This is a genomic window from Caldibacillus thermoamylovorans, from assembly GCF_000751775.1.
GTDB lineage: Bacteria > Bacillota > Bacilli > Bacillales > Caldibacillaceae > Caldifermentibacillus > Caldifermentibacillus hisashii.
In genome coordinates, this window is sequence record NZ_CCRF01000050.1 from 1 (window position 1) to 52,163 (window position 52,163).

The 52,163-nt window shown below is 37.0% G+C and carries 55 protein-coding genes, 1 tRNA gene, 4 pseudogenes and 1 riboswitch; of the genes and pseudogenes, 43 read left to right on the plus strand and 17 right to left on the minus strand.

Going from position 1 to position 52,163, the window contains the following annotated elements; genetic code table 11:
- Positions 1–62 precede the first annotated feature (62 nt).
- The 15 genes from BT1A1_RS08380 (at position 63) to BT1A1_RS08450 (ending at position 15,186) form a co-directional block, all read left to right on the plus strand.
- Positions 63–572 (plus strand): acyl-CoA thioesterase, encoded by a 510-nt coding sequence (locus BT1A1_RS08380; protein WP_034770006.1) that lies wholly within the window; start codon positions 63–65, stop codon positions 570–572.
- Between the two features lie 28 nt (positions 573–600).
- Positions 601–1,161: a DNA-3-methyladenine glycosylase I gene (locus BT1A1_RS08385; RefSeq protein WP_034770007.1), complete on the plus strand. Its 561-nt coding sequence runs from the start codon at positions 601–603 to the stop codon at positions 1,159–1,161.
- 228 nt (positions 1,162–1,389) lie between these two features.
- Positions 1,390–1,689, plus strand: a complete 300-nt coding sequence (locus BT1A1_RS08390) for a hypothetical protein (protein ID WP_051989069.1) — start codon at positions 1,390–1,392, stop codon at positions 1,687–1,689.
- Between the two features lie 244 nt (positions 1,690–1,933).
- On the plus strand, positions 1,934–3,142 hold the full coding sequence (locus BT1A1_RS08395; RefSeq protein ID WP_034770009.1) for an acyl-CoA dehydrogenase: 1,209 nt from the start codon (positions 1,934–1,936) through the stop codon (positions 3,140–3,142).
- A 22-nt stretch (positions 3,143–3,164) separates the two neighbouring features.
- Entirely contained in the window at positions 3,165–3,944 is a 780-nt protein-coding gene (locus tag BT1A1_RS08400) for an SDR family oxidoreductase (protein ID WP_034770011.1), read from the plus strand.
- A 160-nt stretch (positions 3,945–4,104) separates the two neighbouring features.
- Positions 4,105–4,677, plus strand: coding sequence for a TetR/AcrR family transcriptional regulator (locus BT1A1_RS08405; protein WP_034770012.1), 573 nt, complete (start codon positions 4,105–4,107; stop codon positions 4,675–4,677).
- A 178-nt stretch (positions 4,678–4,855) separates the two neighbouring features.
- Complete coding sequence (locus tag BT1A1_RS08410) at positions 4,856–5,923, plus strand: phosphotransferase family protein (RefSeq protein WP_231553320.1); 1,068 nt, start codon at positions 4,856–4,858, stop codon at positions 5,921–5,923.
- A 4-nt stretch (positions 5,924–5,927) separates the two neighbouring features.
- Positions 5,928–6,689, plus strand: a complete 762-nt coding sequence (locus tag BT1A1_RS08415; protein ID WP_034770013.1) for a 2-phosphosulfolactate phosphatase — start codon at positions 5,928–5,930, stop codon at positions 6,687–6,689.
- Position 6,690: 1 nt separating this feature from the next.
- Positions 6,691–8,364: a long-chain-fatty-acid--CoA ligase gene (locus BT1A1_RS08420; RefSeq protein WP_034770014.1), complete on the plus strand. Its 1,674-nt coding sequence runs from the start codon at positions 6,691–6,693 to the stop codon at positions 8,362–8,364.
- Positions 8,365–8,481: 117 nt separating this feature from the next.
- Entirely contained in the window at positions 8,482–10,095 is a 1,614-nt protein-coding gene (locus BT1A1_RS08425; RefSeq protein WP_034770016.1) for a long-chain-fatty-acid--CoA ligase, read from the plus strand.
- A 138-nt stretch (positions 10,096–10,233) separates the two neighbouring features.
- Positions 10,234–11,886 (plus strand): AMP-binding protein, encoded by a 1,653-nt coding sequence (locus BT1A1_RS08430; RefSeq protein WP_034770018.1) that lies wholly within the window; start codon positions 10,234–10,236, stop codon positions 11,884–11,886.
- A gap of 67 nt (positions 11,887–11,953) precedes the next feature.
- Positions 11,954–12,940, plus strand: coding sequence for an NADPH:quinone oxidoreductase family protein (locus BT1A1_RS08435; protein WP_034770020.1), 987 nt, complete (start codon positions 11,954–11,956; stop codon positions 12,938–12,940).
- A 30-nt stretch (positions 12,941–12,970) separates the two neighbouring features.
- On the plus strand, positions 12,971–13,714 hold the full coding sequence (locus BT1A1_RS08440; RefSeq protein ID WP_034770021.1) for an SDR family NAD(P)-dependent oxidoreductase: 744 nt from the start codon (positions 12,971–12,973) through the stop codon (positions 13,712–13,714).
- A 33-nt stretch (positions 13,715–13,747) separates the two neighbouring features.
- Entirely contained in the window at positions 13,748–14,155 is a 408-nt protein-coding gene (locus BT1A1_RS08445; protein ID WP_034770023.1) for an acyl-CoA thioesterase, read from the plus strand.
- Between the two features lie 20 nt (positions 14,156–14,175).
- Positions 14,176–15,186: an NADP-dependent oxidoreductase gene (locus BT1A1_RS08450; protein ID WP_034770024.1), complete on the plus strand. Its 1,011-nt coding sequence runs from the start codon at positions 14,176–14,178 to the stop codon at positions 15,184–15,186.
- Between the two features lie 283 nt (positions 15,187–15,469).
- Here BT1A1_RS08450 and BT1A1_RS08455 read toward each other — a convergent pair.
- Positions 15,470–15,865 (minus strand): annotated as a pseudogene (locus BT1A1_RS08455) (SDR family oxidoreductase); the annotation flags it as partial.
- A 117-nt stretch (positions 15,866–15,982) separates the two neighbouring features.
- Between BT1A1_RS08455 and BT1A1_RS08460 the strand changes: the two are divergent.
- The 3 genes from BT1A1_RS08460 to BT1A1_RS08470 all read left to right on the plus strand — a co-directional run bounded on the left by BT1A1_RS08460 (position 15,983) and on the right by BT1A1_RS08470 (position 19,512).
- On the plus strand, positions 15,983–16,225 hold the full coding sequence (locus BT1A1_RS08460) for a YkuS family protein (RefSeq protein ID WP_034770026.1): 243 nt from the start codon (positions 15,983–15,985) through the stop codon (positions 16,223–16,225).
- Between the two features lie 462 nt (positions 16,226–16,687).
- Entirely contained in the window at positions 16,688–17,896 is a 1,209-nt protein-coding gene (locus BT1A1_RS08465) for an acyl-CoA dehydrogenase family protein (RefSeq protein WP_034770028.1), read from the plus strand.
- 467 nt (positions 17,897–18,363) lie between these two features.
- Positions 18,364–19,512, plus strand: coding sequence for a saccharopine dehydrogenase family protein (locus tag BT1A1_RS08470; protein ID WP_034770030.1), 1,149 nt, complete (start codon positions 18,364–18,366; stop codon positions 19,510–19,512).
- Positions 19,513–19,563: 51 nt separating this feature from the next.
- Here the strand turns inward: BT1A1_RS08470 and BT1A1_RS08475 are convergent, their stop codons facing one another.
- A complete protein-coding gene (locus BT1A1_RS08475; protein ID WP_034770032.1) occupies positions 19,564–19,974 on the minus strand; it encodes a bis(5'-nucleosyl)-tetraphosphatase in 411 nt (136 codons plus the stop codon).
- Between the two features lie 206 nt (positions 19,975–20,180).
- On the opposite strand from BT1A1_RS08475, the gene BT1A1_RS08480 reads away from it, so the two are divergent.
- Together BT1A1_RS08480 and BT1A1_RS08485 are read left to right on the plus strand one after the other, a co-directional pair.
- Positions 20,181–20,645 (plus strand): NUDIX hydrolase, encoded by a 465-nt coding sequence (locus tag BT1A1_RS08480; RefSeq protein WP_034770034.1) that lies wholly within the window; start codon positions 20,181–20,183, stop codon positions 20,643–20,645.
- Positions 20,646–20,989: 344 nt separating this feature from the next.
- Positions 20,990–21,523, plus strand: a complete 534-nt coding sequence (locus tag BT1A1_RS08485) for a YceI family protein (protein WP_034770035.1) — start codon at positions 20,990–20,992, stop codon at positions 21,521–21,523.
- A gap of 84 nt (positions 21,524–21,607) precedes the next feature.
- Here the strand turns inward: BT1A1_RS08485 and BT1A1_RS08490 are convergent, their stop codons facing one another.
- Positions 21,608–21,919, minus strand: a complete 312-nt coding sequence (locus BT1A1_RS08490) for a winged helix-turn-helix transcriptional regulator (RefSeq protein ID WP_034770038.1) — start codon at positions 21,917–21,919, stop codon at positions 21,608–21,610.
- Between the two features lie 524 nt (positions 21,920–22,443).
- On the opposite strand from BT1A1_RS08490, the gene BT1A1_RS08495 reads away from it, so the two are divergent.
- The 4 genes from BT1A1_RS08495 to BT1A1_RS08510 all read left to right on the plus strand — a co-directional run bounded on the left by BT1A1_RS08495 (position 22,444) and on the right by BT1A1_RS08510 (position 25,716).
- Positions 22,444–23,829 carry a S1C family serine protease gene (locus tag BT1A1_RS08495; protein WP_051989070.1) on the plus strand — a complete coding sequence of 462 codons (1,386 nt, stop codon included), beginning with the start codon at positions 22,444–22,446 and terminating at the stop codon, positions 23,827–23,829.
- A 244-nt stretch (positions 23,830–24,073) separates the two neighbouring features.
- A riboswitch (TPP riboswitch) is annotated at positions 24,074–24,188 on the plus strand.
- Positions 24,189–24,253: 65 nt separating this feature from the next.
- The gene (gene thiT, locus BT1A1_RS08500; RefSeq protein ID WP_034770042.1) at positions 24,254–24,826 is read left to right on the plus strand and encodes an energy-coupled thiamine transporter ThiT; all 573 of its coding nucleotides are present in this window, start codon (positions 24,254–24,256) and stop codon (positions 24,824–24,826) included.
- Between the two features lie 224 nt (positions 24,827–25,050).
- The gene (locus BT1A1_RS08505; protein ID WP_034770043.1) at positions 25,051–25,407 is read left to right on the plus strand and encodes a hypothetical protein; all 357 of its coding nucleotides are present in this window, start codon (positions 25,051–25,053) and stop codon (positions 25,405–25,407) included.
- Positions 25,408–25,419: 12 nt separating this feature from the next.
- Complete coding sequence (locus BT1A1_RS08510) at positions 25,420–25,716, plus strand: hypothetical protein (RefSeq protein ID WP_034770044.1); 297 nt, start codon at positions 25,420–25,422, stop codon at positions 25,714–25,716.
- 86 nt (positions 25,717–25,802) lie between these two features.
- On the opposite strand, the gene BT1A1_RS08515 is transcribed toward BT1A1_RS08510, so the two are convergent.
- From BT1A1_RS08515 to BT1A1_RS17890, 3 genes are all read right to left on the minus strand, one after another.
- On the minus strand, positions 25,803–27,176 hold the full coding sequence (locus BT1A1_RS08515; RefSeq protein ID WP_034770045.1) for a dipeptidase: 1,374 nt from the start codon (positions 27,174–27,176) through the stop codon (positions 25,803–25,805).
- Between the two features lie 119 nt (positions 27,177–27,295).
- Positions 27,296–27,661, minus strand: coding sequence for an Hsp20/alpha crystallin family protein (locus BT1A1_RS08520; RefSeq protein WP_034770047.1), 366 nt, complete (start codon positions 27,659–27,661; stop codon positions 27,296–27,298).
- 138 nt (positions 27,662–27,799) lie between these two features.
- Complete coding sequence (locus tag BT1A1_RS17890) at positions 27,800–27,946, minus strand: small acid-soluble spore protein P (RefSeq protein WP_072012675.1); 147 nt, start codon at positions 27,944–27,946, stop codon at positions 27,800–27,802.
- A 113-nt stretch (positions 27,947–28,059) separates the two neighbouring features.
- Between BT1A1_RS17890 and BT1A1_RS08525 the strand changes: the two genes are divergently transcribed.
- From BT1A1_RS08525 to BT1A1_RS08570, 10 genes are all read left to right on the plus strand, one after another.
- Positions 28,060–28,311, plus strand: a complete 252-nt coding sequence (locus tag BT1A1_RS08525) for a hypothetical protein (protein ID WP_034770049.1) — start codon at positions 28,060–28,062, stop codon at positions 28,309–28,311.
- Positions 28,312–28,415: 104 nt separating this feature from the next.
- A tRNA-Lys gene (locus tag BT1A1_RS08530) sits at positions 28,416–28,488 on the plus strand.
- A 319-nt stretch (positions 28,489–28,807) separates the two neighbouring features.
- Positions 28,808–31,537 (plus strand): aconitate hydratase AcnA, encoded by a 2,730-nt coding sequence (gene acnA, locus BT1A1_RS08535; protein ID WP_034770051.1) that lies wholly within the window; start codon positions 28,808–28,810, stop codon positions 31,535–31,537.
- Between the two features lie 388 nt (positions 31,538–31,925).
- Positions 31,926–32,057 carry an FbpB family small basic protein gene (locus BT1A1_RS08540; protein ID WP_043988134.1) on the plus strand — a complete coding sequence of 44 codons (132 nt, stop codon included), beginning with the start codon at positions 31,926–31,928 and terminating at the stop codon, positions 32,055–32,057.
- Positions 32,058–32,284: 227 nt separating this feature from the next.
- Positions 32,285–32,428: an acid-soluble spore protein N gene (locus tag BT1A1_RS08545; protein ID WP_034770056.1), complete on the plus strand. Its 144-nt coding sequence runs from the start codon at positions 32,285–32,287 to the stop codon at positions 32,426–32,428.
- A gap of 100 nt (positions 32,429–32,528) precedes the next feature.
- Complete coding sequence (gene tlp, locus BT1A1_RS08550) at positions 32,529–32,750, plus strand: small acid-soluble spore protein Tlp (protein ID WP_034770057.1); 222 nt, start codon at positions 32,529–32,531, stop codon at positions 32,748–32,750.
- A 118-nt stretch (positions 32,751–32,868) separates the two neighbouring features.
- Entirely contained in the window at positions 32,869–35,172 is a 2,304-nt protein-coding gene (locus tag BT1A1_RS08555) for an AAA family ATPase (RefSeq protein WP_034770059.1), read from the plus strand.
- 2 nt (positions 35,173–35,174) lie between these two features.
- Positions 35,175–35,597: an acyl-CoA thioesterase gene (locus BT1A1_RS08560; protein WP_034770060.1), complete on the plus strand. Its 423-nt coding sequence runs from the start codon at positions 35,175–35,177 to the stop codon at positions 35,595–35,597.
- 11 nt (positions 35,598–35,608) lie between these two features.
- Positions 35,609–35,914: a hypothetical protein gene (locus BT1A1_RS08565; RefSeq protein ID WP_034770062.1), complete on the plus strand. Its 306-nt coding sequence runs from the start codon at positions 35,609–35,611 to the stop codon at positions 35,912–35,914.
- Positions 35,915–36,042: 128 nt separating this feature from the next.
- Entirely contained in the window at positions 36,043–36,504 is a 462-nt protein-coding gene (locus tag BT1A1_RS08570) for a FixH family protein (RefSeq protein ID WP_034770064.1), read from the plus strand.
- Positions 36,505–36,696: 192 nt separating this feature from the next.
- Here BT1A1_RS08570 and yidC read toward each other — a convergent pair whose 3' ends face one another.
- Both yidC and BT1A1_RS08580 read right to left on the minus strand, forming a co-directional pair.
- Positions 36,697–37,563 (minus strand): membrane protein insertase YidC, encoded by an 867-nt coding sequence (gene yidC / locus BT1A1_RS08575; RefSeq protein WP_034770066.1) that lies wholly within the window; start codon positions 37,561–37,563, stop codon positions 36,697–36,699.
- Positions 37,564–37,597: 34 nt separating this feature from the next.
- On the minus strand, positions 37,598–37,885 hold the full coding sequence (locus BT1A1_RS08580; RefSeq protein ID WP_034770069.1) for a hypothetical protein: 288 nt from the start codon (positions 37,883–37,885) through the stop codon (positions 37,598–37,600).
- A 234-nt stretch (positions 37,886–38,119) separates the two neighbouring features.
- Here BT1A1_RS08580 and spoIIP point away from each other — a divergent pair, with 234 nt between their 5' ends.
- The gene (spoIIP, locus tag BT1A1_RS08585; protein ID WP_034770072.1) at positions 38,120–39,235 is read left to right on the plus strand and encodes a stage II sporulation protein P; all 1,116 of its coding nucleotides are present in this window, start codon (positions 38,120–38,122) and stop codon (positions 39,233–39,235) included.
- Positions 39,236–39,347: 112 nt separating this feature from the next.
- Here spoIIP and plsY read toward each other — a convergent pair whose 3' ends face one another.
- Entirely contained in the window at positions 39,348–39,950 is a 603-nt protein-coding gene (plsY, locus tag BT1A1_RS08590) for a glycerol-3-phosphate 1-O-acyltransferase PlsY (protein ID WP_034770073.1), read from the minus strand.
- Positions 39,951–40,150: 200 nt separating this feature from the next.
- Entirely contained in the window at positions 40,151–40,441 is a 291-nt protein-coding gene (locus BT1A1_RS08595) for a hypothetical protein (RefSeq protein WP_034770074.1), read from the minus strand.
- 217 nt (positions 40,442–40,658) lie between these two features.
- Here BT1A1_RS08595 and BT1A1_RS17415 point away from each other — a divergent pair, with 217 nt between their 5' ends.
- On the plus strand, positions 40,659–41,024 hold the full coding sequence (locus tag BT1A1_RS17415; protein ID WP_051989071.1) for a helix-turn-helix domain-containing protein: 366 nt from the start codon (positions 40,659–40,661) through the stop codon (positions 41,022–41,024).
- A gap of 185 nt (positions 41,025–41,209) precedes the next feature.
- Here BT1A1_RS17415 and BT1A1_RS08605 read toward each other — a convergent pair whose 3' ends face one another.
- Together BT1A1_RS08605 and BT1A1_RS08610 are read right to left on the minus strand one after the other, a co-directional pair.
- The gene (locus BT1A1_RS08605; protein WP_081912316.1) at positions 41,210–41,692 is read right to left on the minus strand and encodes a spore coat protein; all 483 of its coding nucleotides are present in this window, start codon (positions 41,690–41,692) and stop codon (positions 41,210–41,212) included.
- 182 nt (positions 41,693–41,874) lie between these two features.
- Entirely contained in the window at positions 41,875–42,162 is a 288-nt protein-coding gene (locus BT1A1_RS08610; protein ID WP_034770075.1) for a hypothetical protein, read from the minus strand.
- A 221-nt stretch (positions 42,163–42,383) separates the two neighbouring features.
- Between BT1A1_RS08610 and BT1A1_RS08615 the strand changes: the two genes are divergently transcribed.
- The 4 genes from BT1A1_RS08615 (at position 42,384) to BT1A1_RS08630 (ending at position 48,364) form a co-directional block, all read left to right on the plus strand.
- Complete coding sequence (locus BT1A1_RS08615; RefSeq protein WP_034770077.1) at positions 42,384–42,797, plus strand: CoA-binding protein; 414 nt, start codon at positions 42,384–42,386, stop codon at positions 42,795–42,797.
- Positions 42,798–43,147: 350 nt separating this feature from the next.
- Positions 43,148–45,139 carry a DNA topoisomerase IV subunit B gene (parE, locus tag BT1A1_RS08620; RefSeq protein WP_034770082.1) on the plus strand — a complete coding sequence of 664 codons (1,992 nt, stop codon included), beginning with the start codon at positions 43,148–43,150 and terminating at the stop codon, positions 45,137–45,139.
- The gene (parC, locus tag BT1A1_RS08625) at positions 45,126–47,594 is read left to right on the plus strand and encodes a DNA topoisomerase IV subunit A (protein WP_034770085.1); all 2,469 of its coding nucleotides are present in this window, start codon (positions 45,126–45,128) and stop codon (positions 47,592–47,594) included. The genes parE and parC overlap by 14 nt, the downstream gene beginning before the upstream one ends.
- Positions 47,595–47,896: 302 nt before the next feature.
- Positions 47,897–48,364 carry a CarD family transcriptional regulator gene (locus tag BT1A1_RS08630; RefSeq protein WP_034770087.1) on the plus strand — a complete coding sequence of 156 codons (468 nt, stop codon included), beginning with the start codon at positions 47,897–47,899 and terminating at the stop codon, positions 48,362–48,364.
- A 521-nt stretch (positions 48,365–48,885) separates the two neighbouring features.
- On the opposite strand, the gene BT1A1_RS08635 is transcribed toward BT1A1_RS08630, so the two are convergent.
- Both BT1A1_RS08635 and BT1A1_RS08640 read right to left on the minus strand, forming a co-directional pair.
- Positions 48,886–49,260 carry a hypothetical protein gene (locus BT1A1_RS08635; protein WP_034770090.1) on the minus strand — a complete coding sequence of 125 codons (375 nt, stop codon included), beginning with the start codon at positions 49,258–49,260 and terminating at the stop codon, positions 48,886–48,888.
- Entirely contained in the window at positions 49,241–49,597 is a 357-nt protein-coding gene (locus BT1A1_RS08640; protein WP_034770091.1) for a hypothetical protein, read from the minus strand. The genes BT1A1_RS08635 and BT1A1_RS08640 overlap by 20 nt, the downstream gene beginning before the upstream one ends.
- Before the next feature lie 456 nt (positions 49,598–50,053).
- On the opposite strand from BT1A1_RS08640, the gene BT1A1_RS18645 reads away from it, so the two are divergent.
- Together BT1A1_RS18645 and BT1A1_RS08650 are read left to right on the plus strand one after the other, a co-directional pair.
- Positions 50,054–50,410, plus strand: a complete 357-nt coding sequence (locus BT1A1_RS18645; RefSeq protein ID WP_141227936.1) for an MFS transporter — start codon at positions 50,054–50,056, stop codon at positions 50,408–50,410.
- Positions 50,411–50,507: 97 nt separating this feature from the next.
- Positions 50,508–50,735, plus strand: a complete 228-nt coding sequence (locus BT1A1_RS08650; protein WP_227091335.1) for a hypothetical protein — start codon at positions 50,508–50,510, stop codon at positions 50,733–50,735.
- A gap of 201 nt (positions 50,736–50,936) precedes the next feature.
- Here BT1A1_RS08650 and BT1A1_RS19305 read toward each other — a convergent pair.
- Positions 50,937–51,188 (minus strand): annotated as a pseudogene (locus BT1A1_RS19305) (proline dehydrogenase); the annotation flags it as partial.
- Between BT1A1_RS19305 and BT1A1_RS18650 the strand changes: the two are divergent.
- Positions 51,180–51,323, plus strand: a pseudogene (locus BT1A1_RS18650) (PLP-dependent aminotransferase family protein); the annotation flags it as partial. The pseudogenes BT1A1_RS19305 and BT1A1_RS18650 sit on opposite strands and share 9 nt — an antisense overlap.
- A 60-nt stretch (positions 51,324–51,383) precedes the next feature.
- Here BT1A1_RS18650 and BT1A1_RS08655 read toward each other — a convergent pair.
- The gene (locus BT1A1_RS08655) at positions 51,384–51,767 is read right to left on the minus strand and encodes a hypothetical protein (protein WP_034770093.1); all 384 of its coding nucleotides are present in this window, start codon (positions 51,765–51,767) and stop codon (positions 51,384–51,386) included.
- Positions 51,768–51,780: 13 nt separating this feature from the next.
- A pseudogene (locus BT1A1_RS08660) lies at positions 51,781–52,163 on the minus strand (hypothetical protein); the annotation flags it as partial.

Below are 52,163 nucleotides of genomic sequence, written 5' to 3' on the forward strand. Positions count from 1 at the left end.
ATACGATAATTAGCTTTCTTTCATTCCCTTATCGTTGTTATAATGAAAACGAGGTGAAAATAATGGAACAACAAAAAGTTTTTATGAAAGATACGATTGCAATTAAAACGGCACTTGTTTTTCCGCAAGATACGAATATGCATGGGACACTGTTTGGCGGTAAGTTAATTTCATACATAGATGATATTGCTTCCATTTCTGCACTGAGGTTATGCAAAACACCTGTTGTCACTGCGTCCATCGATTCTGTTGATTTCATAAAACCCATTCGGGAAGGCGATGCGGTCACTTTAGAGGCAATGGTAACTTGGACAGGGAATTCTTCAATGGAAGTTTTGGTTAAAGTAACTTCTGAACATTTAATGACAGGGAAAAAATCATTAGCGGCACTTTCTTTTTTAACATTCGTATCGTTAAATGAAGACGGGAAACCAAATCCTGTCCCGAAAGTGGTTCCTGAAACAGAATATGAAAAATGGCTTCATGATACCGGGGAAGAACGGGCAAAACATCGAAAAACAAGAAGATTACAAAGCAAAAGTCTCATCGATTTAATATCAAGCAAAAACTGAAAATTTGTTGAATAGAGGAGCGAATGACATGAATCGATGTGATTGGGTGACAGATGATTTGCTTTATATTCATTATCACGATTTTGAATGGGGACGACCTGTTTTTGATGACCAAAAATTATTTGAAATGTTAACTCTGGAAGGTGCTCAAGCAGGTCTGAATTGGCTTACGATTTTAAAAAGACGAGAGAATTACCGGGTGGCATTTGATAACTTTGATGTTGAAAAAATTGCCCGTTACGGAGAAGAAAAAGTGCAAGAATTATTACGGAATGAAGGAATAATTAGAAATGAAAGGAAAATTCGTTCAACCATTCGTAATGCTCAAGCATTTATAGAGATAAAAAAGAAATATGGTTCTTTTTCATCATTTTTGTGGGGATTTGTTGATGGGCAACCGATTAAAAATGAGTGGAAAACAAGTACAGATGTTCCAAGTCAAACGGAACTAAGCCACAAGATTAGCAAAGAATTAAAAAGACATGGTTTTTCTTTTGTCGGTCCTACAATTGTTTACGCATATATGCAAGCTGTCGGAATCGTCAATGATCATATACAATCTTGTTTTTGTTACGAGGAAATAATGTGAAACTTTCATAAGTGGGTTTCTTCATACCCTACTGATAGTTTGTTGACCCGAACGGACGCATCGCGCTCCACCAACCTTCTTTATAAATTCGAAAATCTTGAGGTGGGGGTGTCGACTTGCCGTTAAGGTGGGATAAATAGGTATAAACCCATTTCTTCATAGTCATGCACCTATACTTGGTTATGTACATAATCTTATGGTGTATTGACTATGAGGAGGTATGCAAAGATGGATCAATTTTATAACCCTGTTAGTGAAGAAGAACTGTTAAGACAATATGGCGGGTGGTATGGTGGACAACAATACGGGCATCACCATGGCCACCACCATCACCATGGGCATCATCACCATGGCCATCATCACCACGGACATCACCATCATGGCCATCATCACTTCTATCCCTATCCGATTAGCTGGGGATATGGTTACCCGTATGGTGGATTTGGCGGGTATGGTGGATGGGGCAACCCGAGCCCAGAATATAATTGGGGATATGGTCCTGGATATTGGGGACAATGGCAATACTAAATCGATTATAAGGAACAAAAACAGAGGAAGCAGTGAAGGACATTGCTTCCTTATTTATTTTTTCGTTTGTTTAACTTTATCCTTAAGGGATAAAGTTTTCAAATAAATAGAAAAAGAGAGATTGTAATTAATATTTTTTTAAAAAAATGTTGAAAACCTTTTAATATTTGCTATAATATAACTAAAATTCGGAACATACCATGTAGTATGTTCCGGAAATTGAAGAGTACTGGAGGAATGTCAAGTGGATTTTTCGTATTCTGATAAAGTGCAAGAGTTAAGAAAGAAATTGACTGAATTCATGGAGGCGTATATTTATCCAAATGAAAAGATTTATAGAAATCAATTAAACCAACAAAGTGACCGTTTCGGTTCAGTTCCTCCAATTATTGAAGAAATAAAGCAAAAAGCAAAGGCTGAAGGGTTATGGAATTTATTTTTGCCGGACAACGAATATGGGGCAGGGCTGACAAATCTAGAATATGCCCCGTTGTGTGAAATCATGGGGCGTTCTGTAGTAGGGCCTGAATCCTTTAACTGTAACGCACCGGATACTGGCAATATGGAAGTGTTAGTACGATACGGGTCTGAAAAACAAAAAAAAGAATGGCTGGAACCTTTGCTTACCGGAGAGATTCGCTCTTGTTTTTCCATGACTGAACCGGATGTAGCGTCCAGTGATGCGACGAATATCTCCACTAGTATTGTGAAAGATGGTGACGAATATGTCATCAATGGGAGAAAATGGTGGTCATCAGGGGCAGGCGATCCTCGTTGTAAAATTGCTATTGTCATGGGGAAAACAAACCCGGATGCCCCAAGACATGAGCAACAATCAATGATTCTTGTACCAATGGATACGCCGGGGGTAAAGATTGAACGAATGGTTCCGGTTTTCGGTTATGACGATGCCCCACATGGACACGCGGAGATTACCTTTGAAAACGTCAGGGTACCGGCTGAAAATATCATCTGGGGGGAAGGGAAAGGTTTTGCGATTGCACAGGGACGTCTCGGACCAGGTCGGATTCACCACTGTATGCGATTAATCGGACTGGCGGAACGTGCACTGGAAGATTTGTGTAAGCGTGTTCAGGAAAGGGAGACATTTGGAAAAAAACTGTCTGAACAAGGTGTTATCCAAGAATGGATTGCCAATTCCAGAATTGAGATCGAACAAGCACGTTTATTAACACTAAAAGCGGCATATATGATGGATACAGTCGGCAATAAAGAGGCTAAGACGGAGATAGCGATGATCAAAGTTGTTGCACCGAACATGGCTTTACGGGTACTTGATCGAGCCATTCAAGCATTTGGGGCAGCAGGGGTCAGTGATGATTTCACCTTGGCTTATCATTGGGCAAATGCAAGAACACTTCGGATTGCCGATGGTCCGGATGAAGTGCATCGCCGGCAAATTGCAAAATTGGAGCTGAAGAAATATTCATAATAAGGAGAATGGAGGAATTCAAATGGGAGTTTTTGATTTATTCAGATTGGATGGCAAAACAGCTATTGTAACCGGTGGAGGTAGAGGACTAGGTGCGCAAATTGCAGAGGCATTTGCTGAAGCCGGAGCAAATGTAGTGATTTGTTCCAGAAGACTGGAACAATGCCAAGAAAAAAGTGAAGAGTTAAAAAAGAATTTTGGAATTGACTCAATAGCTTTAGCCTGTGATGTCAGTAAACATGATGATGTAAAGAAGGTTGTCGATGAAACGGTTAAGCAATTTGGCACCGTTGATATTTTGGTCAACAATAGTGGAGCCACTTGGGGGGCGCCTGTTCTCGATATGCCTTTTGAAGCTTGGCAGAAAGTTATTAATGTAAATATAACGGGTACATATTTAATGAGTAGAGAAGCAGGAAGAATCATGATTAATCAGGGAAGCGGTAAAATCATTAATATTGCTTCCATTGCCGGGTTTGGCGGTACGAATCCGGAAGTGATGAATACGATTGGTTACAATACAAGTAAAGGTGCAGTGATAACATTTACTAAAGATTTGGCAGTAAAATGGGGACAATACAATATTCATGTAAATGGAATTGCGCCCGGATTTTTCCCATCGAAAATGTCAAATGCGTTAATAGAAAAAGGAGGAGACAAAATTCTGGCGAACACACCTTTGAAGCGATTCGGCAGTAATGAAGACTTAAAAGGTGCTGCACTATTCTTGGCCTCAAGAGCGTCGGACTTTGTGACAGGAGAGATTATTAAGGTCGACGGAGGATCGAGTGCTTACGCCTGATAAGTGAAACTTCCATCAAGGTGGGTTTCTATATCCCCACCAATCTCTTTGTCAACTTGAAAATGATGAGGTGGGGGTGTTACTGGCGAGGTAGGGTAGAGAATGATTATGGATAGACGATAAAAAAAGTGAATTTACAATCAAGCGAGGTTTAAAGCAGATGAAAGAAAAAATAATTGAAAAAGCAATTGAATTGTTTGAAAAGAAAGGTTTCAGTACGACGTCTATTCAAGATATTGTCGATGAGTTAGGAGTAACGAAGGGCTCTTTTTATTATTATTTTTCCAGCAAAGAACAATTATTGATGGATATTTATAATGAATACATTACGAACCTATTGGACAGACAAACAAAAATAATCGCAAATAAAACGCTGTCACCAAAGGAGCAGCTGATCGAAATTATTCGGCTGTTAATTGACGATCTTATCGAAAATGGACCCCGGGCACGTATTTATTTTCGGGAAATGAGACATTTATCCGAAAATCATATCAATACGATTAAAAAGATTCGAAAACAATTTCGTAAAAATATTGAAATGGTTATCAGAACAGGGGAGGAACAAGGTGTTTTCAAAAATCAGCTCCCAGCAGATATATTAGCGTTTGCTCTCCTTGGACTGACAAACTGGAGTTACAACTGGTACACCCCGGCTGGAGAAATCCCGCCGGATCAACTGGTGAAAATTTATTCAGAATTGCTGCTTACAGGTTTACTGGATAAAGATCATTAACGAAAGCTAACAATCACACAAAACGTTTTTGAAAAGAACTAGAAAGTGCTCGTCAGAATTACAGATAAGTAGATTCTCTGTTGTTAAAAAAATCAATAAGCGGAAAGGATTGCTCTGGTTTCTTCCTTTTCAGCTAAATTGGACGAACGAAATCATAGCGTAAAGGATGGTGCGGATTGTGGGATATTCCTATCATGATACAATCAGTGTCAGAAAAGGGGAAGAATTAGATAAAGAGACACTGACAAAATTTTTAAAAGAAAATTTACCGTTTATTCCTGATGGACCGTTGGAGATTGAACAATTCGGGGCAGGTCATTCCAATTTAACTTATTTATTACGGATCGGAAATTGGGAAGCGGTTCTAAGACGGCCTCCCCACGGACCGGTTGCACCGAAAGCACATGACATGCACCGTGAATATCGGATTTTAACAAGCCTTCATCCGTATTATCCGACAGCTCCAAAACCATACATTTTTTCGGATGATGAATCAATTATTGGAAGTCCTTTCTTTATCATGGAACGGAGAAAAGGGGTTGTTGTCGATACCGAATTTCCTGAATGGGTGAACTATACCCCACAATTGGGACGGAACCTGTCGATATTGATGGTTGATAAACTCGTAGAACTGCATGAAATTGATTACCGAAAGACAGAACTAATAACGATGGCGAAACCGGATGGATTTATGGAAAGGCAAGTAGCCGGTTGGACAAAACGGTACGAACTTTCCAAAACCGATGAAATTCGCGGTGTAGAAGAGTTAACCAATTGGCTTGCGAAAAAAATTCCGACATCCCCGGAACCGACGATTATTCATTATGATTATAAATTAAATAATGCCATGTTCTCGCCTGATTTTAATGAAATGGTCGGACTATTTGACTGGGAGATGACAACAATTGGTGATCCTTTCGCTGATCTTGGCGCCGCTCTTAGCTATTGGGTGGAAGAAAAGGATCCTGATGAATTGAAAAAAGCATTCGGTGCGGAATCAGTAACAACGAAAGAAGGCTTCTTTACACGAGAAGAATTTATTGAACGATATGCAAAGAAGAGTGGCAGGGATTTAAGTCATATCCAATTCTATTTGACCTTTGCTTATTTTAAACTAGCGGTTATTTGTCAACAAATCTATTATCGATATAAAAGAGGGCAAACAAGTGATCCACGTTTTGCCAAATTTCAAAAAACAGTTGAAAGTTTGATTCATCATGCTTTGAACTATAGTAAAGGTGTGTGAACCATTGAAAATCCATACACTTTTAAAAAAAGAAGAAATCGACACGGTACAAATGAATGAGGAAAAAATTGCCGTTGTATTTGATGTGCTCATGGCCACATCTGTCATTGCTTCTTGTTTTCATTATGATGCAAAACAGGTTATCCCTGTTTTGGACGCGACCGAAGCATTACAGGAAGCAAGGAAGTATCCTCCTGATGAAGTCGTTTTAATAGGGGAACATAACGGAATTACTATTGAAGGCTTTTTCGATCCTTTGCCTTCTGTATTTAAAAAGCAGGTCTCAGGGAAAACGGTTATTTTATCAACTACAAATGGAACGGTAGCCATTAGAAATTCTTCAAATGCCAAAAAACTCTATGTTGCTTCCTTGCTTAATGGTGAAGCAGTAAGTAAACATATTGCAAGGAATATTCATCAAGAAACGATTATCGTAGTTTGTTCAGGCTCATCAAACACTTTTTGTTTAGAAGATTTCTATGGTGCCGGTTATTTCATTGCACAATTTGTTAAGGAATTCGGCGAAGAAAAGGTTGAGTTAACCGATAGTTCATTGGCGGCAAAATTATTTTATGAAAATAGAGCTGAAGACTCCTATGAAATTCTCCGTCAATCACGGGTAGGTATGAATTTACAAAAATACCATTATGACGAAGATCTGTTATTTGTCAGTCAAAAAGGCGTTTTGCCACTTATTTTGATTTTAGAAGAGAAAAGATTGATATCGATAAAGAAAGAAAAAGTCGCAAATAAAAGGGAGGAATAAGATGAATTCAACTCATTTTCAGTATTGGCCGGCACGGTTGCCAAAAACTTTAACAGTACCGAAAACAACACTTTATGAAAATTTAGTTATAACCACTAAGAAATATCCGCAAAAACAAGCTTTACACTATTACGGGAAATCTTATACGTACAAACAATTGCTTGATGAAGTCGAAAGGTTAGCCGGATATTTGGAAAAAGTACTTCAAGTAAAGTCGAATGAAAAGATTTTACTGTTTATGCAAAATTCACCGCAGTTCATCATCAGTTTTTTTGCTATATTACGGGTTCGTGCAGTTGTTGTTCCAATTAATCCGATGAGTTTGACAAAGGATTTAGAATTTTATATTAAGGATTGTCAGATTAAACATGCCTTGGTCAGTCAGGAATTATATGAAAAAGTGGCACCGCTCAAAGGTTTCACATCGCTTCAAAATATTATTGTGACCACATATTCAGACTATGCAAGCGAAGAACAAGCGATAGGCAATTTACCTCCAGAAGTAAAGGCACCACGTCAAACATTGTCACAAGACATTTCATGGCAAGAAGTTCAAAAGACCGGATTTTCACCATCCCCTTATACTGGTTTAGCAGATGATGTTGCTGCTATTCCATATACATCCGGGACAACCGGATTGCCAAAAGGGTGTGTCCATACAAATAAAACCATTCAGGCCAATACGGTCAGTGCTTACCAGTGGATGAATGTGACCGCAGATGCAGTAGCTTTAACGACTTTACCGCTTTTTCATGTGACAGGACTTATTCACAGTCTTCTTGCACCGATTTATGCAGGCAGTACGATTATTTTATTTACAAGATGGGACAGAGATTATGCGGCAAAAGCGATCGAACAGTTTCAATGTTCGCACTGGATCAATATTAGTACGATGTTAATTGACTTTTTAGCAAATCCAAATCTTAAAGAATATGATCTTTCATCTTTACAAGTCATTGGAGGCGGCGGAGCAACAGTACCACAGGCTGTTGGAGAAAATTTATACAAAAGAACCGGTTTACAATATGTTGAAGGATACGGATTAACTGAAACTATGTCACATACCCATTTCAATCCGCCAGACCGGCCAAAAATGCAATGTCTTGGGATTCCATCCTTCAATACAGATGCAAGAATTATTGATATTGGAACCGGAAAGGAACTTGGTCCTAATCAGGAAGGTGAACTCGTTGTCAATGGTCCCCAAGTGTTTAAAGGGTATTATCAACGGGATGAAGAAAATAAAGAAGCCCATATTGAGATTGATGGAAAATTATTTTTTCGGACCGGTGATATTGTAAAAATGGATGAAGAAGGATACTTTTTTATGGTTGATCGATTAAAACGGATGATTAATGCTTCCGGTTTCAAAGTTTGGCCGACAGAAGTAGAGTCGATTCTTTATGAACATCCTGCTGTTCAACAAGCTTGTATTGTCAGTGCCCCTGATCCAAGACGAGGAGAAACCGTGAAAGCTTATATCATTTTGAAAGAAAATGCAAAAGGTAAAGTTACTGAACAGGAAATCATTGAATGGGCAAAGGGAAAAATGGCAAGTTATAAAGTTCCTAAAATAGTAGAGTTTCGTGAAACATTCCCGACCACAAGTAGCGGAAAAATATTATGGAGAGTTCTTCAAAAAGAGGCAATGGAACAAAAAACAGCTTCAATCTAATTACAATTAAGCATGAAAAATGCTTAGCATGAATATTTTGATGTGAAGGAGAAAAACTTGTAATCTTGCAATTGGATGTAAGCGCTATCTATTAAATCGATTTTGGAGGTTGGTAATATGGAAAAAGTCTGGCATAAGCATTATCCAAAACATATTCGCCCGGAGTTGGAGATTCCCAATCAATCATTGCCTGAAATGTTGGTCGAAACAGTTAAGAAATATCCTAATCATCCGGCCCTTTATTTCTTCGGACAAGAAATTTCTTATACTAAGTTAGGGGAACTGGCCGGTGCATTTGCATCTTGCCTGCAACAGGATGGGTTTGAAAAAGGAGATCGGGCAGCAATTATGTTACCGAATTGTCCTCAGTATATCATTAGCTATTACGGAATTTTACAAACGGGTGGAATTGTAACCCAAGTAAATCCGATGTATACATCGAACGAATTGGAATACATTTTACGGGATTCCGGAGCAAAAGTCATTGTGATCTATGAACCATTGTTGCCGGTACTGAAACAAATTATTGCAAACACTTCTGTTAAACGCGTTATTACTGTGAATTTTGAGGGAAAAGAAGCAGTGGATGAGTTCTCAATTGATTTTGCCAGCTTTTTAAAATCAGTAAAAAAACCGCCGACACCGGTAATGATTCAAGCTAGTGAAGATGTTGCCGTATTGCAATATACCGGTGGAACAACCGGACGTTCGAAAGGGGCCATGCTTACCCATCGAAATTTACTGGCCAATGTAATCCAGTGTTATGAGTATTTTAAAGATGAGATTAAACCGGGGCAAGATCGTATGTTGACTGTTATTCCATTGTTCCACGTATACGGGATGACGTCCTGTATGAATTTGGCAATCTATACCGGTGCACTTAATATTTTGTTACCACGATTCGAAATTGAAGAAGTATTGCAAACGATTAAAGAAACAAAACCGACTTCCTTCCCGGGTGTGCCGACAATGTATATCGCATTAATCAACCATCCGAAAGTAAATGAATACGGTCTTGACAGCATTTCAATTTGTAATAGCGGCAGTGCACCGATGCATGTGGAATTAATGCGTACCTTTGAAGAGAAAACCGGGGCAAAGATTCTGGAAGGGTATGGACTGTCAGAAAGTTCACCGACAACACATTGTAATCCGGCATTTGGTCCGAGGAAGCCGGGCAGCGTAGGTATTGGTGTTCCATCCACCGATTATAAAATTGTCGATTTGGGCGATGGTATAAAAGAATTAAAGCCCGGCGAAATAGGCGAATTGATTATAAAAGGACCGCAAGTGATGAAAGGATACTGGAATATGCCTGAGGAAACAGCGAATACACTTCGGGATGGATGGCTTTATACCGGTGATATTGCCTACATGGATGAAGATGGCTATGTCTACATTGTTGATCGGAAAAAAGATATGATTATTGCCAGCGGGTATAATATATATCCCCGTGATGTAGAAGAAGTGATTTACCAACATCCGGCGATTAAAGAAGCGGTTGTGGTCGGTGTACCGGATGCCTATCGAGGTGAAACCGTAAAAGCTGTCGTCGTTTTAAAAGAAGGTCAACAAGTATCAGAAGATGAATTAATCAGTTTTTGCCGTGAAAAATTGGCTGCTTTTAAAGTACCGAGAATTGTTGAGTTTCGGTCAGAATTACCAAAAACAAGCGTTGGTAAAATTTTAAGAAGAAAGATTAGAGAAGAATCTGCGAAAGTTTCAGAGTAATTCAATTAGTTGAAAGTGTTATATAAGACTATAAACATTCAGACAGTTGTTTGGAAACGGGTCCTCTTTGTTGAAAGGAAATTTAGAAGAGGACCTGTTTAAAAATTCCCGTTCATATGCGTTGGAGGTGTGGTTAGTTTGAGTTCCGTACTAAAAAAGAGTTGGCCAAAATTTATCCCGGAAACACTAGAGTATCGTCTTGGTGAAAGACCATTACACGAATATTTAATACAAAATGCAACGGACTACCCCAATGAAACTGGGTATGTTTATTATGGGAATCATATCACATGGAAACAGTTATGTGAGAGCTCTCTTAAATTCGCAAACTTCCTAAAATCGAAACAAATTGTCAAAGGGGATAGAATCGCATTATATATGCAAAATTGTCCGCAATATTTAATTGGCCATTATGCCATACAAATGCTAGGTGCTGTCGTTGTTCCACTGAATCCAATGTATAAAGAAGCTGAATTGGAATACTCGATAAATGAAGTAGGGATTAAGGCATTAATTACGAGTCAAGAGTTATTTCCAATTGTTGAAAAGATGATGGACCAAGTTTCAACACTGCAACTGATTATAACGACAAATTATCGTGATTTTTTAAGTGATCAAATTACATTACCCGTCCCTAATGAATTGAAGATACCTAAAGAGCCAAGTAATTCGAAAAGTTTTGACATGTTAGAAGTAATAAAGGCTCATGAACCATTAGATACAACAGCTAAAATCGATGTTTGGGAAGACGTCAGTTTGATGGTTTTTACATCAGGTACAACCGGCAGGCCGAAAGCAGCCATGCTAACCTATGGTAATGCTCTATTTAAAACTGCAGCAACCGTGAATACGTACCAACTCAATAAAACAGACCGTACACTAGCCACAGCTCCATTATGCCATATTGCAGGAATGGTGATGGGAGTAAATATTCCTGTTTATTCTGCATCAACATGTATTTTACTAACAAGATTTGATGTGGAAGCAGCAATAAAAGCAATAGAAATTTACAAAATTAATAAATTGTATACGATTGCCTTAATGAATGCTGCAATATTAAACGTTCCCGGCATTGAACAACGAGATTTAACTTCTCTTGAATTAAATTTTGCCACAAGTTTTGGAATGAAAGTGGATGAAAAATTGGCCAATGCATGGAAACAACGAACAAATGGTTGTCCCCTTTTTGAAGCATCATATGGATTAAGTGAAACACATACATGCGATACGTTCATGCCAATGGATAAAGTCAAATATGGTTCATGTGGAATTCCCACCTATGAAACGGAAATAAGGATAGTAGATACTGTTACTGGGGAAGATTTACCTACCGGGAAACAAGGTGAGATTGTTATTAAAAATCCCGGTGTTTTTAAAGGGTATTTTAACAATCCGGAGGCAACAACAAAAACTTTGCGCAATGGATGGGTATTTACCGGAGATATTGGTAAATTTGATGAAGACGGCTTTTTATATTTTCTTGGTCGTTCCAAGGAAATGATAAAATCTTCCGGATATAGTGTATTCCCTGAAGATGTTGAAGCGTTAATGAGTAGACATGCTGCCGTCTTGCAAGTTGCAGTAATTGGTGTTCCTGATGAAGTGCGCGGAGAAAGTGTTAAGGCCTTTGTCGTTTTAAAGCCGGAATATAAAGGAAAAATTACTGAACTTGAAATGATGAAATGGGCGAAAGAAAACATGGCTGCCTACAAATATCCCCGTTTTATTGAGTTTATTGACCAATTATCCGCAACTTCTTCAGGGAAAGTTTTGCGAAGGCTTTTAAAATGATTGCTGTAGCAAATTGAACTTATCTGATTTTCCAGACGAACCGATTAAAAAGGGAGGTATATGCAGTATGCAAAGTTGGAAAGTGACAAAATTAGGCGAACCGAAAGAGGTATTGGCATTGCAAGAAGTGCCGGTTCCATCTGTTGAACCGGGAAAAGTTTTAATAGAAGTTGAAGCGGCGGCATTAAATTTCTTTGATATTTTACTTTGTCAAGGAAAATACCAGGAAAAACCCCCGCTTCCTTTCACTCCGGGTTCTGAAATTTCCGGGGTTGTCAGAGATGTTGGGGAAGGTTGCAATGTCAAAATAGGCACACGTGTTCTTGCTACCCCCGGTTTACCAAATGGCGGTTTATCGGAGTATGTCGTCATTCCGGAACATTCCGTCTACGAAATTCCGGATTCAATGTCAAGTTCGGAAGCTGCCGGAATATTTATTACCTATCAAACGACTTACTATGCACTGCATCATCGGGCAAATCTTAAAACTGGTGAGGTATTACTCGTTCATGCCGGAGCTGGTGGAGTTGGTTCTGCTGCCATCCAACTTGGTAAGGCGATTGGAGCAAAAGTAATTGCTACGGCGGGCGGAGCTGAGAAAGTAAAAATTTGTCAACAATTGGGAGCAGATGTTGCTATCGATTATACACGTGATGACTTTGTGGATATTGTTAAGAAAGAAACTAATGGGCGAGGAGCAGACGTTATTTATGATCCGGTCGGTGGGGATGTATTCGACAAATCCCGAAAATGTATTGCCTTTGATGGAAGAATCCTTGTCATTGGTTTTGCCGGCGGAAGAATTTCAGATGCTCCGGTGAACCACGCATTGGTAAAAAACTATTCCATTGTTGGTGTCCATTGGGGATTGTTTGCAAAGCTTTATCCGGAAAGAGTAAAAGAAATCCATCAGAAGTTAATGAACCTTTATGAACAAGGAAAGATTCATCCTCTTATCTATCGTGAATTTGATTTAAAAGAAGTTCCGGAAGCATTAGAAATTTTGGCCGAGCGGAAAACATACGGAAAGTTAATTGTAAATATATCAAAATAGAAATTCAATAAAGATAGAAAGGAAGATTGGATGAGGTTACAGAATAAAGTTGCCATTATTACAGGCGGTGGGGGAGGAATCGGCCGTGCCACTGCATTAAAATTTGTTGAAGAAGGTGCTCGGGTCGTTATTTCTGATATTCAGGAAGCAAAAGGCAGCGAAACTGTCAGCATGATTAAAGAAAGGGGAGGTGACGCATTATTTATAAAAGTAGATATGTCCAAACCGGATGAAGTTCAGTCATTGGCAGAAGCAACAATGAATACATTCGGAAAAATTGATATTCTTTTTAACAATGCAGGGGTAGGCAGTATGGAGAAAAAATTGCCCGATGTTTCTTTGGAAGAATGGCAACAGGTAATTAATATCAATTTGACCGGTGTCTTTCTGGGAATGAAATACGTCATTCCAAAAATGGAGCCGGGCAGTTCCATTATTAATACAGCAAGCATCGCCGGGATAAAGGGACAAAAGCTTGTTAGCGCCTACTCAGCATCCAAAAGCAGTGTCATCGCTTTAACAAAAACGGCCGCGACCGAGTTTGGCAGAAAAAATATACGAGTGAATGCCATCGCCCCCGGAATTATTGATACAGATATCGTTGAAGATTGGAAGAAGTCGGAAAAATGGCCGATTCTTTCAACGGCAAATGCATTAAGAAGAGTCGGAAAACCGGAAGAGATTGCTAATGCAGTGTTATTCCTGGCCTCAGACGAATCCTCCTTTATAACCGGTGAAACATTAATCATTGATGGAGGAACATTAAACCTTTAGAAATACATAATTTAATAGAAAAGGAGACTAGCTATGCACGAAATTGAAGTATATGTCCGTTTTAGTGAAACCGATGCGGCCGGACATGTAAATAATACAAGTTATTTTTTATATATGGAAGAAGCACGGACAAAATTTTTCAATGAACTGGGTTACGGTCATCATGAATCCTTACCCGGATTAAATTTAATATTAGCTTCAACAAAATGTGATTATATTGCTCAGAGCTATGCAGGTCAAACATTAAAGGTGGCGACCACTGTTTCTAATATTGGAAATAAAAGTTTTACCGTCGAACATCTCATTACCAATGCTGATTCGGGAACCATCATCGCAAAGGGAACAGCCACACTCGTTAGTTTCGATTTTGAACAGCAAAAAACAATGCCGATTCCGGAAGTCGTTCGGACCAATTTAGAACAATTTTTACAGCCACAGTAATTGAAAGTGAGGGGTTTCAAATGAAAAATGAAAACAGACGTATCATTTTAGGTAGCCGGCCAAGCGGAATGCCGACAAAAGAAAACTTCCAAATCGTAACAGAGGCTATCCCTGAGATTAAGGAAGGAGAAATTTTAATTCAAACAATCTTTTTATCCGTCGACCCTTATATGCGTGGAAGAATGACCGGGATAAAAACATATGTTGACCCGTTTGAAGTAGGTAAAGTTTTAACCGGCGGGGTAGTCGGTAAAATTGTCGAATCGAAACATTCGAATTTCCAAGAAGGGGATATTGTAGAAGGGCAACTTGATTGGGCGGATTACTCCGTTTCAAACGGGCGCCACATTCGAAAAGTGGATCCGAACTTAGCACCGATTTCGACAGCGCTCGGCGTTATCGGAATGCCGGGTTTAACCGCTTATTTCGGGCTGCTAGATATTGGAAAACCAAAAGAAGGGGAAACGGTTGTCATCTCAGGGGCAGCCGGTGCAGTCGGCATGGTTGTCGGCCAAATTGCGAAACTAAAAGGTTGTCATGTCGTTGGTATTGCCGGTTCCCAGGAAAAAATCGCATATTTAAAAGAAGAGCTGGGATTTGATGCAGTTATCAATTATAAAACAGATCAAATAAAGCAGGCGTTAAAAACAGCTTGCCCAAATGGTATTGACGTTTATTTTGATAATGTTGGCGGAGAAATTTCCGATCTAGTGATGCGCTTTATGAATTTCCATTCGCGCATCGTCCTTTGTGGTGACATTTCTCAATATAATAATGAAAAAATTGAATATGGACCACGTTTCCAAAGCCTGTTAGTAACCCGTAGTATTTTAATGCAAGGATTTATTGTTTCCAATTATTCTAAACGTTTTGCGGAAGGATACCGTGACTTGGCAAAATGGGTGAGTGAAGGTAAATTGAAATATCGGGAAACGATTATTGACGGGTTGGAAAACGCACCGGATGCATTTATCGATTTATTTTATGGAAAAAACATTGGAAAACAACTAGTCCGAGTATCAAATGAGTAATTCTTAAAAATACTATTTAGGAGCTGTGCAAAAAGGCCAGCTCCTAATTGAATAAGTAAGCAGCTTTTTCAATAAAATTTTTTTCTTGCGTTTTACGTACCGAACTCAACGATTTCTCAATAAGTATGTAACAATTTGACTTCTTTTTTGATATTAATAAAAAAATAAAATAATGTTTCTCTCAAAATAAAGTTTTTTTGTGCATTCTCAATAAAATCAAATTATAAGTGTAACAATTGACCTTATAGCAACCGGATGAATGTACTTTCGTCAATCACTTCGATTATCCGTTAACAATTTCCCCACCGTTTATGTGTAAAACTTGACCCGTCATATAAGAGGAATCTTCGCTGGCTAAAAATACATAGGCAGGGGCGAGTTCAGCAGGTTGACCGGCTCTTTGCATCGGAGTAGTTGACCCGAACGTTGCTACTTGATCACTTGTAAAGGTAGATGGAATGAGTGGTGTCCAAATTGGACTAGGTGCAATCGAATTAACACGTATTCCTTGTTTCACGAGAGAAGCGGAAAGTGATCTCGTAAATGAAACAATTGCTCCTTTCGTTGCTGAGTAGTCTAGTAAAGTCGCGTTTCCTAGATAGGCGGTAACACTGGAAGTATTAATAATGACACTTCCTTTTTGTAAATCGGGAAGGGAAGCTTTTGTAAGATAAAAATATCTACTATGAGGTTATCATTGCCAAAAAAGTGGAAAATATGATTGATTTGTCATTATGATGAATAAATGTATAAATTTGACACGAAAGGCAAAATTATCTATGAGGAGGTGGAATGTATGCCAAAAATCGGTGTTGCGTCTTCTTTGACAGATGTAAAACATGCATTAATGGAAAAAGGATATGATGTGGTAGAATTGAAAAATGAAAACGATGCTTCCGGTTGCGATTGTTGTGTAGTAACAGGTCTGGACTCCAATATGATGGGGATGCATAATACGGTTACACAAGGTTCAGTCATTGAAGCCAGTGGATTAAGTGCTGAAGAAGTTTGCCGTCAAGTGGAAAGCAGACTAAGTTAATTTATACTTAGGATTGTATTTTGCCTTTTCGCTTCATGATAAAACCTTGAAATCCGGAAGGCTCATAATCAATCCCAAAAATAAAAAGAAAACGTTTACAAATATTTGGTTTTGTATTAAAATAAACAGTAATAACACATGTTTTAACATTCTATTGTTAGTTACTTGTGTTTCCTCCATCATTTTGCAGGTCTGCCAAAAAGCAGATCACTTTGCCAGTTCATAATGACATCATCTATTCCGTGTCATTTATTGAACTGGTTTTTTTGTTAAAGAAATGATTGGGATTTACAAATAATTTTATGGAGGAAAACATAAATTTTATTGAAGGGAGCTGAGTAAAAACGCATTGCTGAGACATGTGGAAAATGAATGCACTGTTTTTTACGCACGACTATAACAGGAGTTTTGTCACGATTGTTTAAAATTATCACTTGGACTATTTATAGGAGATGAAAAAAATTGAACTTTGATTTTACCGAAGAACAAAATATGCTAAGAGAAACAGTTAGAAGCTTTGTAGATAAAGAGATTGTTCCCTATATTCGTGAATGGGATCGTTCCGGTGGATTCCCTCGCGAAATTTTCGATAAGCTGCGTGAACTTGGTTTAATGGGCGTTTGCATTCCGGAAAAATACGGTGGGAGTGGCATGGATTATAATTCACTTGCCATTGTCTGTGAGGAATTGGAAAGAGGAGATACAGCTTTCCGGACGGCGGTTTCTGTCCACTCCGGACTAAATAGTTTAACTTTACTGCAATGGGGTACTGAAGAACAAAAGCAAAAATATTTGGTTCCACAGGCGAAAGGGGAAAAAATTGGCGCATTCGGGTTGACGGAACCGGCGGCAGGTTCAGATGTGGCTTCTATTCAAACAACCGCGAAAAAAGAAGGAGAGTATTATATTCTTAACGGTCAAAAAACATGGATTTCCCTTTGTGATATTGCCGATTATTTTATCGTATTTGCTTATACCGATAAAACAAAGAAATATCACGGGATGTCCGCATTCATTGTGGAACGGACTTGGGAAGGTTTTTCATCTAAAGCTATTAAAGGAAAATTAGGGATTCGTTCCGGTAATACGGGGGAGTTATTTTTTGAAAATATGAAAATACCAAAAGAAAACTTACTTGGTGAAGAAGGTGAAGGATTCAAAATTGCGATGTCTGCCCTCGATAACGGCCGTTTTACGGTTGCTGCCGGTGCAGTTGGTCAAATCATGGCCTGTCTGGAAGCAAGTGTAAAGTATTGTCATGAAAGGGAAACGTTCGGAGAACCTATCGGTAAACATCAATTAGTCCAGCAAATGATTGCCAATATGGAAGCAGGTTTACAAATGAGCAGACTACTTGTTTATAAGGCTGGGGAGTTGAAAAATCAAGGAAAACGTAATACACGTGAAACCTCACTCGCAAAGTGGCAGGCATGTGACTTTGCCAATAAAGCTGCCGATGATGCTGTCCAAATTCACGGAGCCTACGGTTACTCCGATGAATATCCGGTAGAACGATTTTTACGGAATTCGAAAGCACCGGTTATTTATGAAGGAACAAGAGAAATCCATACAATTATGCAAGCAGAGTATGTGTTAGGTTATCGAAAGGATAAACCATTAAACAAAATGCTACCAGCTTGGGAAGGTAACAATGAACTGAATATCAAGTAAAACTCAAATTGATAATAAAAGGGGTATTTCATCCTTGTTTGTTGCAATTTGCATTTCTTACCCCTTTCGTCTTTTTACTGAAAATTTATCCCGCATAAACGGTCACTAAATTTTCCCCTTGAGGCTTAAGAGAAATCAAGGATGTAGGGGGGAAGATAAGTGCCTGATTGGTACAGCTAACCATCAGTGGGGATAGAGAACTCCCTTGATGGAAATTTCACTTTATTCCACCTTACTGAACCCCGCTAAACTTTCAACTACAAATGAAACCAGATTAATGGCAAAATATTCCAATACTATATCATGTCAAGATTTCCTACTAAAGCAGCAACTTACAAACGGTTCAAAATGATACTGAATCAGTTAAACAACTAGTAAAGTCATCGTGATTATTAGAATGAATAAAATTAATGGTCACAAACTTTTTGACTTGTCGCAATATAAAAAATACAGAAAGGAGTATTGTGATGAAAATCGGTGTGTTAGGCTCTGGACTTATGGGCAAAGAAGCAGCCCGGGACTTGGTGGAAAGTTCCGGTGTAACGACTGTCGGATTGGCTGATCTTGATTTTAACCGTGCAAAAACAGTATGTGAACAAATTCAATCTCAAAAATTGACTCCCTTTCAAGTCGATGCTCGTAATGAAGAAGAACTGGCGAATTTTATGAGTCAATTTGATTGTATTATTAATGCACTATTTTACTCGTTTAATGAAATCGTCGCAAAAACAGCAATTAAAGTGGGTGTTCATTCTGTAGATTTAGGTGGTCATATCGGTCATATGACGGATAAAGTACTTGCACTAAAAAATGATGCGAAAAACGCCGGAGTTACCATTATCCCTGATTTAGGGGTAGCTCCGGGTATGATTAATATTTTATCAGGTTATGGATACAGTAAGCTTGATAAAGCAACAGCGGTAAAATTGTACGTGGGCGGAATTCCGGTAAGACCGGATCCACCATTAGAATACAATCATGTGTTCTCAATGGAAGGTTTACTTGATCACTACACTGATCCTTCTTTAATTATTCGTAATGGAAAATTAATGGTTGTACCATCGTTATCTGAAATAGAACCGATTTATTTTGAAAAATTTGGTCCACTGGAAGCCTTTCATACATCAGGCGGAACTTCAACATTATCTATTTCTTATCCGGAATTAGAAACATTGGAATATAAAACGATTCGTTATCCAGGTCATGCGAAAAAGATGAAATTACTTGTTGATTTAAATCTTACAAGAACAGATTATGAAGTTGAAGTTGACGGAAAAACCATTAATCCAAGGAAAGTACTATTAAAGGTCCTAGATCCGATTGTTGAATTAAAAGATAAAGACGATGTCACTTTATTACGGGTAATCGTTTCAGGGGAAAAAGATTTAAATCCAGCTACTTATACGTATGAAATGGTGACATTTAAGGATTCGACTAAAAATATCACCGCGATGGCGAGAGCAACAGCGAATACGATTTCAGTTGTTGCACAAATGATTGCAAATGGTATTATTACAAAAAGAGGCGTTTATCCACCTGAACAAATTGTTCCCGGTGATATTTATATTGAAGAAATGAAAAAGCGTGGTGTGGTTATATCGGAAAATTTAAGTTGAATGGAGACCTTGGCTAACAAGATCTCAAATTTCTAGATGACCAGAGCATTTTTACTCTGGTTTTTTTATATAATCAATCGCAGCTTTAAGAATATGTTTGTCATTATCGAAGGTCACTTTGTCGATGGCTTCAGATAACGGGAACCATTTTGCATCACTTACTTCCTCCAGTTGACGATGAATGGCAGTTGGTTTTGTGTAAGCAAGAAAATAAATAACCTCTTTTAAAACGCCCTCGGCAGGAGAATAAGTAACCACTTTGCGAAAGTTCGTATCCAATTCAACTTGAAGACCGGTTTCTTCTGCAATTTCACGGAGGGCAGTTTCAGTTTCAGTTTCGTCCTCTTCCACATGTCCCTTAGGAAATGCCCAATGCCCGCCGTTTTGATGTTTAATAAGCAGAACTTTGTGAGGTTCTTCTGATGTAAAAACAATGGCACCGCAAGATTTTTCTCTTTTCATATAAACAATCCTTTCTTTTAAACAATCCTTTCTTTACCAATTAATCAATATTATAACAAAAAAAGACCAAGGCTGTATGATTGTTTATTAATCTTTGCAAAATTTTAATGGAATAGTAATTTAAGCTCCTATCCTTGATTTCTTTTCAATGAAGCAATTAATTAATATAATACAGATAGAAAAATAAAATGACAGGAGTTATTCATGTGGGCTATGTTGAGGATTTACGTAAAATTATTGGATCAAGACCTATTATTTTGGTAGGTTCTGTTACTGTTATTGTAAATGATGAAGGTGAAATTTTATTACAGGAAAGAACATATCCTACTGGTTTTTGGGGATTACCGGGTGGGTTAATGGAACTGGGAGAAACAACGGAAGAAACAGCACGTCGGGAAGTATTTGAAGAAACCAGTCTCGTCGTTGATCAATTACAATTTATTAATGTGTATTCAGGACCGGAATATTTTGTCCGTGCACAAAATGGGGATGAGTTTTTTATGGTTACTGTTGCATATTATACAAAGCATTTTTCAGGGGAAATGAAGGTCGATTTTTCAGAATCGGTATCGGTCCGATTTTGCCATCCGGATAACCTGCCCGGACAATTGGTAAAAGGCCATAAAGTAATCTTGGATGAATTTTTAAGTAAGCATTATAAAAACATATGAAAAAACAAGCAACACCTTTCTTAGGAGAGGTGTTGTACTCATTTCATAGCTTGAAAAAGTGTTAACCGAATACATCCATGTAGTTGCTGCAATTTTTGATATGGATTGAGCAAAAGTTGCTGTCTATTTTCTTCCGTTTATTAATAGGCGAAATAATATCAAAACGCTCAAAATTTCAGTGCCAATAAATTTTTCGTAAAGCCGAGGCTAACATTCAGGGTTAATTTATTTCTAAAAAAATATTTTTAAATCGAGATATTTTAATTGACAGTAATTTCTTTTGCTCTTATACTTATGTATATAAATAAGCTTACATAAAGTAAGTTGAAATGGAGGAATTAATTATGGCAAAAGAAAAATGGGTTTTAGATGCAGCTCATAGCAGTGTTGATTTTTCTGTAAAACATATGATGATTTCAAAAGTGAAAGGAACGTTCCATACGTTTGATGCAACAATTGAGGCTGACCCGACCGATTTAACAACCGCAAATATTGATTTTGTCGTTGATTTGGCAAGCATTGACACAAGAAACCAAGACCGTGATGGACATTTAAAATCTGCAGACTTTTTTGATGTAGAAAAATACCCAAAATTAACGTTTTCTTCTACAAAGATAGTCAAAACAAGGGATAATGAATATGATGTGACCGGTGATTTGACCATTCATGGTGTTACACGATCAGAAACATTCAAAGTGGAGCTCGTTGGATTATCTAAAAATCCGATGACTGGTGCTGAAACTGCTGGTTTTTCTGTCAGCGGACAAATCAATCGAAGCAATTATGGATTAACATGGAATGCTGCACTAGAAACCGGCGGCGTACTTGTTGGTAATGAAGTAAACATCTCGCTTGAACTCGAAGCAACAAAAGGATAAGCAAATCTGCCAGGTGATCACAAGAAGAAAAGTGGTCAGCTGGCATTTTTGTTGTTTTTTAGTTAATTTTTTCACTACATTTACTTATACATCTATATACTTCAGTGCCCAAGTTTGTAATTCCTTCATCACCGGATTTAATGCCAATCCTTTTTCCGTTAATGAGTATTCCACCCGGACCGGCACTTCCGGGAATACTTGTCTTGATACAATCCCCAGTTTTTCCAGATCCTTAAGGCGTTCTGAAAGGAGTCTGCCGCTAATCGGTATGGAACTTTCGATTTCACAGAACCGCATGGGACCATTCATTAATTGGTAAATAATTAATCCTGTCCATCGTTTCCCAATGATTTCAAAGGCCTTTTCTACCCGTGGACAAAGTGTCGGTTCCAACATCATCACCCCACTTTAACATGATTTTATCTAAAGAAAACTCGGCGACTGCCGAGCCTTTAGGTGAGAGCAGAGCCGCAAGAGCACTTATGCGTTAGGAAAGTAGAAATTGAAAAATTTATACTTTCCTATTAACTAAAAAAGAATACGATCTACGTAAGCAAGTTTATCCCATCTTAATGGTGAGTCAACACCCCCACCTCAAGATTTTCTAGTTTACCAAGAAGATAGGTAGCGTTGAAATGCCCCGTAAAGGTCCGATTGGTTCGACTAACCATCAGTGGGGATGGAGAAAAACCCTACTGATGGAAGTTTCACTTTATAATCATAATAACATGAATCGTTCAAATCCTATAGGTCATTTTTCTCACCTAGATGATTGAATTGGATGATATTTAATTATTTTTGGTAAGTGTTTTTTTATAAATTCCGTTACATTTTTCATTTTTTTTCTACTTCTATTCATAATTTATTCATAATTTTTGTCTAAAATAATTGTAGAAAAAAGAGAGGGGAGGTTAATAAACATGGAAGATTTCACAAACAAAAATCATGATGAATCTTTCGACAAACCAATTGATAACGATCAAAATGTTGATCAAAATGCGATGAATAAAACGACAAAACAATCGGATGGGAATGATTTACAAACAAACGAGGAACATGCAAATTCCCAAGAAACTGTTCGTCATTCTTCAACAAATACAAGCAGTGACCCGAACGATCATTTGAATGAGGATAGAAATAAGAAGAAAAGGAAATTCAATGTCAAAACAATCGGATCAAATTTATTAGTTGGTATCATAAGTTCTGTATTAACAGTTGGTCTTGTTTCTTATTTTGGATTTCCGGCAAATGGAAATGATGATGGAGATACGACATCAGACGCGAAAGTAGTTCAACCGGTTTCAAAAGATGCGGTGTATACGAGCACGTTTACAAAAGCAGATCAAGCAACCATTGCCGATATCGTTGAAGAAATGTCACCGACCATTGTTGGTGTTATTAATCTTCAAAAAATGCAAAGTCAGTTTAATTTGCAATCAGAAAGTGTTCAAACCGGATCGGGTTCGGGTGTCATTTTTAAGAAGGATGATAAATATGGTTACATTATTACAAATAATCATGTCATCGAAGGGGCAAACGAGATTCAAGTATCATTATATAGCGGTGAAAAAGTAAAAGCAGAAGTCGTTGGTGCCGATGCATTGACCGACTTAGCAGTTCTGAAAATTGACGGAAAATATGTTAATGAAGTAGCTAGTTTTGGAGATTCCAGTCAATTGCGTACCGGTGATGAGGTGATTGCGATTGGAAATCCGCTTGGTGAAGAGTTTTCAAGAACGGTAACCCAAGGGATTGTCAGTGCTACCGAACGTTCGATATCAGTTAATACATCCGCAGGGGAATGGGAAATCACGGCTATTCAAACGGATGCAGCCATTAATCCCGGCAATAGTGGTGGTGCTTTGATTAATGCAAATGGGGAAGTTATCGGAATTAATAGTTTAAAAATTGCTGAGGACGGTGTGGAAGGTTTAGGATTTGCGATTCCGAGTAATGATGTAATTCCAATTGCTGAAGAGTTGATTAATAACGGTGAAATTAAACGGCCATATTTAGGTATTCAAATGTATGATGTATCGAATATTGTTCAATTTTATCGTCAGAGTATGTTTGGAAACTTGGAAAACGGTATCGTCGTTGCCGCTGTTGAACCGGACTCACCGGCTGCTAAAGCAGGTTTGAAAGTAAATGATGTCATTGTTGGCATTGATGGAAATGAAATAAAAAATGTTACCGAATTAAGAAAATATTTATATAGCAAAGTAACACCGGGTGATTCCGTTAAAATCGATTTTTACCGAGATGGAAATAAACAAACTGTAACGGTGGAAACGACCTCAAGCTAAAGATAGGGAAACGGGAGGGAGTAGTACGAATCCTTCCCGTTTTTTATGGGAATTAGTACTCCTATTAAGATTTCAGTCAAACGGGCGCGAGGAAACCTATAAAACGTCCGATTGGTTCGGTCAAATAATCAGTGAGGATATTGATTCCCACCAAAGAATAAAGTTCCCTTTTTGAATATGTTTGTTTTTAAAAACTTTCCATTTTCCAAGATTTGTACTATAATATTTTTGACAATTAAATCAACGTTTCCACAGGGGGAGCTGTTGCTGAGAGTGAATAGCAATCGTAAAGAGAGCTATTCAGACCCTTTGAACCTGTCTAGTTAATACTAGCGTAGGGATTGTGGAAGAGAGGTAGGATTTATTTTCTACTTTTCTTAGCTTCCTATGGAACGTTTGATAAAAAAACATAGGAGGTTTTTTTATGCGTTCAAAACAATTACAACCATTAATTGAGTCTGCCATTATGGCGGCATTGGCACTGATCATTGATTTGTTGCCGTCAATTCAATTGGGACCATGGATTAGTATGTCATTTGCTATGGTACCGGTATTTATCGTTTCTTTCCGTTGGGGATTCCGATATGGTGTAGTATCCGGGTTGCTTTGGGGACTGCTGCAAGTAGTAACAGGAGATGTTACTTTTCTTCACTGGTTCCAATTTCTTGTTGAATATTTTGTTGCATTTGCTTGTGTCGGATTTGCCGGCTTATTTATGAATGTAATACAAAGGAAATTTCGTGAAGGACAAAAATTGGCCGGTTTAGGTTTTGCTGTTCTCGCTATGTTTATCGGTAGTGTTGCTAGATATATATGGCATTACATTGCCGGAATCGTTTTTTGGGGAAGTTACGCACCTGAAGGACAGCCGGCTTGGGTATATTCTTTAATCGTAAATGGCTCGGCTTGGTTGGGTTCATTTTTGTTCTGTTCGTTTGTTATGGCGTTTCTTTTGTCAGCATCTCCACGAGTTTTAACAGTAAGCCGAAACCAATAAAGTAAATAAGGAAGGGGGCTATCCAATTAGGAGCAGCCCCTGTTTTATTTTAGTATAAGAAAGTATAAAAATACAGGTAAATAACTCGGGATCAGTTTTATTGTCTAGCTCCGAGCGCCCGCTTATATCCATTCAAAAAAGTTAAAAAATGGGAACTGTTTTACATAAAAAAGTTGAAAATGGGGATTCATAGGAATGGTACAGAAAACAAGAAGGGATTTTATTTGAGTAACTTAGAATGGTTGTCTCGAATTGAACAAGCAATCAGTATAAGCTTACCTGAAGTGAGTGCAAAATTTGATGACTACGAAATTCGGTTAACCGTGAATACGACGAAAAAACACCCGTCACTATCTTTTTATACAGAGATAGATACAAAGATTTTTGAATTTTGCACCATTTACTTCGATCCGGTAAATCAAGAACTTTATTCTTACTATTGGAATGAGGATTTTGAATTAAATTCAAAAATTCTTTTTACTGAGTTGGAAGAGATCATTGACTTTATCTATGATGCATTTTTTGACTTTTTGGATCATGTTGAGGAAGATGACGAAAACGAGCAAGTGGAAAGCAGTTAAGAAAATGAAGAATTGGAAGACGAATTCCCTTATAGCGAGATTGATGTTATTGAAGAAAATATTCAGTGGATTTCAAATAATAAACATTTAGAAATTGAACAAAACTGGAACGGTGGTGACCATTTTACTATTCTTTTAAAATTAGGTGTCAATACCGAGAATGGGGACGGCTTGCTCTATCGAAGTGTGATTTTTGAGGAAGATGAGAATGAAGTACAAGAAACAAATTTCTTCTCATTTAAGGAAGAAGAGGCAGAATATGTAATCGACTTATTAAATGATTATATCCGCTATCTAGAAAAGGAGTAAGCAAAATGAGTATTAGGGCTGCTCCAGGCACTTGGAACTTCCCTAATACTCGAAACCTAACTGAATTAATAAAAGTCAAACGTTTCTTATAAGGATTCCGCCAGATCATACCAATAATGGCACAGTGTCTCCATCCCTTTATAAAAGTTTTCTAAATGAAAATGTTCATTGGGTGCATGAAAGTTTTCACTGGCCAAGGCAAATCCAAGCAAAACAACCGGAATATTTAATGTTTCATTAAAATCGGCAACAATCGGAATTGAGCCACCACTTCTTGTGTAAGCCACTTTTGTCCCGTAAACTTTTTCACAAGCACGTCCGGCAGATTGGATAGCCGGGTGATCAAATGGTGTTAAGAAAGGTGAACCTTGGTCAAATGGAGTGATTTGAACGGTAACCCCTTTAGGTTTATGATTTTCAATATGTTTTACTAATAATTGAAAAATTTCTGCAGGATCTTGATTTGGAACGAGTCGGCAAGTAATTTTTGCAGTTGCCGTATTAGGTAATACCGTTTTAATGCCCTCACCTTGAAAGCCGCTATACATGCCGTTAATTTCCAAGGTTGGACGATAAGAAGTTCGTTCATAGAAGCTATAACCGGGTTCGCCAAACAGTTCCGGTACACCAAGTTCTTGACGAATTTTTTCATCATCAGAAGGGACTTGAGCAATTGCTTTCTTTTCTTCTTCAGTAATTTCCTCAACTTTATCGTAAAATCCCTCTACTAAAATTCGACCTTCACTGTCATGAAAAGAAGCAAGAATTTCAACAAGGGCATGGGCTGGATTTTGCACTCCGCCGCCGAAACTGCCGGAATGAAGATCACTATTAGCCCCTTTGACATCAATTTGCAAACCGGTTAAGCCCCGCAGACCATAACAAATCGACGGTTTACCTTTATCAAGCATATCCGTATCAGAAATGACCAACACATCCGCTTGCAGCATTTCTTTATGGCTTTGTAAGAAAATCGGTAAGTTCGGGCTGCCAATTTCTTCTTCACCTTCGAAAATGATTTTTACATTAACAGGAAGTTTTCCGTCCGTTTGAAATAGCGCCTCAAGTGCTTTAATATGCATAAATACTTGTCCTTTATCATCGCTGGCACCACGGGCATATATTTTTCCGTCACGGACTTCCGGGTCAAATGGAGGTGTTTCCCATAAGTTTAACGGGTCAACCGGTTGGACATCATAATGACCATAAATAAGCACGGTCGGTTTATTTTCGGCATGAAGCCAATCTCCATATACAACAGGATTACCTTTTGTCTCCAGCACTTGAACATGTTCGAGACCAATTCTTGTCAGTTCATCACGGAGCCATTCTGCTGCTTTAAGGACATCTCCTTTATGTTCAGATAAGGCACTGATGCTGGGGATTTTTAAAAATTCTTTTAATTGCTCCAAGTTTTCGCTTTGATGAGTTTCTAAATATTGTTGGAATGATTGTGCCATTTAAAATTCCTCCATATGATTTTTGCTATTTTTGACAATTTTACTCCAAATTGGTGAGAATTTCCAGTCACTAAAAAAATGACATCAAGGCGAACCTGCCGTGATGCCTCATATTTTTATTATTTATCTTTTTTGTATAATTTTATTTCAAGTATATCATGTTCAAACCGTGTATCTATCTTGAGTTCATCAATCGACATGGGAAACGTAACCGTTCGTATTTTATAATTGTGGGAATGAGGATGATTTTTCTTGTGATCCTTTACTTTTATGGAAAGTTCTTGTCCGTTAACAGCAACATGGATATTTTCCTTTTGACAAGACGGTAAAAGTGCCTCAACAATAAATTCATTTTCAGTTTCGAATAAGTCAATACGAAATACTGTTTCATCCAAGTAAGTTGTAAGTGGATCAAGAAAAAACTGTTCAAACCAGTTTTCAATTAATTTGGAATCAAATGGGGCGTTTTCATCTTTCCCATTCATTTTAGGTCCCCCCAAATTTGAGCTATATGAAAATATATCGTATTACCTTTATTTTACGTATCACTTATTATTTAGTGACATAAAAAATTCGTTAAATTATTTGAATTTTATATATTTGATATTGAAGACTACAACAAATTACATCCCATGCCCCGGATTATTATTTTTTCTTGAATGATTTTGGTTTTTTACCTTTTTTGACCCACTTAACGGTTCGGGCTGTGTTCCATTACCATCACCTTTTCTGGCATTTTTCCGTACGTCTGAACCATCATTTTTATTCATTGTTTTCCCTCCTTACAATTTTAGGGGACCTTTGAGTATAGCATGTTCATAAAGAATGAAAGATAATCGAATAAAATTTTTCCTAATGAGCACGATAAAAAAGGGGTGATATTATGCCTTACCATAAAAATAAACAACAGGCGTTTCAAGCGGCGGAGCAAGGAATGGAACAAGCTAGAGATATTTATCAACAGCTTGATCCGTCTTCATCGGAATACGGGCATTATCTGCAACGTTTGAAGCAGGAAATTGATGAAACGGAACAACAACTTGAAAACGCACATGAAGTAGCTAGTGAAACGCAAAGAAAACAACTGGAGAATTACCAAGCAGAGATTGATACAATGAAACAAAATCTAGAATAAGCTTTTTGCGACTATTCCATTGGGATAGTCCTTTTTGAGTTTTTTTCACATTTACTGTTGACAAGTCTTCTTAAAAGCAGTAGAATATTCTTTGTCAACAGAACGGGGTATTAGCTCAGTTGGAAGAGCAGCTGACTCTTAATCAGCGGGTCGCAGGTTCGAGCCCTGCATGCCCCATCAAGGTAAAAAGCAATCAATTATTTGATTGCTTTTTTTTACTTTATAAAAAATAATAGTAAATTGACTATAGGAAGGTTTTTGTCCGGCTCCAGCCACTTTGCAATTTTTTCTGGTTGGCAGGTAATTATCGTAACATAATAGTTTTCATTTTTACTGATGGTTATTTCAGTAAAATGATAAGAAAAAATTATGTATAACAATAATATAGTCATAATTTACTTATCTTATAAATTATATTAATATAGACTAAAAGGAAAGTTATATTGGACTTCGAATGTCTAACTTTTCTACTATTTGCTTTAAGGGGGGAGTTATTTTGTCAAACAAAGCACTATACGATGCAAAGAAATCCTTTCAACTAAACGGAAAACGATATCATTATTATCGTCTGAAATCAATTGAAGATGCAGGGGTAGCAAAAATTTCCCGTCTACCTTATTCGATCCGGGTATTACTTGAATCAGTCCTTCGACAAGTAGATGGACGTGTCATTACAAAGGAACACGTTGACCATTTGGCAAAATGGGGTTCTGATGAAGTGAAGGATGCCGAAGTACCGTTCAAACCTTCACGAGTAATCTTACAAGACTTTACCGGAGTTCCTGCTGTAGTTGATCTTGCTTCGCTCAGAAAGGCAATGGCAGATCTTGGTGGTGATCCAGATCAAATCAATCCGGAAATACCGGTTGATCTAGTTATTGACCATTCAGTACAAGTTGATAAGTACGGAACAAATGATGCATTGCGTTTAAATATGGAACTCGAATTTAAGCGTAATGCAGAACGTTATCAGTTCCTGAGCTGGGCACAAAAAGCATTTGATAATTACCGGGCTGTACCACCGGCCACAGGTATTGTTCACCAAGTGAATTTGGAATATTTGGCCAATGTTGTTCATGCTGTGGAAGAAGGCGATGGAGAATATATCGCATTCCCTGATACGTTAGTAGGTACTGATTCTCATACGACAATGATTAACGGTATTGGTGTACTTGGTTGGGGTGTCGGCGGTATTGAAGCGGAAGCAGGGATGCTCGGACAACCGTCTTATTTCCCTATCCCGGAAGTCATTGGTGTTAAATTGACAAATCAATTGCCAAACGGCGCAACAGCAACAGATTTAGCTTTAAAAGTAACGCAAATTTTACGGCAAAAAGGGGTAGTTGGGAAGTTTGTCGAGTTCTTCGGACCGGGTGTATCAACATTGCCGCTTGCTGATCGGGCAACCATTGCCAATATGGCACCTGAATACGGGGCTACTTGCGGTTTCTTCCCGGTTGATGAAGAATCTTTGTCATACTTACGGCTCACCGGACGCAGTGAGGAACATATTGAATTAGTAAAAACTTATTTACAAAATAATGATCTATTCTTTACACCGGAAAATGAAGAACCGGTTTATACCGATGTTATTGAGCTTGATTTATCAACAATTGAAGCAAATCTTTCCGGGCCAAAACGTCCGCAAGATTTAATTCCATTGTCAAAAATGAAAGAAGCATTTCATACAGCAATTAGTGCACCTGCCGGTAACCAAGGCTTCGGCTTAAAACCTGAAGAATTAGATAAAGAAACAACAGTTACTTTCGCCGATGGGTCCAATGTAAAAATGAAAACCGGTGCTGTTGCCATCGCAGCAATTACGAGCTGTACAAATACATCGAACCCGTATGTTATGCTAGGCGCCGGACTTGTTGCGAAAAAAGCTGTTGAAAAAGGTTTACAGCCACCGAAATATGTTAAAACGTCTTTGGCACCAGGTTCAAAAGTTGTTACCGGTTATTTAAGAGATTCCGGCTTATTACCTTATTTAGAACAAATCGGTTTCAATCTTGTCGGTTATGGTTGTACAACATGTATTGGTAACTCTGGTCCGCTTTTACCTGAAATTGAAAAAGCTGTAAGTGATGCAGACCTTTTAGTTACATCCGTTTTATCCGGTAACCGTAACTTTGAAGGACGAATTCATCCACTAGTTAAGGCTAACTATTTAGCTTCACCGCCTCTTGTTGTTGCCTATGCTTTGGCCGGATCAGTGGATATCGATCTTCTAAACGATCCAATCGGTAAAGATAAAGACGGAAATGATGTTTTCTTGAAAGACATTTGGCCGACAACAGATGAGGTAAACGATTATGTAAAACGTACAGTTACACCGGAATTATTCCGCAAACAATATGAACATGTTTTCGATGATAATGAACGGTGGAATGCCATTGAAACGAGTGATGATCCGTTATACAATTGGGATTCGGATTCAACATATATTCAAAACCCGCCATTCTTTGAAAACTTGAAACCGGAACCTGATGAAGTAAAACCATTAACCGGTATGAGAGTAGTTGGTAAATTTGGCGATTCTGTCACAACTGACCATATTTCTCCGGCAGGATCAATCGGAATGAATACACCAGCCGGAAAATATTTAAGAGAAAAAGGTGTTGAACCACGTGATTTCAACTCTTATGGTTCTCGTCGCGGTAACCATGAAGTAATGATGCGCGGAACTTTTGCAAATATCAGGATCCGTAACCAAATTGCACTGGGAACAGAAGGCGGCTATACAACTTACTGGCCGACCGGTGAAGTTATGTCAATTTATGATGCTTGCATGAAATATAAAGAAAAAGGTGTTGGACTTGTTGTTCTTGCCGGTAATGATTACGGTATGGGATCATCACGTGACTGGGCGGCGAAAGGTACGAATTTACTTGGAATTAAAACTGTTATTGCCCAAAGCTTTGAACGGATTCACCGCTCCAACCTTGTATTGATGGGTGTTTTACCATTACAATTTAAACAAGGTGAAAGTGCGGATACACTTGGTTTAACTGGAAATGAAATCATTGATGTTCATATTGATGAACATGTCAAACCACGTGATTTTGTAAAAGTTACTGCGAAAAAAGAAAATGGCGATGTTATTGAATTTGAAGCACTTGTTCGTTTCGACTCGGAAGTTGAAATTGATTACTATCGCCACGGCGGTATTTTGCAAATGGTATTACGTGAAAAACTACAGAAAAAAGCAGTTACGAAAAACTAATTCATATTATCTTTAACCTGTCCTTTATAGAAGGGCAGGTTTTTTTATACGTTAAGAAAGTATAAATTTCCAGCAAAGAAGTGAATTCGACGTAGTTGGAAATTTTAAGAATTAAGTATAAGTGCATAAGGAAAGCTTCAATGGACAACATCGCAGCCGAAAAAATTTTATATTTTTTCGGTGAACTAGAGAAGCTTCGGTAGCATTACCTCGCAAGCGAAAATGTATTTTCGCTGACTACGGCTTTGCTTTCGCCTAAAGGCTCGGCAATCGCCGAGTTTTCTTTAATTTTTTCTAAATCAACAAAAAAATGTCAAATTTTTGTCATAATTTAGCGAGCTTTTGTCAATAATATGTGATATTATGAATATAAAGGAGTGTGAGAAAATTGGGAAAAAGTAGAAATCGCTCATTTTCCGAACTTGTTAAACAAAATAAATCACAAATTTTAAAGGATCAGGAAATTATGGAAAAAATTGAAAGAAAAATTGAAGAAAAACAAATAAAAAAGGCAGAATAAATTTTGGAAAAAATGTAAGCGTCGACATTGCTTACATTTTTTTCTTTACATAACCGGTTGTATTAGATACAAGATAAATAAAGTGTAGGGTATCTCCACACGGATGGTTAGTTGAACCAATCGGACGCATGCGGGCAGCCCGTCCACATTTAACTTCTTTCTAAACTCGAAAATCTTGAGATGGGAGCTTATTGCCCGTTAAGGCGGGATAAAAGAGGAGGGATAAGATGAGTAATCCAAAAAGGAACGCTAAAGCATACCAACCGGACCATATCGGAATGCAGACAAGGAAATACGGAGGAAACAAAGGGAAGAAAATGCAAGATCAATCCGGTCAGCATGCTCAAGTAATTCAAACAAAAGGGGAATAACGCCAAATTACTTATTCAATTTTATTGTATTCGTATAGTTTTCCGATAACTGTTAAAAATAAGATAGAACCTTTATTACATCAAGGAGGGGCTAAATTGAATGAATCATACTCCGAAACCGGATGATCGGTCTGATAATGTAGAAAAACTGCAAAATATGGTACAAAATACAATTGAAAATATTCATGAGGCTGAACAATCTATGAAAACAGCTAGTGAGGAACAACAGCAACAAATTCGTAACAAAAATGAACGTCGGCGAGAAAGCATTGCGGCTATGCGGGATGAAATTAAAGATGAATACCATTCGCAACACGAGTAATTAGGTACTATAGGGAGGTCTTGACGATCTCCCGTTTTGTTTTCATTGTCTTAATTTGCATTGGAAACCTTTTCAAAAGTATAATAAGTGAAAATAGCATTAGAAAGTGATTTATATTATGAATAAAATGAATAGCAGTAAAGCTGAGCAAATAAAGAAAACCTATAGTGAACAAGAAATGCTTGACTATCTCATTTCTAATTATGATCAACTGAAATCTGAACAACCTAAATATTTAGCTGATCTGATTGTGTCCTTTACAAATCAATTGTTAAATACAGGCATGAATCAACAATTTATTAAACGTTGGCTGGAGCATGCTTTGAAAATCGATCCGAAAAATAAACCGGCCCTTTCATCTTTAAGTACATATCGTTTGCAGGAAAAAAGGCAACTGACTAACTCACTTGTATTCCCGCCGCTAAGGGAATCTGATAATCGCTCCCAACGGCAATCGACATTATTAAAATACAGACAAGTATGTGAATCATTTTTATTGCTTGCCGATGAAGAATTACAGCAGCTCCAGCATGAACTTTTATTGTTTAAAGACAATGAACAAATGAAAAAAACGTATGATGATCTTATCGAGGTACTTGAAAAAATTATTGAAGAAATTGTTCAACTCCAAAAACGGTTAAATGACTTTGATGAATTATCCGGACGGACCTTTTATAACGTCAATCAAGTTGAACAAATCCAGGAAACCGTAACAACAATTACTGAATTGAAAAACAGGTGGATAAATTATTTTGTGGATCCAGCCGAGGACCAAGAAACAACAGCACTGCAACAGTTAAACGAAATGATCGGGTTAACAGATGTAAAAAGAAGAATTGAAAACTTTTATCGTTACTTAAAATTTCAAAAGTCACGAAAAGAGTTCGGATTGCAAACGAAAGATGAACCAAGCCTAAATATGATTTTACTAGGAAATCCGGGTACCGGAAAGACAACGATTGCTCGTTTACTGGCAAAAATTTACCATGAATTGGGTGTTTTGCCAAGTGAAGAGGTGATTGAAACAAACCGATCCCAACTTGTCGGTTCATTCGTTGGCCAAACGGAAGAAAATGTACGAATGATTGTTGAAAAAGCACTGGGTGGTGTTTTATTTATCGATGAAGCATACAGCTTAAAACGGACCGGGCAATCCGGAAATGATTACGGTCAAACCGCAATCGATACGCTTGTTTCCTTAATGACAAGCAAGGAATATGGCGGAAAGTTTTCAGTTATTTTAGCAGGTTATCCCGAAGAAATGCGCCAATTTTTAGATGCGAATACGGGGTTGCGGAGTCGTTTTCCGCAATCAAATATAATTGAACTGCCCGATTACAGCTTGGAAGAATTGCTGGAAATTGGTCAAAAAATTGCCAGAAGCAATGATTTTCTTTTAACAACAAAGGCTAAAAAATCTTTAGCTTATTTAATTGAACAAGAACAAGTAGATCAAACGTTTGGAAATGCCAGGGCAGTACATAATTTAATTATGCAGGCAATTTTTCAAAAAGGGTTTCAAAAACAATCAACTCAACCGGAAATATTTTTTTACACTGTTCTTGATGAAAATGATTTCAAAAAACCAGCCAAAAATGAGCAAGATTCTTTATCGCCAATTGAAAAACTGAATAAACTCGTTGGATTAAAAGAAGTAAAAGATGCGGTGCAAACATATATTTCTTTTGTCAAAATGCAGACACTGAGAAGAGAACATAATTATCCTTCTGTACCGATTCAGCTTCACTCGGTTTTTACCGGAAATCCCGGTACAGGAAAAACAACGGTTGCCAAAATTTATGCAGAATTATTGAAGGAATGTGGCATGTTGAAACGCGGACATCTTGTTGTAGTAGGGAGGGCGGATTTAATAGCGGGCTATGTTGGCCAATCTGCTTTAAAAACAAAGAAGAAAATTCAAGAGGCACTTGGCGGTGTCCTTTTTATCGATGAAGCTTATTCTTTATTTCGGGAAAATAATCAAGATTACGGGAAAGAAGTTGTTGATACGATTGTTGATGAAATGACAAAACACGGGGAAAATCTTGTCATCATATTGGCCGGTTATCCAAATGAGATGGAGCAATTATTGGAAAGTAATCCCGGTTTAAAATCACGCTTTAAAAAGTTTTTCCATTTTGAAGATTACTCGGCAGAAGAATTAATTGCCATTATGAAGCTTTTTGCAAAAAGTTATGCTTACGAGCTGGACAAAGATGCTGTTCAATTATTGCAACATGAATTATCGATAAAGAAACCAAAAGGGAATGGTCGTTTTGCCGAAAATTTGATTCATGAGGCAATTCAACAACAATCTCTACGGTTAATGAAAACAGACCATACTTTGGATTTAGCATGTGTTAATAGACTCACAAAAGAAGATATTAATGCTGCCTTTCAAATTTTACTAAAGGGAGAGTAAGTATGTATATTTCTACAATAAAAATACCAGTACGATATGCCGAAACAGACCAAATGGGCGTTGTTTACCATGCAAATTATTTAGTTTGGATGGAAATTGGCAGAACAGCTTTAATTGAAGAGTTGGGCTTTAAATATGCAGATCTTGAAAAAGATGGAATACTTGCACCAGTCCTTGATATCCAAGTTTCCTATAAAAAACCTTGCAAATACGGAGAAACGGTTCAAGTAAAAACTTGGATTGAAGATTACAATGGATTAAAAACAGTCTACGGTTATGAAATTTGGAAAGAATCAGGGGATTTAGCTGTAACGGCAACTTCTTCCCATGTTTGTGTAAAAAAAGATAGTTTCAGGCCGGTATCCATCAGAAAAACCCATCCTGATTGGCATGCCGCCTATGAAAAAGCGAAAAGAAGACAATAGGGGGGATATGGATGGCTTTTGGTATTACCCGCCAGCATGTAAATGAATGGAAAAGAAGGATTGATCAAGGGGAAATTGCATTTTTAACGCATTATTGGTATGATGAGCGATTTCCTAAGGCAAAAACTGTTACAAAAGTTGGATGCAAAGATATAAATAAATTGATCCGATGGGGAGAGCAATACGGTTTAAAAAAGGAATGGATTCATCATCGAAAAGAAGGATACTCCCATTTTGATCTGTTGGGAGATGTTGAAAAACAAATTTTGGAGCAAGAAGGGTTATGGGAATCTTCCCGATTTTTTAATAATTTTTAGATTGTTAATGGCAACTCTAGGAGCTTCATAATGTTTAAATAAATGAATGGTTGCTGAAAAGATTTGAAAATACCAGATCATTTTTATTACAATGATTGGGAATGGGTTGATAACGAAAGGGGCAAGGGATGAAGGTGAAATTAAACTATTTAACTATTATTCTTATTCTATTTTCTTTATTTTTAACGGCTTGTAATGCTTCAGCGAATAAAACAACAAATGAAGAAGAAATACCCGAATTAGTGGAAGTTGATTTACAAGTCCCGGAAAAAGCTGAAGTAGGGGAAAAGGTTTTAATCAAAGCACATGTTACCCAAGGCAATGAAGAGGTTGATGACGCTGATGAAGTCGTATTTGAAATTTGGAAAAACGGTAGTAAAGATGAAAGTCAAATGCTTGATTTCACAAAACAGGAGAAAGGAAATTATCAATTAGAAACAAACTTTGATTCATCCGGTGTTTACTATATTCAAGTTCATGTAACTGCAAGACGGATGCATGTGATGCCAAAACAACAAATCATCATCGGTGATGTTGATCCAAGTGAATTAACAACTACTGAAGAAACCAATCATCATGATCATCATTAAAAATATTGTGTAAAACCGAAATATAAATAGTAAAGACCAAGAATGCTTTTCACATTCTTGGTCTTTAACTTTGCTAATAGGAAAGTATAAATTTTTCAATTTCTACTTTCCTAACGCATAAGTGCAACTACGGCTCTGCTCTCGCCTAAAGGCTCGGCAATCGCCGAGTTTTCTTTATCAATAAAAATCCTTTTATTTTCTTTTCTTTTTCTTCTTTTTGTTAGGGGCTTGATATGACTTTCTATCTGTCCCTGATACTGCTTGGGTTGGCTGTGGTGTAACCGGGTATAATTTTCGTGTTAAATACGTTTGGCCAATTAAGAAGATACCACTGACCGTCCAGTAAACAGCCAAAGCTGATGCTGTTGATAGTGAGGCAATTAAAATCATCGCCGGAGACATGATGCCCATCATCTTCATCATTTGCTGTTGTTGTTGTGCTTGTTGTTCGTTTTGTCCAGGTGTAATATTTATCGGCGTTGTTGCCATGGAAACTTTAAATTGGAGAAAATAGGCAATACCTGCTAAGATCGCCATCCCCCAATCGGCTTCTCCTAGATTGAACCATAAAAACGAATGATCTGAAATCTCTGGAGATAGTCGGATGGCATAGTAGAGCCCGGTCCAAACTGGAATTTGCAATAAAATTGGAAGACAACCCATATTCAACGGATTGAAATTATGTTTTTGATATAACGTCATCATTTCTTGTTGAATTTTGACTTGTTCTTCCTTTGTTTTTGCAGCTTTTAACCTTGCTTGGATTGCTTCCATTTCCGGTTTCATTACTTCCATTTTCTCGCGCATTTCTTTTTGTTTCTTCGCTGTGTTTAAAGCAAATGGGAGAAGAACCGTCCTTAAGATAATGGTAATGACAATGATAGCAATTCCATAACTATTTCCAAAAAATTCTCCTAATGCCTTAATAGAAATAATAAATGGTCTGACGAGATAGTCATGAAATGCGGCACCTTCCGTTTCAGCTGCTGCACATCCAGACAATAAAATAACGGTCAGCAGTAACGAAATGGACAGAAAAAACGATTTTCTTTTTTTCAATATTATTCCTCCTCTTAGTTTCTCTAGTCTGTTTTTAGTATTGAAGGAAGAATAATCCGTCAGGTTCATCTGCACTACTACTTTCTTTCCTTCGAATGGTTTTTGGCAACCATAGTAAAAAAATATCCAATCGATTAATAGCCTGATTAGTTAGATTGGGATCCCCAATAACTAGAAATGTATCAATATTTTTTAATGGATATTGGGAAGTGTGAATTTGCGACCATTGTTTATAAATAAAAATTAATAAATACAGTAAGACAAATACATAAGACGAATAAATAAAAAGATCTTGATACGTTTCTGTCAACATTTCTATCATAGGTTAAACCCCTTATTTTTCATTTCCATTATCATTCATTTTATTTTCATAAAAGGATAATTATAAAGTGTTTAGATACAATCATCCTCAACCATTGAAACGATTACCATTTTATATGAAGTCCATCCAGGAAGTCAAGATTACCTGTAATCTTGTAAAAAAAATTCCTCTTCTAAAATAATGCCATATTTCATATCTATTAGTAAACAATGAAATTTAATAGGTGGTCTTAAAATGAAGCAAATATTAAAATTCCTCTTCTTTCTATTTTCTCTTATATCAGTAATATCTACTGTTGTTACTAGTCAATCAAATTTATTCTTTTCAAGTTTTTTTTTACAGGAAATTCAAGATGATAAAACAGATTCAGAGTTTTTTTTAAGAATGATAGCTTCAGAGAACCATTATTATTCGAAAATGTTAACAAGTGAAGATCATTCTCTTTTTACCAATGCGATCAAAATTGCAACAAATATTAATATAAAAGATGTCCGAAGTTTGATATTTGATGAGGTGCCGGGATTATTTGCCATGACATCCGATATTTTAGTAGCAGGAGAAGGTACCGATTTTACCAATTTACCCATTGAATCATCTCCACCGATTGAAGAAGTTTTAAAGGACCGTGAAATTGTTGAAGGAAGCTTGGATAATCTTGGTGGTGATGAAGCAACACCGCCTGTCAAAAAGCCAGAAAAAAATACCGTATTTATTTACCATTCTCATAGTAGAGAATCATTTCTTCCCCACTTGAAAGATGCTAGTAACGCTTCCGACGCACAGCATAAAGAAGTGAATATTACCATGGTCGGGGAACGATTAGGGAAAAAATTAATGGAAAAAGGCATTGGATCTGTCACTGATAAAACGGATATCCCGGAATTATTGGCGGCAAAAGGTTGGAAATACCCGAAATCATACGATGCATCTCGGGAAGTTGTCCAACAAGCATTAGCTCAAAATAATGATTTTACGTATTTAATTGATGTTCATCGTGACAGTGCGAAACGGGAAACAACAACGACTGAAATCAATGGAAAAAAATACGCAAAACTATATTTTATTGTTGGGAAGGCTCATCCGAATTTTGAACAAAACGAAAAAATTGCCCTTGAATTAAATCAAAAGCTGAGAGAAAAATACCCGGGTTTAACTCGAAACGTATTCAGTAAAGATAAAAGCCAAGGTAACGGCGTATATAATCAGGATCTTTCACCAAATGCTATTTTAATCGAAGTTGGCGGACCGGAAAATACATTGGAAGAAATGTTTAATACGATCGATGTATTTGCGGAAGTTTTTGCCGATTACTACTGGGAAAAAACGGATGCAGTAGAGGTAAATAATTAATAAAAAAGCGTAAGTAGCGTCCGTATAGCGACTGAAGCTGGACGGCAGAAATTCTCTAGGGTTGTTTACCAGTATTTTTGGAAAAAGCCGGCTCTTGCTTTGGCCGGCTTTTTTACAACCATTTTACTTTCGGCTCGGTTTTGTCTTTGATCCGCTTGATATTAGCTCGGTGACGGTAAAAAATAAATCCGCTTAATAAGAATACGATAACAATTAACGGGATATCTCTTGTAAATAACGAATAAATAATGGCAACAACGCCTGCAACCATTGAAGATAAAGAAACATATTTTGATAAATACAATGTAATTATAAAGATAAGAATGAGAATGATAAAAAGCACTGGCTCATAATACAAAATTACACCGCCTGAGGTTGCTACCGCTTTTCCCCCTCGAAAATTAGCGAATATAGGATACATATGACCGAACGCAGCGACTGCACCGATAATTAAAGGGGAAATTGACCATTCTAACGATATTTGAAAGTAGGAAAATATATCAGCCAGTCCGGTCGCCAAAGTTCCTTTTAATATATCCGCTACCATAACAACAATTCCGGCTTTCACTCCCAGTGTACGAAAAGTGTTCGTTGCTCCCAAATTCCCGCTTCCATGTTCACGAATATCAGTATTATAAAAAACTTTCCCGATAATTAACCCTGAAGGAATCGAGCCAATCAAATATGCTAAAACAAATAAAATCACGGTGTTCATTATAAATTACCCCTTTAAAAAACCAAATGGATTCTTTTATGATTATACACAAAGAATAAAGCTTTTAATAGTCATTAAATTGATGTTCGGTCAGTTTTTTTTCCGGATTTTTTGTACTTATCATGAAAAAAAGCCGACTTTTGTCGACTTTTTTCCTACTATTTTGGTAACCATGTTATAATGTTATATATTTCCATTTATTATTCGGGAGTTTGTCTATTCAATATACTGCTGAAAAATAAACAACCATCAGCAAAACCTTGTTTAAACATTTTTAAATCATATTCATCGCTCGTTTGAAAAATAACGTCTCTCATTTGTGCAGCTAAGTATTTTTTTTCTTCAGGAAGATAGTGTTCGATTTGATTTATGTATTCTTCCCATTTGTCACGGGATTTTGAGCATGCTTTATTATGAAACTGCATGCGAATATACTCAATTCTTTCCAGTGCAATTTGGTTAAAATGATGATCGAAGGTAGGAGAGTGCATATGAATTCCACCTTTATTCATATATTGAATACATTTTAAATTATTATCTATATATAGAATAAAACATTATACACCATTTGTAAATAAGAAAATTATAAGTAATTTTTGATAATAGTAAGTATCACGTCTATACATAGAGAAATTGCCTTTCCATACATAAAAATGACAAATAGAAAACAGGGAAGACCATCGAAAAAATTGTTGGGAGTGGTAAATCGTGATAAATGATCAACAAATTGGCAAATTAATCAGGAAAATCCGAAAAGAGAAAGGATACACGACAAAACAATTAGCTGAGAAACTAAATATTTCCCAACCGAAATTATCCAGAATAGAAACAGGTGCACAACCGATCCCATTAACTTTGCTTTATCAATTTTGTGTTGCTTTACAAATTTCGTTAGCGGATTTTTGTTTTCTATTGGAAGATAATAATAATATTAATGAAATTATGAGCGTAAGGGAAAATTCTTCCATTTACGATGATTTATCGAATTCCTCTTTAACAAAACTGTTAACTTCATTGAGTTTGGAAGAACGAAAAGCAATTATCCAATTTATTCAAGTATTTAAAAAGAGATAACCCCCAAATTGATAAAACCAGTTTGGGGGTATTTTGAGAAATCAGTAATCCTACCTTAACGGCGAGTCAAGACCCCACCTCAAGATTTTCGAATTTACAAAGGGATAGGTGGGGGATGAAAGGTCCGATTGGTTCAATTAATCTTCAGTGGGGATGGAAAAACCCCTCTGAAGGAGAATTACTTTCTATAAGATTTCCAAGTTTACTAAAAGAGCAAGAATAATTTGTAACAATAATTGAATATTTACTGCGAGATTTACGTCCGTCGTATTGACTTCTACACAGCGGGAATTTTCAACAACTGTCTTTTGAACATTAACTTGCTTAATACCGGTTGATGAAAATAAAGTTTGCTTGATTTCTTCAGCATCATCAGCCGAAGCAACAGCGATGTTAATAATAGCTGCGATAAACGCATTTAACGAAGCGACAAGAGAAATAGCTGCTTTTGTATCGGTTGTATTGACTTTTACCTCAGCTGAATCCCGAACGAGAATCAGTTCTTGAGATATTTGATATTCTCTTACAGTTTGAGTAGCTGATTGATCATCATCATTATGTGGTAAATTGCAGCTTAGCGGGTGTTCTGATGTCGGGTCAAGCGCATTCCAGTCTGATCTTCTCTCTCTTGATTCTTCTAAATTCACTCGATATGTTTCCTGATTCAATTGAATTCCTCCTTTTTTTCATTTACTATAAAATATGCAGTGTCTTTTTTCGTGATAGGGACAACTATCGGAGGCTATTTGCCTTTTTTTAGAATAAGAAAGGATAAGAAATACAGGTGAAAACCTTTAAATTCTTTTTATTGTGACTAGCAAGCATCGCTAAACAGGCGTCCGTCGCTTTTCTAGTCATCCCTTTGATTTTCCGTTTGATTGTTAATACTTGTTAAGAATTGATTGACTTCATTCTGTAATTGATAAAAAATATTTCTTAGACGCAGCTTCTCTTCCGGAGAGATACGATTGTCAGGTTGTACATTATGTTTTTCTAAAGTTTTTTTGACAAGGAAGTTGATAATTTCACTTTGAGAATTTTGTCCAGTTGTTGTTCTTTGATTTTGGAATTGTGTTTTATTTAATTTTTTATCCCTTTGAGGATTCGAAGTATCTTCAAATCGTCTTGATCTTCTCATTAACAAGCCACCTTTCGCTTTTTATTCATTACAATATGTAAGCAGTGATGAATTTGAATAGACAACCGTTTATTTTTTAAAAAATATTCATGCAAATTATTTTATGAATCAGTAGACGGTTTTGACAGAATGAGGAGCTAAGATAAATAAAGTAATTTGTATGTGAGCCAGCAGGAATTTTCCGCTCGTGATAGAATATATAAGATGAAAAGGAGGTAGTCATGATGGTTGAAAATCCATCTTTAGAAGAATTAGGTGCCATTTTGAAAAAGGCAAAACGAATTGCTGTCGTTGGTTTAAGCAATAACCCGGAACGTACCTCTTATCAGATTGCAAAAGCTATGCAAGAAGCAGGTTACGAAATCATACCTGTTAACCCGACGATTGATGAAGTTCTTGGCGTCAAAGCTGTTAAGTCGCTGAAAGAGATTAACGGTCATGTAGATATTGTGGACATTTTCCGGCGCAGTGAACACTTACCCGACTTGGCAAGAGAATTTATAGAAATTGATGCGGATGTATTTTGGGCCCAACAAGGGATTGTCAATGAGGAGGCCTATCATTTTTTGAAAGAACACGGTCGGACGGTTGTCATGGATTTATGCATTAAAGTCATTCATGCATTGACCCGTTGATAAGATTGCAAAGAGAAAGGTCGGACTTGCCAATGTCCACCTTTTTATTTTGTATGCTATGATGGAGATTCCTTGTGTTAAGATGAGTCCAATTTAATCTGTTATAGACAAAATAGAAAAAAATTGTTTATAATGAATTGTATACAAACGAGCGTTCTATATGCTTATATCTCACCTTAACGAGGAGTCCACCCCCACCTCAAGATTCTGAGATTACAAAGAAAATAGATGGAGGATGAACTGCTCGCATCGTCCGATTGGTTTAACTAACCATAATAGGGGGGTAAAAAACCCCTCATTGATTGGAGTGTCACTTTACTATTATATGGATAACAGATTGTGAAAGGGGAATGGTTGTGGTAAAAAATCAACCAATGGAATACACTGATGATTCGATCCAGGTGCTCGAAGGACTTGAAGCGGTTCGAAAACGGCCTGGTATGTATATAGGAAGCACGGATAGCCGAGGTTTGCATCATCTCGTCTATGAAATAGTTGACAATGCAGTGGATGAAGTATTGGCCGGATTTGGTGACCATATTATTGTCAAAATTCACAAAGACAACAGTATCACCGTTATTGATAAAGGTCGGGGCATGCCGACCGGTATTCATAAAACCGGGAAACCAACACCTGAAGTCATTTTCACTGTCCTGCATGCAGGAGGAAAATTTGGTCAAGGCGGATACAAAACGAGTGGAGGGCTGCATGGAGTTGGTGCTTCCGTTGTCAATGCTTTATCTGAGCTGTTAATTGTCACTATCAAGCGGGATGGTGCTGTTTACCAACAACGTTTTGAAAATGGAGGCAAACCGGTAACAACCTTAGAAAAAGTCGGAAAAACAAAGGAAACCGGTACAGAAATTCATTTCAAACCTGATCCGACAATTTTTTCAAACACTGTATTTAACTATGAGACTCTGTCGGAGCGATTACAGGAATCAGCCTTTTTAATAAAGGGACTAAAAATCGAATTAATTGATGAACGAGACGGGAAATCCGATGTCTTTCAATACGAAAATGGACTGGAAGCATTTATTCATTATTTAAATGAGGATAAAGAACCCCTCCATCCGGTCGTTAGTTTTGAAGGCGAACAAAATGAGATTGAAGTCGATTTTGCGTTCCAATTTCATGATGGATATTCGGAAAACATGGTCTCATTTGTAAATAATGTCCGTACGAAAGACGGCGGAACCCATGAAATTGGTACAAGATCGGCCATGACGAGAGTTTTTAATGAGTTTGCCCGGAAAATGAATTTATTAAAAGAAAAGGATAAAAATTTGGAAGGGTCCGATATTCGTGAAGGGTTATCAGCCATTATCTCGGTTCGTATCCCGGAAAATCTTTTACAATTTGAAGGACAAACAAAAGGAAAATTAGGGACAAGTGAAGCAAGATCTGCTGTTGAAACAATCATCACTGAACAACTGACTTATTATCTTCAAGAAAATATTGAGATTAGCACGATGCTTATTAAAAAGGCGATTAAATCTCAACATGCAAGAGAAGCGGCAAGAAAAGCCCGTGAAGAAGCCAGAAATGGAAAGAAACGAAAAAAATCCGAAGCTCTTCTTTCCGGGAAACTAACCCCTGCTCAATCCCGTAATCCGGATAAAAATGAATTGTATTTAGTTGAAGGGGACTCAGCAGGCGGTTCGGCAAAACAGGGGAGAGACCGCCGTTTTCAAGCTGTTCTGCCGTTAAGAGGAAAAGTCATCAATACGGAAAAAGCAAAACTTGCCGATATTATGAAAAATGAAGAAATCAATACCATTATACATACAATTGGAGCCGGTGTAGGGGTAGACTTTAATGTTGCGGATTCAAATTATGATAAGATTATTATTATGACCGATGCCGATACAGACGGGGCCCACATTCAAGTTTTGCTTTTAACATTTTTCTATCGATATATGCGTCCGTTAATCGAAGCAGGGAAAGTATATATTGCTCTGCCCCCTCTGTATAAAGTAAGTAAAGGAACGGGGAAAAAAGAAGTGATTAAGTATGCATGGACAGATGAAGAATTGCATGTTTTAACGAAAAAAATGGGAAAAGGATACATGATTCAACGATACAAAGGTTTAGGGGAAATGAATGCCGATCAACTATGGGAAACAACAATGAATCCGGAGACCAGAACTTTAATTCGCGTGAAAATTGATGATTTTACCCGTGCCGATCGCCGAATATCGACATTAATGGGCGATAAGGTTGAACCAAGGAGAAAATGGATTGAAACGCATGTTGATTTTGGCCTGGAAGAAGATGGAAGTTTATTAGAAAATCAAAATTTACAGTCGGCAAGCGAGGTGGATGATTATGGCAAACGCTGAACAACTACTCGATTTACCTTTGGAAGAAGTAATTGGTGACCGATTTGGCCGTTACAGTAAATATATTATCCAAGACCGGGCATTACCCGATGCGAGAGATGGCTTAAAACCGGTACAACGCCGGATCCTTTACGCCATGCATAAGGAAGGAAATACCGCTGATAAAGCGTTTCGAAAATCGGCAAAAACGGTCGGGAATGTAATCGGTAATTATCACCCACACGGTGACTCTTCTGTCTATGAAGCAATGGTGCGTCTCAGTCAGGATTGGAAAATGCGTAATGTTCTTATCGAGATGCACGGGAACAATGGTAGTATTGATGGGGATCCGCCCGCTGCCATGCGGTATACGGAGGCAAGGTTATCAAAAATTAGTGCTGAACTGCTTCGTGACATCGATAAACAAACGGTGGATTTTATTCCGAATTTTGATGATACCGAGGAGGAACCGGTCGTATTACCTGCACGGTTTCCAAATCTTTTAACAAATGGATCAACGGGAATTTCGGCCGGGTATGCAACAGATATTCCACCTCATAATTTAGGGGAGGTCATCGATGGAGCCATTTTCCGCATGCAATATCCTTCCTGTACGATAGATGAACTTATGAACATCATTAAGGGACCTGATTTTCCAACAGGAGGAATCATCCAAGGAATTGAAGGAATTAAAAAGTCGTACGAAACCGGTAAAGGAAAAATTATTGTCAGAGGGAAAGCAGATATTGAAGCAATCCGTGGCGGTCGGGAACAGATCGTTATCACAGAAATTCCCTTTGAGGTGAATAAGGCTAATTTAGTGAAAAAAATTGATGAATTCCGCTTAGACCGTAAAGTTGAAGGGATTTCGGAAGTTCGTGATGAAACTGACCGGACCGGCTTACGTATTGTTATTGAATTAAAAAAAGGAGCGGATAGTACCGGGATATTGAATTACTTATACAAGAATACGGATTTGCAAATCACTTATAACTTCAACATGGTTGCCATTCACAATCGTCGCCCAAAATTGATGAGTCTGGCTGATTTACTTGATGCCTATATCGACCACCAAAAAGACGTTGTAACAAAACGCTCACAATATGATTTAAAAAAAGCAAAAGAGAGGCAGCATATTGTCGAAGGGTTAATAAGAGCATTGTCCATTTTGGATGAAGTTATTGCGACAATCCGTGCCTCAAAAGACAAGCGAGATGCAAAAAATAATTTAATTAAACAATTCCAATTTACTGAACCGCAGTCTGAAGCGATTGTTTCATTACAACTGTACCGTTTAACAAATACAGATATTACCCAATTGCAGGAAGAGGCCGCTGAATTGGACAAAGTAATTTCAGAGCTAACTAAAATATTGGCTGATGAAAAGAAACTGCAAAGAGTGATTATCAATGAACTGAAAGAAATAAAGAAGAAATACGCCGAAGAAAGAAAGTCACAAATTGAAGAAAAAATTGAAGAACTAAAAATCGGGTTAGAAGTCTTAATCAGCAGTGAAGATGTTGTTGTTACAGCAACAAAAGAGGGGTATTTAAAAAGAACCAGCCTCCGTTCGTATGCAGCTTCAAATGGCGAAGATTACGGGATGAAAGATACCGACAAATTAATTGCTTCATATGAAATGAATACAATGGATGTTCTATTAATTTTTACGAATAAAGGAAATTACTTATACTGTCCGATCCACTTATTACCGGATATACGATGGAAAGATGTCGGTCAGCATGTGTCCACAATTATTCCGATCGATCGGAGCGAACAAATTGTATCCGTAATCCCTGTAAAAGATTTTCACACTACGAATTACTTATTATTTTTTACAAAAAATGGCATGGTGAAAAAAACACAATTATCGCTGTATCAAGCTCAGCGATATACAAAACCATTAATTGCCATTCATTTAAAAGATGATGATGAATTACTTTCGGTTCAATTATCAGATGGAACAAAAGAAATTTTCCTTTCTTCATATCTCGGATACGGACTTCGCTTTAAAGAAGAAGAAGTAAATCCAATTGGTGTACGTGCTGCCGGGGTCAAGGGAATGAACCTAAAAGATGGTGATTTTGTTACCGGCGGAGCAGTTATTGATGATCCGAAAAATCAATCGATTGTAATTGCTACCCAACGTGGGGCAGTGAAAAGAATGGCAATTGATGAATTTGAGATTATGACCAGAGCAAAACGAGGCCTGGTGATGGTCCGCGAATTAAAGGCACATCCCCATCGAATCGCAGGCTTTGTTCTTGCCCATGAGCAAGATACGGTCGTCATCACATCCGAGAAAAATATGACCGAGAAAATTTCCGTAAACGAATTACGGATGAATGATCGATATTCTAACGGTTCCTTCTTCATGGATGAATCAGAAAGCGGAAAAGTAATCGGGATTGGAAAATTACTTATGGAGCCGGTCAAGCTAACGATAAATGCGAATGAAGCTAGTTCAAAACAATAATACTCTGTATAAGGCTGTCATTTAGGTTAATTACCTGGATGGCAGTTTTTTCTGTTATGACCGTTTAGCAAGGAAACTGTCCGGGGTTTTTCACCTGTTAATCAGTTCACTAGAACATAACAAACGATAGATCTAGGTAGTAATTTATCAGAAAAACCTGTAATTTAGCCTAACATAAAAACAAAAAAATTTTTTATCATATTTATTGACATAATATATATCTTCATGTTATATTTATATATTTTGACAAAAATACTTTGTTATGTTACGGTTAGTATATAATAAAAGTTGGAGGGATCAGTTTGTTCAAAATCGGAGATAAAATTTTTTATCCAATGCACGGTGCCGGTGAAATTAAGGGGATTGAAAACAAAGAGGTCTTAGGAAGAACTCAACCTTATTATTTAATCAATATTCCCATTAGCAATTTGAATGTAATGGTACCTGTGAAAAATGCTCAAAAGTTGGGAATTCGTCCATTAACAGATCCAACTAGGCTAGATGAAATATTAATTACACTTCATGAACGTCAAATTGATAGCGATATTCCATGGAAAGATCGATTTAAAATTATTATGGAAAAAATAAAGAGTGGTAATATTCAAGATACAGCGACGATATATAAATATTTGCTCGACCGTAGTAAAGAAAAAACGTTAAATACGAATGAAAAAGCATTACTGAGTAAAGTGCACAAATTTCTAATTAGCGAAATATGTATGATTCAAAATATTAATGAGAATGAAGCGGAACATTTGCTCATTAGTTGATCTTCCTGTAATGAGTTCATCTTATTTTAAATATCAAATAATACGTTTAAAAACTTGCAAGCATATATGTTAATATGCTTGTTTTTCTTTTTTTAGTGCCATTTATCATATATATGTAAATTTAGAATGGTAGAATGAAAAGGCAAAGTTTTAATTAACTATATTTATGTTATGTAAACAAAAAATGATGGTGTAACATTTTGAAGTGAAATTAAACATAAGTTAATGTAAACGAGATTTTACTTTTGGAACTCAGTAAATTTAAATCTCAGCATAAGCGGCGATATGAAATTTAATTTGGTGCTTAACCAATGGTAAATTTATATATGAATTGATTTGATTAAAAAAATCTCCTTTAGAAATTTTCCTTTCGTCTCAATATTTTAAGATTACTTTTTAATTGAGACGTCCTTTCTTTTGTTCTTGATTACTTCCTAGAACTTATATTATGTTCGGGGCGTTATTTTAATTGTAAAAAACATTTTACCTGCCTTCCCTATTTTTCAAAAAAAAGGATAGGTTTATTTTTCTATCCTGTATCGATAATTTTTTTCTTTAATATTATTGAAATCAATAAATTGAACGCTGTATTCAATGACATCATTAATATTAAGATGATGATCGTCAGCAAATTGTCTTACCGCAGCCAATAAATTTTTATCATAAGATGTTTTAAATTGAACACGATCTTTTGGCCGAGCTTTCTTATCAAAAGTAATAGTCCCGGATTGCAATAAATTTGATAGTCCATTTTCAAGCAAATAATTGACATGCGTATAGTGCTCTTCAGCCAATTGATACAGTTGGTTTAATATCGTTTTGCTTACATTTGTACGAAATTTTACTCTTGATGGATCGGTTTTCGGGACAATATGATCACCCACTTTTTTGAACATTAAAGCCATCTCCTCTTTGATTTATTATTGGATATCTACAAGACTGTGTATCGTCATACGTTCTTTTTTGTAATATTGCATTTTTTGCCATTGTTCCATCTGTTATAAATAGTCCTAACACCCAAGCCATATCGTCAGTCCAAGTTTTAAAGAATTTTTCGTTAACTTGATGTTTGCGGGGTTGCCCGGTACGATTAACTTGAACCTTATGTTTGTATAAAACGTTTCTAATTGCACGAGCGCTTAAACCAGATATCTTTTCCATTTCCTTATAAGGTGTACCATTTCTATACAACTGAATAAGATAATCATCTGTGATACCTGGATTTCTCGGCATTGTTCTTCTCTCCTTGGAATGATTGATTCTCTACTTTATTCCAATTATATCAATAACAATGATTACGAACAAGTGTTTCTGTAAATTTTTATAAAAATATCGGTCCAATAACTATGTTCCTAGCTGACTCCATTACATTTGCCATTGCAACTATGCTTTTTTCTCTTGTTACAATTCCACAGAAACATTCACTTTTGTCGCAGCAAGAAACAAAACTTAGATACTCATTTAAACAATATAGGGATGAACTAAAGGAAGGATATTCAATTGTCTTTCATTCATTGCTTTCTGTATTTTTATTAGGGTCAGTTGTTTGTTAGGCATTTCGATGGCCGTCCTTCCCTCATACAAGTAACGATAAAGGTGGTGTGGAAATATATGTTTTTTGTTAGCTGCTCAGTCGACAGGTGTTTTGATTGGAGCTCTTCTCTCTTCTAAGTTGGAACAATTTCGTGAATGCTTGCTATCTCCCTATACGGTTTAGCGTGGATTCCAATTGGCGCGATTAATGTTTTATTCGGTGCAATTAATCAATCCATCATACCAAACAGCATGTACGGAAGAATTAGTTCAGTTACATATAGTTTGAGTGCAATTGCTATGCCATTTGGTTCACTATTGGGTGGATATTTAGCGGAAATTTTTAATAGTTCAATTGTCTTTGCCTGCTCAAGTTGCGGATTTATCATGATTTCAATTGTTTGGTTACTCCATCCAAAGTTAAGAAAGTTACCAACCGTTAAAGAAATGAAGCCGGAAACATTCTTAATTACTGTAAATAAAATGAACAATACTAGTTTACCAATGAAATAATATAATAAAAATACCCCATTTCTTAAACAGGTCAATCATCAAGACTTTCATCCAATCATATGCTTAATTATATAATTTTTTATAGAAGAGAGGTTGGATGATGGTTGTTACACATTTTGTAGAATTAGGAAATCGGGCAATTGTTCTGAGTCAGCTTCGGAATCAATTACCTTCCGTTAATGAGCAAGTAAAAATTAAAGGAAGAAAAGGAAAAGTAGTTAATGTCTACACACTAGATGGAAGTATTCACCATGTTGAAGTTGAATTTGAACAAGTGCTAAAACCGAGTTTTTCAGCGTTAGAAAATAAAAAGAAAAAAAGATAAAGACAGAACCTACCCCATGAATCCCTTTTTTCAAAACCCAATGGTGATTGATGGGGCAGGTTCTAGGTTTTGCAGGTGTGCAATAGAACTACGAAATTTACCTTCTCTCGTTCTCCACCACTCAGCTCTCAACTCGTCGAGATTCCTTCATAAATCCTTCCTCCAATAGTATGTATGAAACCTTTCTAAATCACCTGCTTTTTAATATGAACTACTCTCCCCTGCTAAGGATGGATCAATCATATCTGTTACTGCACGATACAGATTTTCCGGATATTCAGCGATTCGATGGCACAAATATAAATATCACTCTTTCCCGTAAGTCAAGTATACTTTACAGTTGTACTCTTTGTTTTTTAATTCCTTTATCAAATCTGGACGTATTCCGAAGAGCATTTCGATTTCTACATTGGGATGATTCAAAAACTAACGTTGTTCCATTTCCTGTATTACATCTGCACAGTTATATCCTATGGAATGAAGACATCTTTGCTGCCATTAAATAAAAACCCAAGATTCATCTTTGTTACTCCTTCCCATCAGTTTCCTTTAGGAGGAACGTTACCCATTCAGTTTATTGTTCACCTCAAACAAATTTTACAATTGTATTATTTCATTTCTATACTACCAATGAAACTCTAAAATGAGCTAAGCTTCTTCCGGGTAATACAAATATTTTCGTAAAGTGACATCACGGTGTTTCAATGTTTCCCCCTTGAACCGAATCCAAATTTCATCATCTGCCATAACCCCGTGTGTTTTACGAACGATTGCCCAACGGTTATAGTTATTTAAGCCGAGTTTCGCCAATAGTTCTTTTGCATTCACTCTCGTACTCGGGAACACGCGCCATTTTAACCATCTTTCAAGTTCTTCTTTTGTAATATAACCTTCTGAATCAGGAGAAAATTGTTTATTAAATCCTTTTATGTAGTTGATAACATAAGGTTTATCACTTCCCTCGGGTTTTAAATCAACACTGGCAATCACTTCATCCATAAACATGACGTCAAATTTTGTGTAATCAATCATCTAATCACCTTCTTTAATCAATAATTAATCTTTGTAAAGATCTTTCCTGCAATTGAGATAGTACAACATCTTTCGCTCTATTAAGATGATAAGGTGCTTCTTCCAATTTTTGAACTAGTAAGTTACGTTTTATAAAAGGATCACCTTGATATAAAGCTAATTGTTTTGAAAATGCAGAACTAAATGGTTTTGCTTTAACTTTTCTTTTTAAAATACTTATTGGTATATTAAGTGGATAATCCTTTATATCGGATAATAAACTTAATCCGTGATCAAATAGTGGTGCCAATTTCCAGATTTTTGTTACAGAGTCATATAAAAATAGGATGTTGTTTGTATGACGATCCTCATTAAGAATAAACGCATCAAAGGCTAGCATTTGTGAAAGACTGTGCG

What these genes read in the sequence shown, in the direction of transcription:
- BT1A1_RS08650 (WP_227091335.1), top strand. Translation starts at nt 50,508, where the DNA reads ATGATGGTTGTTACACATTTTGTAGAATTAGGAAATCGGGCAATTGTT.
- BT1A1_RS08595 (WP_034770074.1), bottom strand. Translation starts at nt 40,441, where the DNA reads ATGCACTCTCCTACCTTCGATCATCATTTTAACCAAATTGCACTGGAA.
- parE (WP_034770082.1), top strand. Translation starts at nt 43,148, where the DNA reads ATGGTTGTGGTAAAAAATCAACCAATGGAATACACTGATGATTCGATC.
- BT1A1_RS08545 (WP_034770056.1), top strand. Translation starts at nt 32,285, where the DNA reads ATGAGTAATCCAAAAAGGAACGCTAAAGCATACCAACCGGACCATATC.
- BT1A1_RS08495 (WP_051989070.1), top strand. Translation starts at nt 22,444, where the DNA reads ATGGAAGATTTCACAAACAAAAATCATGATGAATCTTTCGACAAACCA.
- BT1A1_RS08385 (WP_034770007.1), top strand. Translation starts at nt 601, where the DNA reads ATGAATCGATGTGATTGGGTGACAGATGATTTGCTTTATATTCATTAT.
- spoIIP (WP_034770072.1), top strand. Translation starts at nt 38,120, where the DNA reads ATGAAGCAAATATTAAAATTCCTCTTCTTTCTATTTTCTCTTATATCA.
- BT1A1_RS08400 (WP_034770011.1), top strand. Translation starts at nt 3,165, where the DNA reads ATGGGAGTTTTTGATTTATTCAGATTGGATGGCAAAACAGCTATTGTA.
- BT1A1_RS08560 (WP_034770060.1), top strand. Translation starts at nt 35,175, where the DNA reads ATGTATATTTCTACAATAAAAATACCAGTACGATATGCCGAAACAGAC.
- BT1A1_RS08440 (WP_034770021.1), top strand. Translation starts at nt 12,971, where the DNA reads ATGAGGTTACAGAATAAAGTTGCCATTATTACAGGCGGTGGGGGAGGA.
- BT1A1_RS08580 (WP_034770069.1), bottom strand. Translation starts at nt 37,885, where the DNA reads ATGATAGAAATGTTGACAGAAACGTATCAAGATCTTTTTATTTATTCG.
- BT1A1_RS08450 (WP_034770024.1), top strand. Translation starts at nt 14,176, where the DNA reads ATGAAAAATGAAAACAGACGTATCATTTTAGGTAGCCGGCCAAGCGGA.
- BT1A1_RS08635 (WP_034770090.1), bottom strand. Translation starts at nt 49,260, where the DNA reads ATGTTCAAAAAAGTGGGTGATCATATTGTCCCGAAAACCGATCCATCA.
- BT1A1_RS08380 (WP_034770006.1), top strand. Translation starts at nt 63, where the DNA reads ATGGAACAACAAAAAGTTTTTATGAAAGATACGATTGCAATTAAAACG.
- BT1A1_RS08405 (WP_034770012.1), top strand. Translation starts at nt 4,105, where the DNA reads ATGAAAGAAAAAATAATTGAAAAAGCAATTGAATTGTTTGAAAAGAAA.
- BT1A1_RS08490 (WP_034770038.1), bottom strand. Translation starts at nt 21,919, where the DNA reads ATGTTGGAACCGACACTTTGTCCACGGGTAGAAAAGGCCTTTGAAATC.
- BT1A1_RS08565 (WP_034770062.1), top strand. Translation starts at nt 35,609, where the DNA reads ATGGCTTTTGGTATTACCCGCCAGCATGTAAATGAATGGAAAAGAAGG.
- BT1A1_RS08525 (WP_034770049.1), top strand. Translation starts at nt 28,060, where the DNA reads ATGCCTTACCATAAAAATAAACAACAGGCGTTTCAAGCGGCGGAGCAA.
- BT1A1_RS08420 (WP_034770014.1), top strand. Translation starts at nt 6,691, where the DNA reads ATGAATTCAACTCATTTTCAGTATTGGCCGGCACGGTTGCCAAAAACT.
- BT1A1_RS08445 (WP_034770023.1), top strand. Translation starts at nt 13,748, where the DNA reads ATGCACGAAATTGAAGTATATGTCCGTTTTAGTGAAACCGATGCGGCC.
- BT1A1_RS08640 (WP_034770091.1), bottom strand. Translation starts at nt 49,597, where the DNA reads ATGCCGAGAAATCCAGGTATCACAGATGATTATCTTATTCAGTTGTAT.
- BT1A1_RS08515 (WP_034770045.1), bottom strand. Translation starts at nt 27,176, where the DNA reads ATGGCACAATCATTCCAACAATATTTAGAAACTCATCAAAGCGAAAAC.
- BT1A1_RS08435 (WP_034770020.1), top strand. Translation starts at nt 11,954, where the DNA reads ATGCAAAGTTGGAAAGTGACAAAATTAGGCGAACCGAAAGAGGTATTG.
- BT1A1_RS17890 (WP_072012675.1), bottom strand. Translation starts at nt 27,946, where the DNA reads ATGAATAAAAATGATGGTTCAGACGTACGGAAAAATGCCAGAAAAGGT.
- BT1A1_RS08555 (WP_034770059.1), top strand. Translation starts at nt 32,869, where the DNA reads ATGAATAAAATGAATAGCAGTAAAGCTGAGCAAATAAAGAAAACCTAT.
- BT1A1_RS08570 (WP_034770064.1), top strand. Translation starts at nt 36,043, where the DNA reads ATGAAGGTGAAATTAAACTATTTAACTATTATTCTTATTCTATTTTCT.
- BT1A1_RS08460 (WP_034770026.1), top strand. Translation starts at nt 15,983, where the DNA reads ATGCCAAAAATCGGTGTTGCGTCTTCTTTGACAGATGTAAAACATGCA.
- BT1A1_RS08615 (WP_034770077.1), top strand. Translation starts at nt 42,384, where the DNA reads ATGATGGTTGAAAATCCATCTTTAGAAGAATTAGGTGCCATTTTGAAA.
- BT1A1_RS08425 (WP_034770016.1), top strand. Translation starts at nt 8,482, where the DNA reads ATGGAAAAAGTCTGGCATAAGCATTATCCAAAACATATTCGCCCGGAG.
- BT1A1_RS18645 (WP_141227936.1), top strand. Translation starts at nt 50,054, where the DNA reads ATGCTTGCTATCTCCCTATACGGTTTAGCGTGGATTCCAATTGGCGCG.
- BT1A1_RS08470 (WP_034770030.1), top strand. Translation starts at nt 18,364, where the DNA reads ATGAAAATCGGTGTGTTAGGCTCTGGACTTATGGGCAAAGAAGCAGCC.
- tlp (WP_034770057.1), top strand. Translation starts at nt 32,529, where the DNA reads ATGAATCATACTCCGAAACCGGATGATCGGTCTGATAATGTAGAAAAA.
- BT1A1_RS08655 (WP_034770093.1), bottom strand. Translation starts at nt 51,767, where the DNA reads ATGATTGATTACACAAAATTTGACGTCATGTTTATGGATGAAGTGATT.
- BT1A1_RS08485 (WP_034770035.1), top strand. Translation starts at nt 20,990, where the DNA reads ATGGCAAAAGAAAAATGGGTTTTAGATGCAGCTCATAGCAGTGTTGAT.
- BT1A1_RS08475 (WP_034770032.1), bottom strand. Translation starts at nt 19,974, where the DNA reads ATGAAAAGAGAAAAATCTTGCGGTGCCATTGTTTTTACATCAGAAGAA.
- BT1A1_RS08610 (WP_034770075.1), bottom strand. Translation starts at nt 42,162, where the DNA reads ATGAGAAGATCAAGACGATTTGAAGATACTTCGAATCCTCAAAGGGAT.
- BT1A1_RS08520 (WP_034770047.1), bottom strand. Translation starts at nt 27,661, where the DNA reads ATGAATGGGAAAGATGAAAACGCCCCATTTGATTCCAAATTAATTGAA.
- parC (WP_034770085.1), top strand. Translation starts at nt 45,126, where the DNA reads ATGGCAAACGCTGAACAACTACTCGATTTACCTTTGGAAGAAGTAATT.
- thiT (WP_034770042.1), top strand. Translation starts at nt 24,254, where the DNA reads ATGCGTTCAAAACAATTACAACCATTAATTGAGTCTGCCATTATGGCG.
- BT1A1_RS08390 (WP_051989069.1), top strand. Translation starts at nt 1,390, where the DNA reads ATGGATCAATTTTATAACCCTGTTAGTGAAGAAGAACTGTTAAGACAA.
- plsY (WP_034770073.1), bottom strand. Translation starts at nt 39,950, where the DNA reads ATGAACACCGTGATTTTATTTGTTTTAGCATATTTGATTGGCTCGATT.